Below are 56,453 nucleotides of genomic sequence, written 5' to 3'. Positions count from 1 at the left end.
GGATATCAAGGTCGAGGGCAAGGATGAATTGGCCGACATGGCCAAGGCACTGGGACAAATGCTCAGCGAAAGGCAAAAATCCTATCAACAGCTGAAACAGGCCGCCGCAGTATTCGACTATTCCGGCGAGGGGATTGTCATCACAGATGCCGATAACCGTATTGAACTGGTCAACCCGGCATTCAGCCGCATTACCGGTTACAGCCTGGAAGAGGTCAAGGGCAAGAATCCTTCAATACTCAACTCCTATCGCCACGACAAGAGCTTCTTCAGCCAGATGTGGGACAGTCTGCTGACCAATAACAAATGGGAAGGCGAGATCTGGAACAGACGTAAAGACGGTGAGATCTATCCTGAGTTTTTGGCTATCACCCTGGTGCGTGACGATAACAACAACATACTCAAACACATAGGTTTGTTTGTCGATATCAGCCACCGTAAAAAATACGAACAGGACATCTGGTATCAGGCCCATTTCGATATTCTGACCAAGTTGCCCAATCGCAAGATGTTCAGCGAGAGGCTGCACCACGAGCTGTTGCAAGCCCATATTCATGGTCACAAACTGGCGATTCTGCTGATCGATCTCGACAGGTTCAAATATATCAATGATGTACTGGGCCACAAACGCGGCGATCTCTTGTTGCAACAGGTGGCGAGAAGGCTGGAGTCACTACCGGATGAACAAAAGTTTGTTGCCCGCATAGGGGGTGATGAATTTGCCGTGATCTTGCCGCACTACAAGAACGATGCCGCCCTGACAGCCGTGGCCGACAGGGTAAAAGCCCTGTTCGGCAGCAGCTTCGATATCGATGGCCAGGATACTCTGATCTCGGTCAGCTTTGGTATAGGTGTCTATCCCGAAGACGGCGATGACATAGATGCCCTGACCCGCAACACGGAAACCGCCATGTACAGCGCCAAGGACAATGGCCGTGACAACTACCAGTATTTCACCCCCAGCATGAACGCCAGCATGCTGGAGCGTTTGCAACTGGAGCAACGTCTCAGAAGCGCCGTGCTGCATCAGGAATTTTGTCTGCATTATCAACCCATAGTCTCTATGGAAACCGGCCAAATCACCTCAGTCGAGGCGCTGCTACGCTGGAATGACCCTGAATACGGCTGGGTTTCACCGGAGAAGTTCATTCCCATTGCGGAGAATAATGGCCTGATAGAGCCGATAGGCGAATGGGTTCTGGAACAAGCACTGAAAGACCTCAGCCACTGGCATGCCGAAGGAATAAAACTGGATATGGCGATCAACGTCTCCAGCCGCCAGTGCATCAACATCAGTGGGGTAAGCTTCGACACCTTGCTGGCCGAAGCCATCAAGCGTCACGGCATAGCGCCCGAGAGACTGCATATAGAGATCACCGAATCCATGCTGCTGGACGACAGCCCCCATTGTCTGGAGGTGCTCAACAGCATTCGCCAACTCGGCGTGGCAATCCACATGGATGACTTCGGAACCGGCTTCTCTTCTTTGAGCTATCTGCGCAAGTTCCCTATCTCTGTGATTAAAATCGACAAGAGCTTTGTCGATAACGCCTTGGTGAATGAGGCTGATGCCAGCCTGGTGCGAGCGATAGTCATGATGGGCAAGAGCCTGGACTTGCAACTGGTGGCCGAGGGCATAGAGACCCGCGCGCAATGGATCTTGCTCAAGTCCATGGGCTGTGATTTTGGTCAGGGCTATCTGCTTTCAAGACCTCTACCTGCCAAGAGCCTGACCCCGATCCTCATCCAGGGAGAGTCCTTTATCCGTCAGCTTCTGGCATAAAAAAGCAGCCTTAAGGCTGCTCTCTTTTAAAACCAGGTGGCTTTAGGCCATCTGTGCATTCATCACAGTCTCGCCACCTTCGCTCGCCAGTTGCATCAGATCCTTGTCCACCAGGAACAGCGCCTTGCCATCCTCGCCCACCAGGCGGATCTTGTCGACAATCGACTTGAACAGCTTCTCTTCTTCGTGCTGCTCGGCCACATACCACTGCAGGAAGTTGAAAGTGGAATAGTCTTGAGTCGTGAAGGCGGTATGAGCCAAGGCATTGATCTTGCTGGTGATCAGCTGCTCGTGCTCGTAAGTGTACTCGAACAGGGACAGCAGGGATTCAAAATTGGCCTTGGGAGCTTCAATGGCGCCCAGCAGAGGCATGCCGCCGGTTTCACTGACATAGGTGAACAAACGACGCATATGCTGCATCTCTTCATCGGCGTGATCCCGCAGGAACTTGGCCGCACCTTCAAAGCCTTTGTCTTCACACCAGGCGCTCATCTGCAGATACAGGTTAGAGGAGAAAAACTCCATATTGATCTGCTCGTTCAACTTATCAATCATGGCTTGTGCCAACATATCCTTGCCTCTCGTTTCGGGTATCTGTTTCATGGGCGCTATTGTTATCAAGGGGCACAACAAATGCAAGAATCTTTACCTAACGCAATGATTTATAATGAAAACACTTTTCATTTAACTTGAATTATCATTTGTTATTTGCCGCAATCCGCTGACTGTAAAAGGAAAAGCCTGCGCCCAGGGCACGAAAACTGGCATGCAGATCATAGTCATCCACTTTCAGCGTGGCATAATAGCCAACCAGGTTCAGTAATAGCTCAAATAAGGTTGCTCTATGTCCAAGCCGCAAGACGTCTGTGCCCATCCAGGGCTGATGCACCCGGATCTCGCTCTGCCCCTGCTACTCGAGCAGGTCACCCCGTTGGAAGATACCGAAACCGTGCAACTGTCGAATTCTCTGGGACGGGTACTGGCAGAAGACTTGGCCAGCAGCATAGACCTGCCGCCGTTCGATAACTCGGCGATGGACGGCTACGCCTATCGTTATGCCGACTTACCCGAGAAGGCCAGCCTGAAATTACTGGGCAGTTCCTTTGCCGGCCATCCTTTTGAAGGCCAGTATCAGCCAGGCGGCTGTGTCCGCATCATGACTGGCGCTCCTGTGCCTGCGGGTTTCGACACGGTGCAAATGCAGGAGAAAACCGAGGCCAATGGCGAGCTGATCACCATAGAACCTTGCAAGCAGGCCGGAGACAATGTGCGTGGCCGCGGCGAAGAGCTGCTGGCCGGCACCAAGGTCCTCAGGGCCGGCACTCTGATAGGTGCCGCCGAAATGGGGGTGATGGCCACCATAGGTATCAGCAGCCTTAGAGTGATCCGCAAGGTTAAAATCGCTTTCTTCTCCACCGGTGATGAATTGCGCCCCGTGGGTTCAGAGCTGGCTCCCGGCCAGATCTACGACTCCAACCGCTACTCGATTCAGGGCCTGCTCAGCCGCGCCGGTGTTGAGTGGCAGGATCTCGGCGTTATTGCAGATGATCCTGAGGCTATCCGTCAGGCATTTCGCAACGCCTCGGCCAGCGCCGATATGGTGATCACCTCCGGGGGTGTCTCGGTCGGTGAGGCCGACTTCACCAAGCAGATCCTCGATGAGGAAGGCAAAATAAGCTTCTGGAAACTGGCGATCAAGCCGGGCAAACCCTTTGCCCTCGGCCATATAGGCAAGGCGGTGTTCTGTGGTCTGCCGGGCAACCCGGTTTCATCCATGGTGACCTTCTACAAGCTGGTGTGGCCTTTGCTGCATAAACTGCAGGGGCTGCCACAACCAACCCCACTACTACTGGATGCCAAATTGACAGCCCCCATACGTAAACAGCCCGGACGGGTGGAATACCAGCGTGGTATTCTGAGCCGCAATCAGGACGGGGAACTGGAAGTGGCGGTAACCGGCTCACAGGGTTCGGGCATGCTGACCTCCATGAGCCTGGCCAACTGTTTTATTATTCTGGAGCAGATGCAGGGCGACACCCCGGCGGGCACCAGAGTCACGGTAGAACCCTTTAACAGCGTGCTGTGCTGAGGCCGATATGAGCGACGAGATACTCACAGATGCCGAGATGCTGCGCTACAGTCGGCAGATCTCCATCAAGGCGATGGACATTGAAGGTCAGGAGAAGCTCAAACAGGCCAAAGTGCTGATGATAGGTGCCGGTGGCCTAGGCTGTGCTGCCGGTCAGTATCTGACGGTTGCCGGGGTCGGCAAGTTGACCCTGGTGGACTTCGATACTGTCGAACTGTCCAACCTGCAGCGCCAGGTACTGCACCAGGATGGCAATATAGGCCAATCCAAGGTGGAATCGGCCAAAGAGAGCCTGAGTGCGCTCAATCCCCATGTTCAGATAGAAACCATCAATGGAGTGTTGGATGATCCCGAAGTGGATCAACTGGTTGCCGAGCACCATCTGGTGCTGGACTGCACCGACAATGTTGCGGTGCGCGAACAGCTCAATCGCAGCTGTTTTCGGCATAAGGTGCCCTTGGTGTCCGCTGCGGCCATCCGTATGGAAGGGGTGATCTCCGTCTTCGGTTATCAGCAACAGATGCCTTGCTATCACTGTTTCAGCAGCCTGTTCGGCGAGCAGCAACTCAGCTGTGTCGAGTCGGGTATTCTGGCGCCGGTCGTCGGTATGATGGGCTGCCTGCAAGCGGTGGAAGCCATCAAGGTGATAAGTGGTATAGGTAAGCCGCTCTATGGTCGTTTGCTGATGGTCGATGCCATGACCATGGAGTTTCGCGAGATGAAGCTGCCGCAAACCCCCAACTGCCCCGTCTGCGGTTGAAGCTGCAATAACAAGAGGCTGCCTGGGCAGCCTCTTTGATTTTCAGCATTTTTTACTTGGCGTTAAGCCAGTCAGACTCAGGCAATACCCTGTCGACAATCCGGATCTCGGCAATATCACCGCGGAACAGATCGGCCACCTCACCGTCCCAACTGGAGGCGCCCACCATCCATTCGCCGCCGGGAATACTCACCAGCCCATGCTGCTCGGCTTCGGCGGTACGCATTACCCTGGAGTTGTCCACATACATAGTGGCGTATTGGCCGTCGTTGACTATGGCCACGTGATACCAATAATCCCTGTCCACTTCCCATGACCAGTTGCTGGGCCCCACGCCATTGCTGGAGGTGGAGATCCACTGGAACTCCTTGAGACTGGAGGCGGTCAACGCCAGCGAAGGATCACCGCCGCCACAATCCAGCTTATGGTGTTCACACACCTGGCTCTGGCTGGGTTTATGGGCAAAGACAGCGCCCCAGGCATTTTCCGATGCCTGCCACTCTGGTGCCAGACGCACTATCATCTCTATGGTGTACTGCGGCAGAACACCCGCCTGGCCATCGGCAGAAACCAGCGTCGGAGCCTGGCTGGAGAGGTAATAGCCGCCCTGGGTGTTGCCGCCCTTGAAACGAGCCGCCCCAGTGGCGTGGCCGAAGCCAGGAGCTTCACCGAGCAGTTCAAACAATTGCTCCTGAGTGCCACTGCTGCCTGCCTTGGCCTTGAGGCTCAAGGTATTGCCGCGCCCGGAAAGATCCATAAACTGCACCTTGGTCGGATCTGTACTGGTTAACTTATGCTCGGCATCGAATATCCAGTAGGCGAGTGTTCCTTCAAGCTTACCCGGGCCTTCGGTTTCCACTTCCTGATTCAGCTTGGCAAAACGCTTTTCAAAGTCCAGGGGCTGTTCAAACTCCCAGCGTTGCAACACATCCTGCGGCTGCCTCTCTGCCTCCGGGATGGCCGCTACCCAAGGTGAGAATGAACGAAACTGCAACCGCTTATTGGCTTCATCGAAACTCACCAGTTGCAGCATACCGTTGCCACCCCAGAATCCCGATTGATAGTCCACCAAGATCATGACCACATCGCGGCCATAGCGGTTCTTGGCCACCATCTTGGCCTCACCATGGTGATGGCCGTTAAAGGTGAGGAAGATCTGGTCATTGTCTTTGATCAACTTGTCCCACAGCATGGCGCCATTGTCGGTAAATATGGCGCTGTTGCCATCATCGGCCACATTCAACAGCTGATGGGTGGTGAGTATGGTCGGTGTTTCCGGGTGGGCATCCAATACCGACTGTGCCCAGGCTATGCTGGCCGCCGAGGTACGCCAGTCGAGCGCCAGCAACAGATACTCGCGCTCACCGCCCTTGAAGAGGTGATAACTGTTGAAGCCGGTGGCATCTGTCCCCTGGAAACTGGCAAAGTTGTTTTGCTGCAAAGACGCCGGGAAATGCTTGAGGAAAGGCTCTGCCGCCAAGGTCCTGTCGCTGTCGAAGTTGCTATTGATATCGACCCCGGACTGACGATAAGCCAGCACATCATGGTTGCCCGCCAATATGCTGTATGGGGTGGCTGGATTGGCCTCCAGAATGCTCATGGCCGCGCGGGCATTGAGCCATTCCTGCTCAGAGTCAGGCAGGTCGACCACATCCCCCAGATGCGCCGTGAAGACAATATTTTGTTGCTTGTAGTTATCGGCAATCCACTGAGTTTGAGCGTTGTAGCGCTCGGGATTATAGCGGGAGTACTTTTGGGTATCGGGCATGACCACCAGAGTGTAACTCTCGGCTGCGGCTTGAGTGCCATTGTCGTTATCTGAGTTACACCCCGTCAGGCCAAGCACGGCACCCAGAACCAGTGCTCCAATTGAGTGTCGCATGATATCTCTCCAGTTCAGGCTAGTAAGAAAGTCTGGATTTAAACAAGGGCAGATGAAGCAAAATAAACACTTTTATTTCAAAATCATTAAGTTACAAATCATTATCAAAACACACAGGCGGACAACATAAGTCTCTGTTACAACAAGCGCTTGATGGTTGGAAGATGTCGCACAGGGTTTTGGGCGATAGCACCTTGTTGAGCTTGGGGTTTTTCTATATCGTGTGGCGCTTTAATCTTGCCTGAAATCTGCAAAAAGGAAATTTCCCGCTATGGACAACAGCCTGCGACGCAACTACGGCACCGATAAGGGCCTGATCAGTGCCGGCAAATACAACCTGGTCATCGGCCTGACCCTGATCTGGGGTTTTGTGGTCAACTATCTGATGGTGCTGAATATCGACCCCGAAATCATCGCCACTATTCCAATCTGGTTGTTCTTTATCGGCTACTTTGGCTGCTGTATGGCGGGTATCTATCTGTTCCAGTCATCGGACAAGCCTGCGGTCAGCTTTCTCGGTTACAACCTGGTTGTTGTTCCCTTCGGTCTGATAATTAACCTGGTCGTCAGCGGCTATGACCCGACGCTGGTGTTGGAGGCGCTGCGGATAACGACTATCGTGACTCTGGCGATGATGATATTGGGTACCCTGTTTCCCGCCTTCTTTGCCCGCATAGCCGGCGCCCTGACCATAGCCCTGCTATTGGTGATCATTGTCGAACTGGTGGAGCTGTTTATCTTCAAGACCCATCACGGCATTCTCGACTGGATAGTGGTATTGATCTTCTGTGGCTACATTGGCTATGACTGGGGCCAGGCCAACGCCAAGGAAAAGACGGTCGACAACGCCATCGACAGCGCCGCGGCGCTTTATATGGATATCATCAACCTATTCCTGCGGATCCTGAGCATTCTGGGAAGAAGGAATTAACCCATGCGTTTACTCTTGCTGTTGCTGCTCCCTATGGCTTTTTCCTCTCTGAGCGCTGCCGAGTGCAGCACTCAGGCTCTGGCCAAGGCCAGGAGTGATTTCCAGCAAGGTTATGCCAAAGGTGAGTATCAACAGGCAACGGCAGCGCTCGCTGCCTTTCATCAAGAATGTGGCTATGAGTTGTTCCCCCAAATCAAAGGTGCAACCGAGCCGGCCATCGAAGATGTTCGCCGCTACTACTGGCTGATAAGCGATCTCTTGCTGGGTCTGTCCCGCAGTGGTCAACTCAACGAGTGCATAGCTCTGGCCGAATATGAAGAGCTCAATTGGGGCAACCACTTTTATCGCCTCGGGGGTGAATCCGTGTTGGCGGCCCTGCAATACAACGCCGCCAACTGTAAGAGCAACAGAGAGCAAAAGCTCGGCAGTTTCAGTCAACAAACTTGCCCAATCGCAGGTGCTGCGGATGCGCTGGCTATTCCCTCAAGCTGGCAGATGGGCCAGGCCTGCTTGCGGCTGTTTCCGGGGCAAGCGGAAACCGGGTTTGACGCCGGCGATCAGATACCGCCTTATGTCGAACTGATAACCACCACTGAACGCCACAAACTGGCCTTTGCCGACGGCAAGCTTGGCAGTGGCGATTTTTGTGGCTTCTCTACTCTGGCTCTGGGCCGCGATAAGCAATTACGCATTTCGGGAAGTGGCGGATTCTGCTGGCAAGGCAGTGCTGTTTTTATGCTCGACTCTGTCTACCGCTTGCAGCAAGATAAACTGACCATAACAGACGAACTCTTCGTGCCGGTGCACTGAACCATGACAGTCAAAGGAAGGATGCCGATGATAGATCACCTCAGCAGCTATGCCACAGATTACCCCAGGACACGCGACTTCTATCTCGAAACACTAAACGCCTTGGGTTACCCCTTGGTGATGGAACTGGTGGCCGAGTGGAACAGCGAGTTTCCCAGCCAGCGCATGTGCGCCTTCGGACCGGACAACAAACCCGTGTTTTGGATCATTGAAACCAAGACGCCCCATACGCCGCGGCATATTGCCTTCACTGCCGCCGACCGCAATGCCGTCAGCCGGTTTTATCAGCTGGCACTTGAACATGGCGGTCAGTGCAACGGCCTGCCTGGGCTGAGGCCTCATTACCACGCACACTACTTCGGTGCCTTTGTGTTGGATCCCGATGGCAACAATGTCGAAGCCGTATGCCATCAACCCCAGTAGGTATTTGAAATGAAGAAATTACTTTTATGCCTCTCCCTGTGTTTGTTGGCTCTGCCAGCGATCGCCTGCGATAGTTTTCGCCTCAAGGACGGAAAACTGCTGCATTGCGGCATGAGCCGCATAAAACTGCTGGAACTTGCTGGTTCCCCCATGGATAAATACACCCAGACACTTGGTGTCGACAGCGGCAGAGCCACCGCCGGCAAGACAGTAGAAGTATGGAGTTACCGATTGCAAGGCAGCATAGGGGGCGAGTATTTGCTAACAGTCACTCTGAGTAATGGTCAGGTGCAGAATATCGTATCCGAGCAACAGGATCGCCTCTGAGCTCATAACAAGTTTTCACAGGAGGTTCCCGCCATGACGGGATTGGAAACAGGAATACAACGACTGGTGGATGAGTTTATTGCAGCCGGTCGTCCCAACGCGCGTCTGCAGCCACTGAATGAACGACGTCAGGGCTATGAAGCCAGTGTGGTGCTGGCGGGACCCGCCGCCGAGGTTTGCACCCAGGAGCTGGAGCTGGAAGGCATTCGCCTGCGACGTTACCTGCCTGACACCCCGGGGCCTTGGCCCACGCTTATCTACTTCCATGGCGGCTGCTTTGTGGCCGGAAGCTTTGTGACTCACGAGCAGCAGCTCAGCTATCTGGCCTGTCATGGCAAAGCCCAGGTTATTGCCGTCGACTACCGCTTGGCACCGGAACACTGCTATCCGGCAGCACACAACGATGCGCTCAAGGCCACCCAGGCTATACTGGCCCAGGCGGCGCAGCTACAGCTGGATCCGGATAGCGTCACTCTGGGCGGCGACAGTGCCGGCGGTCATCTGGCGCTGGTCACCTGCCTGCGCCTGAAACAACTGGGCTGGCAGCCGAAACGGCAGTTGCTTATCTACCCCATGTTGGATGCCACCGCTGCCATGGCGAGCTACCGCAGCAACGGCGACGACTTTATTATCACCCGCTATGCCTTGCTCAGCGGTTTTGAAGCCTATCAGCAAGGTTCTGGTGTCGACGCCAACCATCCTGAAATCAGCCCCCTGTATCGGGAGGATTTTCAGGGCTTGTGTCAGACTCACATTATTACCGCCGAATTTGATCCGCTGCGGGATGAGGGAGAAGCCCTGTATCGCAAGCTGGTAGCCGCCGGTGTCGATGCTCGAGCCTGCCGCTTTCAGGGCGTGATCCATGGTTTCTTCCAATTGGCCGATATCAGCTCGGCCGCGCGCGAGTGTCTGGCCCAACTGGCGGCCATTCTGCGTCGAGACAGTGAAGAAGCGGCATGACAAGCGGCTCGGATGTGACTCAGTGGCAAGCGCTGGCTGACGGCTACCCCCAAGTAAAATCCATCAGCCGTCCTTTCGAGGGCGGTGCGCTTTCCTGCCTGATAAGCCGGCATCAGGTGCCGGCTCTGCTTGACCTGCTACGCCGCTATTTACAACGACATGGCAAGGAGATAGAACAGCTGGGAAAAGGCCTGCCTGACTATCTAGTGCTGGCGCAGCAGTTGCAGTGTCAGGGCGATAACTTCGAGACCGAGTTTCAGGCACCGATAAAGCTCTATCTGCAACTGACCGCCGACTTTGGTGGTTACCTTCTGTGCCTGCAATCTGATCACAGCGAGCTTCTGGCGCAAGTCCAACAGCTGGCACCGACTCCGCCCATGCCTTGGGAGAGCTTTCCCGAACTGGATCCCGATACCCTGGGTGGCCTCCAGGGCTCTCTGGCCTTTTGGCAAGACTACCTCTGGGGACCATATTGGCAGTGGCTTAGGCGCAGCGGCATTCCCAAACTGGGTGATGGCGAACTGGCACGGCGCTGGGAGGAATACAGTCATTGGCACAACGGCGAGCCGGAACTGGCTGCGGAGCAAATATAATGAAGCTGGAGCTGGCAAATACCGCAGACATCACACTCACTGAACCTGAGTGGGCCTTACTCTTGCTGGCCGACCCAAGCCGCGAAGCCGTGCAGGCTTACCTGAGAGACTGTCTGCTGCTCAGAGCCCTGGATACAGAAGACCGTCTGCTTGGGCTGGCACTGCTGCAACTGACGCCGGCATCCACACAGATTCAGGCTGAGGTAAAAAACCTCGCCGTTCATCCGGATCACCAAGGCCAGGGAATAGGTAAATGGCTATTGCAACAGTGTCAGACGCTGAGCCGGGAAAACGGACTGGATAGCCTTTGGATAGCCACAGGCAACTCCAGCTTGGCTCAGCTTGGCCTCTATCAGAAGTGCGGTTTTCGTATCAAAGGTATTGTTCCGGACTTCTTTGCCGCTTACCCTGAGCCGATAGTGGAAAACGGTATTCTCTGTCTGGATCTGCTGCTGTTGGCTTGTCCACTGGCAGAGATCTAACCCAAGAAAGAACATCCAGTGGAATTATTCCAGGGACAACCATTTACAAGGAGAGTTGCCATGGCCTTCAGTGACCGGGAAAAACAGCAGATGTGCGATCTCAAGGGGGTAGGAACCACAGTCGTTGGTCGCCTTGAGCAGCTGGGATTCAGTCAGCTGTCGCAGTTGGCTGATGAATCCGCTAGCGATATCACCCGCGCCATAGCCCAGTTGATGGGCTCGAGCTGCTGGCACAATAGTCCCCAGGCCCGCGCGGCGATCAGTGCCATCATAGAGTTGGCCCAACAACAGCGTGATCTCTGACCATGAAGAAACGTTATGGCTTTATCCTGCTGCTACTGCTGATCTTTGTCGGTGCCCTGATCCCGGAAACCCCACAGGTGCCGGTTCACCAAGCCAGCGCCAAAGACTGGCATAAAGACAGTTTCTGGTATTATCCCTGGGGCACCTCAGGGGTACACAAGGGCATAGACATCTTCGCCGCCCGCGGCACTCAAGTGCAGGCCCCGACGCCCATGCTGCGCCTCTATCAAGGGGAGTGGCGTCTCGGCGGCAAGGTGGTGCTGGCCTTGGGGCCAGGCTGGAAGTTGCATTATTTCGCCCATCTGGACAGCCTGGAGCCGAACGGTTTTTATCTACCTCAGGGCAGCAAACTGGGCACGGTCGGCGACTCGGGCAATGCCAAAGGCAAGCCGCCCCATCTGCACTACAGCATAGTCAGTCTAATGCCCATGCCTTGGTTGATGGATGATGCGCCCCAGGGATACAAGAAGGCGTTTTATCTCAATCCTGTGACCTATCTGGCGCCCCGCTGAGTGCCTGCTGCCTGAGCCATTCGAGAAACACCCTGACTCTGTGGCTCTGCTCGCGGCCGGGAGCCGGCAGCAGCCGATAACTGAGTCCAGGCAACACCTTGCCCGGCAAGCAAGGTTTCAACCAACCCCGCTCCACCAAAGAGGCCACCAGCACAGAACTGGCAAGCGCCAGGCCTTCACCGGCCAGAGCGGCCTGCACGAGGTGATCCTCCTGGGTAAACTCCAGCAATCTGGCACCCTTGAACTCGTGATAGGTCTGTTGCCATTGCTGCCAATCGAGCCCGTCGAGAGCCGGGTTCTGCCAGCGGGTCTGCAACAGCGTCACCTGAGGTTGCTTGCTCTTGAGATAACCGGGACTGGCGTAAATGCCGAACGTCTCACTGAACAGCACCTCTTCGCCTTCTGCCGCTTTGCCGTAGCGTATGCAGAGATCTGTCTCACCCAGAGGGTCGCTAGGCTGCAGCCCCTCATCGCTGCTGACCGACACCCTAATATCGGGGAAACGCTGCTGAAAGTCCGGCAATCGCTGCGCCAGCCATAGGGCGGCAAAGCCATGGGTGGTGGAAACTCTCAGCTGGTTTGGTGTCACTCCCAAACGTTCAATCCCCTGGGCTATGCCAAGCAAGGCCTGGCGACAGGATTCTACCAACTCGGCTCCGGCCGGTGTCAGTGATACCGCCCGGGTCTGGCGGATAAACAAGCGGGTGTCCAGCTGAGTCTCGAGATTTCTTATCTGATGGGAAACGGCAGTCGGAGTCAGGCTCAACTCCTCCGCAGCCAGCTTGAAGCTCAGATGCCTGGCGGCGGCTTCGAACACTCTCAAGTTATTCAGTGTGGGTAAATGGGCAAACATTGCGATCAAATAAATGAATTTTACTCATCTATAAGTGAGAAATGACCCTTTGTCAACTCGAGCGGTATTCCAGATAGTTATGCCCTGAGCAAACAAACGGAGAAAGTGATGAAAACCCTTTTAAGAATAGATGCCAGCGCGAGAAGAACCGACAATGACAAGCCCAGCTATAATTCGATTTCCAAGTCGTTGGCGCAGCTATTTTGCGATCACTGGCAAGCCCAAAATAATCTATCAGAATTCATCTATCGTGATCTGGGTGACCAAGCACCGCCGGCCATCACCCAAGATTGGATTGCCGCCGTATTCACTCCGGAGGAACACCAAAGTACAGAGCAGCAACGGCTGCTGGCACTGTCGGACTGCCTTATCGACGAGCTGCAGCGGGCCGATATCATTCTGATCTCAACGCCCATGTACAACTATGGCATGCCGGCGGCACTCAAGGCCTGGTTTGATCAGGTCATACGCATCAACCGCACATTCAGCTTCGACTTAAAGCGCGGCGATTTTCCGCTGCGGCCGATACTCAGCGGCAAAAAACTGGTTTTGGTTTACTCCTGCGGCGAGTTTGGCTTTGGCGAAGAGGGGATCCGCGCCGGAATGAATCACCTGGGTCCCCATATCAAGACCCTGAGCCACTATCTGGGGGTGGAGCAGTTTTATGAAGTGCGCAGCGAATATCAGGAGTTTGCCGACGAGCGCCATCAGGCTTCCGTCGCAGCAGCCGGAGCCTCGCTGACAGAGTTGGCCCAAATGCTCTAGCCATTCATAAGTGTAAATAACCTTTCATCGACCGGCGAAGATGCTAGGCTCTCCCGTCTTGAAAGCCCACCTCTATTGCAAGGGCAAAAGACGATTTGGAGGGAGAATTGAAGATGCCGCGGATACTTAACCCTGTGATTGGCTTGCTGGCCCTATTGGCAAGCGGCATGGCACTGGCCAAGGACTCACAACCACTGCAACTCGAGCTGCGTTATTGCCAATGTGCTGCTCCTTTGGAAACACAGGAACTCAGCCGGGAGTTCCTGGCCAAGTCACAGCTGCTGACAGTAACCCTGTTGCCTGATGAAGATGCAGGCAAGGTCACAGATAAAGAGTTCAGCTTGAGTTACCAACTCCTGGCGATAGAGAGCGGTGTCTGGCAGCTTAACTATACCGCCGACTTTCATCACAACAGCAGCCACTACAGCAGTCAGAGTCAAGTAAGGCTGCCACAGGACAAGTGGCTAAAGCTGTTCGGTAATCAGAGCCAGGAAGGCACAAGCATCAAGCATTTTAACCTGCTTGGCAGAATCGTGGCCGCTCAGTAACTGCGGCCACTTTACCGCCAAGCTCTCTGCGCTTGAAGCCGGTTGTTGATATCAGTTCTTGGTCACCACCCAGAGCGCATGCAGCAGCCCGGGGAACCAGAAGAACAGACAGAGAATGATATTGATCAGCAGGTCTTTACCGGCACCCGCTTTGAGAAATACCGCCACAGGCGGCAGTAAAATAGCGATGATGACGAGCAAGAGTTTGTTGGTATCCATGGTATGACTCCTGGCGAGGAATTAAAGGGACAACCCGTTTAACTTGGCAGCATGACGCCCGGCTTGCAACCTTTTTTACCTTTGCCTCGAAGCGAGCCGACGTTTCGGCCACGCCGGAATTCATTTGCGCTTGGGCCAGTCCAAAGTCCAAGGTTCCGCTAACGCTTGCACCTGACTCAACACTCCCGGCCGCAGAAAGGCGTCGCCCTGAGATGGCAAGCTCAGGTATCTAAGGGTTTGCCCCCGCCATTCAAACTCCAGCGCATAGGCATGCAGGTAACCACGGTCGGCATCAACAGCGCTGCCACCATAGAGAGTATCCCCCAGAATAGGCACCCCCAGACTGGAAAGTGCCACCCTCAGCTGATGGGTCTTGCCGCTGTGGGGTTTGAGCAGATACAGGCGCAGCCCTTCGGCAACCGACCAGGAAAAGAACTGGGTAACGGCCGGGTTGTCGGTGGAACGCAGCAGCTTATACTGACTGCGGCGGGACTTGGCCATATCACCTATGATCCAACCCTGCTTTTTGCCCGGTTTGCCCTTGGCCAATGCCAAATAATATTTCTGCACCTTGTGTTCACTGAACATACGGGTAAATTCAGCTGCCGCCTCGGATGAACGGGCCAGCAGCAATAGGCCGGAGGTCAAGGTATCGAGTCTATGCACGGGATAGAGCTTGCAGCCCAGATCCCGCTCGGCACTGGCCACCAAACCTGCCTCACCGTGCTGGCTGTGAAAATGAACCCCAGGACGTTTGTCCAGCAGGATAAAGTCGGGCTCTGTGGCTATCACTGAATACATGGGTTAAACCTGAAATGTCACTCTGACTCTGAGACCTGGATGGTTATCTTCCAGCGAAATACTGGCGTTGTGTCGCGATAGAATCGCCTTGACCATGGAAAGCCCCAAGCCGGTACCCTGCTGATGGCGGCTGGGATCCAGCCGCACCAGACGCTCAAAGACCCGCTCACGCTCCGCCTCCGGGATCCCGGGGCCATTGTCGCTGATGATGACCTGGTTGGCTTGCTGCGAGATGGTGATACAGGCACCCTCGCCCGCATAGCGAATGGCGTTGTCGACCAGGTTGAACAGCGCTTGGAACAAGAGGTGTTTGTCGCCTGTGATATGGCAGTCCTCACTGGTTTCCAGCTTGAGCTGCTGGCCCTCTGCCTCGGCCAGCACGTCGGCCATATCCAGCAGATCGGTACACATCTGCTGCAAGCTGAAGCTCTCCAGCTCCAGTTTTTGCTGCCCTTCTTCAATGCGGGTCAGCGACAGCATGGCATTGAAGGTCGCCAGGCAGTGATCCAGCTTTTCAATAAGAATCGCGCTGCGCTCCGGGATCTCTTCTGCCGGATATTGCGGCAACTGCTCCAGCCCTATCCGCAGGTGCGACAAAGGCGTGCGCAGGTCATGGGCAATATTGTCTGTCACCCCGCGCACTGCCGTCAGGTTGTGCTCCAGGGTATCCAGCACCCGGTTGAACTGGCGCGCCAGCATGTCGAATTCATCACTGTTGCGACTCACCGGCAGGCGGGTGTTGTAATAACCTCGCTCTATGCGTTCACTCAAGCGGTTGTATTGCACCAAACGCCTGAGAAGCGCCTTGGAGAACAGGTATCCCATGGCCAAGGTCAATACCACGGTCAGCATCACGGCGGTAGCCGCTGCGCTGAGAAACTTCTCGATCAGCGTCGCCAGGTGGTCGGTACGGGTAGCGATCAGCACAGGGCCATAGCGGGTCATCACCACGCCGCCTGTGAGAATATGCAGCTTATCCGGGCCACCGGTGAGAATGGGGAAATCGCGGGTTCTGGGTAGCAGCGGCATATTGTCGGGCATAAAGGTCAGCGCCCCCACCATATCCGGGCTGCCCTGCCAGGCTATAAGTGCGGTTTGTGGATCGGCGGCGCGAATTTGCGCCGCAAAACTGCGTTGATCCACACTCAAGGCCAGCTGTTGATAGCGCTGCGCCTCCGACGCCAGGTGTTTCTCAACCTGAGACTGCTGCTCTGTCACCAGCTGTTGATAGAGGGCAAACAGCAAGGCGCCGATGATCAGAGTCACCAGCACAGAGAAGAAGATTGTAATACGCCATACGCTGCTCTGGTAAGGCTTAATGGCTTTGGCGGAGACGATAACCAGCTCCTCTTATGGTTTCAATCAGCTCGCCATGACCCAGCTCTTCAAACTTGCGTCTCAACTTGGCGATATGCACATCAATAACATTAGTTCTGGGATCAAAGTGGTAGTCCCATACGGCTTCAAACAGCAGGGTGCGGCTGATCACCTGGTTGGCATGTTCCATCAGGTACTTGAGCAGCTGGAACTCCTTGGGCTGCAACATCAGCTCAGTGCCGTCCAGAGTCACTTTACGGGTCAGCAGCTCCATCTCCAGCAGACCCACCTTGAGATCTGTCTTGGCCGGCTGTGACTGGCCGCGCAGCATCAGCTTCTCGGCCCGCACCAGCAGCTCTGAGAAGGCAAACGGCTTGGTCATATAGTCATCGCCGCCGGCGCGCAGTCCCTTGACCCTCTCGTCGACATGGCTGAGCGCCGAGAGGATCAGTACTGGGGTCTGATTGCCGGTGGCCCGGAGCGCCGCCAGCACCTTGAGGCCGTCGAGCCCGGGTAACATGCGATCCAGGATTACCAAGTCATACTGACTACTGGTCGCCAACAGCAAACCCTGATGACCATCGGCAGCAGTTTCAATATTGTGTCCCTGCTCCAGAAAGCCTTTGACGATATAGTCCTGTGTGGTTGCGTCATCTTCGACCAGTAGTATCTTCATTGTCAGTCCCATTTCAGTAGAGGCAATGGCCGCTGTTTTTCGATATCAAACGCCAGCTTATGCTTGCCTCGTTCATCCATTACTTTCAGCTCCAGGTAGGCAATCCCCAGATCTTTATCCAGTTGGGCTTCCAGCAGATGAGCATTGCTGTTTTGCATTGCCATTTCCACCAGTTGGGAAAAGCTGAGCTGCTTCTTGACCAGGAGTTTGACCACTGCCAACTCGGCCATATCGTCTGCCTCGAGGCGTTCGACTTTGCGCTTGAGTACCTCGCCGTTGCTGGCGAGTATATCAAGCTCTGTGGTAGTACGATCATCCGGGTTTATCAGGTCAATTTCATAGACCAAGACCCCATTTTCCACATCGGTTTCAAACTCGACGATCACCCCGGGAAACTGGGACTCAATACGCTGCATCAGCTCTATGGGTTGGATGCGTTCATTATCATTCAACAATTCCAGCAGCGAGGGAGCCGCGACTGCCACCGAAGAAAACAGTACCAGCCCCGCCAATAAACGTCTCATTTTGCCTCCATCCGAGCGCTGGCACTGAAGGCCAGCCACTCATACAAGCCATGGTTCATTTTGCAGTTTCACCAACTAGAGTGATACTTTCAATTTCAACTTCCTTGCCGTTCCACTCCTTGTCGACCTCACCGGTCAGTTTCACCAGAGTGCTTTCTTTCACATCGGCATTGATATTCCGCCAAAGGTCATGGTCGATTTCGACTTTAACCTCTCCGGAATCATCACGGAACAGGTAAGTTTCGTCGCCCAGGCTCTTCACCAGATAACCTGTCAGCTCCACCTGGGTGTCATCGTTGGCCTGCTCGACCTGAGACGCTGTACTAACCCGGTTTTCGGCTCCTGGACCGGTATAAGCAGCCAGAGCAGCGGCACTGCAGAACGAGGATAATATCAATAAATAAGCTAACTTTTGCATCTTGTTTCACTCCTGTGGTTGTTTCAATGGCTGCAGTATAGATTTCAGCGCTTGAAGCCAGGATGGAAGCAAGATTAAGTTTTGATCATCTAGTTAACAACAGGCACAAAAACGCAGCCTTTGTCAGCGCTCGAGGATATGAATTTGTTCGGATTTGAGCGCGACTTCGGTCTGCATACCGGCAACCAGCTCCAACTTGCGCGCCAGATGTAACGGCACTTCGGCGCTGAGAGTCTGATCCACGCCTTCGATTGCCGCCAGCAGGCGCACAGATTCGCCCATTACCAGCAGGGATTCGAGCCTGACATTGAGTTTATTGAAGCTGCGGCACAGGCGGCCACGGCTGATAGAGTTAAATCTGACGCCTTGGTTGGGTACCACCCAGCGCACCTTGTCTCCCGGATTCAGGCGCGCGTCATAGTCACAAGCAATCAGTTGCTCGCCAAACTTGAGCCAGGTGAGTTGCCGCTCCTGCTCCAGGGCCACCACTTCGGAGTCAAACAGGTTTCTCAGGCCCATCTGCCGGGCAACCGCCTCGTTGCGGGGTTTAGCCAACACTTCATGGGGCACACCCTGCTGCAACAACTGCCCTTGGCTGATAAGCACCATGCGGTCGGCCAGCAACAAGGCTTCGTTGAGGTCATGGGTCACCATGATCACCGGAATATGCAGCTGTGACTTGAGCCGCGCCAGCTCCAGATACAGGCGCTCACGGGTCTCGCGATCGACCGCGGAAAAAGGTTCATCCAGCAGCAATACCGAAGGCTCACGCGCCAACGCTCTGGCCAGCGCCACCCTTTGTCTCTGGCCACCGGACAACTGCTCCGGCAAACGATCCGGCAAACCGTGCAGATTGACCCGCTCCAGCCAATCCAGCGCCCTGGCCCGGCGTTCGGCCTTGGGCAGATGATCCAGCCCGGCGATTACATTGTTGACCGCACTCAGGTTGGGAAACAGGCCAAAATGTTGCGGCACAAACCCCAGATGGCGTTGCTGCGGGCTCAGGTTCACCGTCTCGGAAAACCAGGGTTTATCACCATAGCATATGCTGCCGGATTGCGGCTTATTGAGACCGGCAATCATCCTCAGCAGCGTGGTCTTGCCGCCACCGGAGGGCCCCACCACGGCCAGGACTTCACCGGCACGGCAAACAAAGTCGGCCTGCAGTGGAATCCCCTTGGTTTGATGGACGCTGACATGCAGATCTGTCGGGGTCATTTCAATCTCCCGAGCCGCCGCGACAGCCCTGTGGTCAATGCCAGTGTGGTAATGGCAAACAGCAAGAGCACCAGCGACATAGTACCGGCAGAGGCGAAGTCAAACGCCTGGACACTGTCGTAGATGGCAATGGAAATCGTCTTGGTCTCTCCCGCGATAGAGCCCCCCATCATCAGGACGACACCAAACTCGCCGAGCACATGGGAGAAACACAACACCAGGGCCGTCAAAATCCCCGGCCACACCAAGGGCAACTCCACCTTGAACAGCTGTTTGGTGCGACTCATGCCACAACAGGCGCAGGCATCGCGCACATCCTGAGGAATAGCTTCAAAGGCTCTTTGAATAGGCTGCACCGCAAAGGGAATATTGACCAGTACCGAGGCGACCACCAGGCCGGAGAAATGAAATACCAGCTGCACTCCCAAGGTTTGCTGCAGCCATTGGCCAAGCCAGCTTTCACTGCCAAGCCCTACCAAGAGGTAATAGCCTATAACCGTGGGCGGCAACACCAGGGGCACCATGATCAGCGCCTCTACCCAGGACTTACCGCGAAACTCTCGATAGGCCAGCAAGCGGCTCAGCAAGATGGCAAGCGGCAAGAGTACCAAGACACTGATGGCAGCCAGTTTGACCGAGAGCCACAGCGACTGCCAATCCATTCAACTTCCCTCGGGCAAGGCAAAGCCATAGGCGCTGAACACCTGTCGCGCTTCCTGCCCTTGCAGATAATCATAAAAAGCTTTGGCATCGTCGCCGGCTTTATCAAGCAGTACCATCCGCTGGGTCAGCGGGGCATGGGAGTCTACCGGCAACGCCAGATAACGACCTCTCGCCTGAAACTGTGGCGCCACCGCCAGCGACAGGGCAACTATGCCGCCCTGAGTCGAACCACTCAAGGCAAACTGCGCCGCCTGGGAAACGTTTTCACCATAGATGAGGTTGGCCTGCAACTCCTGCCACAAACCTTTTTGCTTGAGCAGTGCGCGGGCGCGCTCGCCATAGGGAGCATGATCCGGGTTGGCGATAGCAAAGCGCTTGATCTGCCCGGCGGCCAGTGCTTGTTGCAGCCCCTGTAGCTCTTGATCCAGTTTCAGCGGTGAATTCTTGGGAGCCACCAGCGCCAAGCGCCCGTAAGCGTAGACCACCCCCTTGTCACGGGTGATGCCGGCATCAGCCAGCGCGTCGACATAACGCTCGTCGGCCGAGAGAAACAGCTCGAACGGCGCACCATGCTTTATCTGCGCCACAAAGTTACCGGACGAGCCGTAGGAGATCTTGAGTTGGCGTCCTGTCTGTTGCTGATAACGCTCGGCAATATCATCCAGGGCAAACTTGATATTGGCCGCCGCAGCCACATGAACGCTTTGCGCCGCCGCAGCCGGCAGACACAGACCAAGCAGCGCCAGTGCAATCAGCACGGCCTTGGTCGTCGAATTCAGTAATCGCTCCAATAGCACCATCACAAGCTCCGGTTACTTTTCCCAGGCCTTGGCGGCCTGCTCGTCGGCATCGCGGGCCTCGACCCAGTGTTGACCACTTTCACCGGCCTCCAGCTTCCAGAATGGTGCCTTGGTCTTGAGGAAATCGATGAGAAACTCACAAGCCGCAAACGCCGCCTTGCGGTGGGCACTGCTGACACCGATAAACACTATCTGTTCGCCCAGATGCATAGTGCCAACCCGGTGAATTATGGTCAGCTGATTCAGCGGCCAGCGCTCACGGGCTTGAGTGGCAATTTGCCCCAAAACAGCTTCTGTCATCCCGGGATAGTGTTCCAGCGTCAGGTCGGTAACCGCGCTGCCATCGTTGAAGTCGCGCACCTTGCCGACAAAGGTCACCACGGCGCCGTCGCTATTATCGGCGGCGATGCGGGCATATTCGGCCGGGACATCGAAGTCGGCGGTTTGTACCAAAATACGATCGCTTTGCATCTCAACCTCCGGTTACCGGTGGGAAGAAGGCCACCTCGTCACCCGCTTTGATCTCTGTATGCCAGGGGCTGAGGGTTTGGTTGACGGCCACCAGCAGTTTGTCGGACGCCATCACTCTGGCCCACTTGTCGTCTGTGGCCGCCAATTGGGCACGCAGCGCCTCGGCCGTCAAACCCGGCTGGCTCTCGACTTCAATGGCAGCCGTTCCCAATAATTCGCGTACTTGAGCAAAAAACAGCACTTTAATCATATCGTTACACCTTAAAATGACCGGATTTACCGCCGCGTTTTTCCAGCAGTCTTACCTGGGTAATCACCATATCTTTCTGCACCGCTTTACACATATCGTAAATAGTCAGCGCCGCAACCGAGGCCGCCGTCAGGGCTTCCATTTCAACCCCGGTTTTGCCGGCCAGCTTACACAGGCTGGTGATCCTGACCCGGTTTTGCTCCGGCTCGGCCTGTAGATCCACCTCGACCTTGGTCAGCATCAAGGGGTGGCACAAAGGGATCAGCTCTGAGGTTTTCTTCGCGGCCATAATGCCGGCGATTCTGGCGGTGGCGAACACATCGCCCTTATGGTGGCTGCCACTCATGATCATCTGCAGCGTCTCGGCAGACATCTCAATATAAGCCTCGGCACGGGCTTCGCGCTCGGTGATCGACTTTTCGGTCACATCCACCATATGGGCGTTACCGTCGGCATTGATATGGGTAAAGGCATTAGTCATCTATAGCAACCTTTTTCAAATGGGATACGAAGTTACAGGGCCGGTGCCGGGCATCCAGCTGCTCTTTGAGGATCTTGTTCCAGGCCGTACGGCAAGCGCCGGTGGAAGCGGGCAGACAAAACAGCGCCGTTTGATTGGCGATATTCAAAGGCTCAAAATGGGTATGACTACAATGTCCCATGTCAGTTCCTGCTGCTGAATGCTACCGAGATGGCGATGACAAGTATCTGGCGCCCAAACGAGCGCCACCCTCAACCGCCGATAGAGGCCAGGTGTTGGGTCACACCGGTAATGCCTTGGTGCAGATAGTGAGTTTCTTTCTTCTGCTGCAACTGCTGATGCAAACGGGCAATCAACTCATCCTGCTGTTCAGGACTCTGAAGCAGATCCCGAAGATCGACACCATGTTCGGTGAACAGACACAGGTGCAGCTTACCCTTGGCAGAAACCCGCAACCTGTTGCAGCTGGCGCAGAAGTTTTTGGCATAAGGCATGATGAGCCCGATACGGCCACGATAATCAGGATGGCTGAAGTTTTGCGCCGGGCCATCTTCAGCCGCGGGCTGATCATACTGCCAACCTTCGGCCTCGAGTCTGGCCTTAATATCGGCTCCGGCCAGGTGATGCGCCTTGAAATAGTCGTGACCCAACCCGGTTTCCATCAGCTCGATGAAACGCAGATCTATGGGGGTATGTTTGATCCAATGCAGGAAACGCGGCAGATCCTTGTCGTTGAGATCCTTGAGCAGCACGGCGTTGATCTTGACCCGCTCAAAGCCGGCTTCCAGCGCCGCATCGATACCGCGCATGACCTCATCGAACTTGTTCTCGCCGGTGATCTGATAAAACATCCTGGGGTCCAGGCTGTCCACAGACACGTTAATCCGCCTCAGCCCGGCGTCGTACCATTCTTTGGCGTGCTTCTCGAGCCTATAACCATTGGTGGTTGTGGCGATAGTGTGAATTTCGCTGTTGTCGGCAACTGCACGGATGATATCGGTAAAGTCTTTGCGCAGCGTAGGCTCGCCACCTGTGATCCGCACTTTGCGGGTACCTACTTTGGCGAAGGCGGCAACCAGATTCTCAATCTCGCTGAGCGTCAGAAAAGAGGGCTTGCCCTCCGGGCGATAACCATCCGGCAGGCAATAACTGCATTTGAAGTTACAGACGTCAGTGACTGACATCCGCAAATAGTGAAATCTTCGACCAAAATTGTCTTGTAACTGGGACATGATCACCTTTCCAAGTCAGGGAGGTGAGGGCATTTCTTTGCTCACCCCGGTGGCAAAATTGCCACGGCTAAAGGACCATATCTTCACTGACGTAGGACCAAAAGCTCGGAGAACCGTCTGCGCCAATTATAGGACGAAAAGGGGGGCGAACCATACCCCTAAAAATGTATTTCCCGACTTGGCTCAAATCTGCGTGGACTTTTTGTGACAGGTCTCACTCAGAAATTTCATCTAATCCCTGTGCTGCTTTCCGATCAAATACTGTGCCCTGGATGGATTTTCAGGTAAGGTTGGAGCTGGATAAAAATAAAACACCCGTTTACATCGGGGGACTTTGAAGGATAGAGGTGACATGATGGAACGCGAATCAATGGAATTCGATGTTGTTATCGTCGGTGCAGGCCCCGCCGGACTGGCTACGGCTTGCCGTTTGATGCAGATCTCCAAAGACAGCGGCAAAGAGATCAGTGTCTGTGTGGTCGAAAAAGGCTCTGAAGTTGGCGCGCATATTCTCTCCGGCGCCGTCTTTGAACCCAGCGTATTGGAAGAACTCTTCGGTGACTGGAAAGAGTTGGGAGCGCCCCTGCATACCCAGGTTACAGAAGATGAAATCTATCTGCTCAAGTCGGCCGAAGATGCCAAACATCTGCCCAACAGCTTAGTACCCAAGACCATGCACAACCATGGCAACTATATTATCAGCGTCGGTAATCTCTGCCGCTGGATGGCCGAGCAAGCCGAAGGCCTGGGAGTGGAGATATTCCCCGGTTTCGCCGCCAGCGAGCTGTTGTTCAATGAAGATGGCAGCGTCAAGGGCATACTGATTGGCGACATGGGCATAGGCGCCGATGGCCAGCCCAAAGACAGCTATATGCCGGGCATGGAATTACACGCCAAATATACTGTGTTTGCCGAAGGCTGCCGCGGCCATCTAGGCAAGCAGCTGATAGAAAAATTCCACCTGGATAACGGCAAGACACCACAGCACTACGGCATAGGCTTCAAAGAGATTTGGAAAATCCCTGCCGAGCAACACCAACAAGGTAAAGTGGTTCACAGTGGCGGCTGGCCGCTGTTGGAAGGCGCCAGCGGTGGTGGTTTCCTCTACCATATGGAAGACAACCAGGTTGCCGTGGGGCTGATCATCGACCTCAACTACAAGAACCCGCATCTGAGCCCTTTCGATGAATTTCAGCGTTACAAGACCCACCCTGTCATCGCCAAGACCTTAAGTGGCGGCGAGCGTTTGAGCTATGGTGCCCGCGCCATCACCAAGGGGGGTCTCAACTCTCTGCCCAAGATGAGCTTCCCAGGCGGTCTGGTAATAGGTTGTGATGCCGGGACACTCAACTTCGCCAAGATCAAGGGCACCCACACCGCCATCAAGAGCGGTATGCTGGCGGCCGAGACTCTGGCCGAAGGCCTTATTGCCGGGGTTGAAGGCGGAAAAGATCTCGACTGCTTCCAGGAGCGGATGGAACAGAGCTGGCTCTTTGATGAGCTTTACCGCTCGCGTAACTTCGGCCCGGCCATGCACAAGTTCGGCACCTTCCTGGGTGGAGCCTTTAACTATATCGATCAAAACTGGTTCGGCGGCAAGTTCCCTGTGACCCTGAGAGATGAGCATCCCGACTATGCCCAGATGGGCGAAGCCAGCGCCTACAGCAAGATTGACTACCCCAAGCCGGACGGCAAGCTTAGCTTCGACAAGCTATCTTCAGTGTATCTTTCCAATACCTTCCACGAGGAAGATCAGCCCTGCCATCTGCGTTTGAAAGATGCCAACATCCCTATTGCGGTCAACCTGGTGAAATACGATGAACCGGCGCAGCGTTACTGCCCTGCGGGTGTCTATGAGGTGGTTGAAGACGAGGGGCAACCCAAGTTTGTGATTAACAGCCAGAACTGCATTCACTGCAAGACCTGTGACATCAAGGACCCCAGCCAGAACATCACCTGGGTGACGCCCGAAGGAGGCGGTGGTCCCAACTATCCCAATATGTAATTGATTAACCTAAACCACAAAAACGCGTCTTTATAGGGCGCGTTTTTTTATTTACCGAACGCAACATTAGGCTCTATTGAAGCAAGGGCAATTTTTAGTCATAATCCCGGTTCTACAATAAGATCCAGCCCCATAAAACAGCTGGCATGCCTATACTCTACAAAGACTTAAGGGAAAGTCCCTGCCACTGTGTTAGCTCGCGGCCGTAACCAACGCCGGCTAATTAATGCTGTTGTCCACATTAATAAGGATATGGATAGGCGATCGCTATGAAACTCATGCTTACCATCAAACAAAAGATTTTACTGACGGTGACTCTGGCCGTGCTGATGTCGACTATTTTAGTTGGTGTGCTCAGCCAGCGCAGTGCCCGTGAAGTTGTCGAACAACGTATGCTCGGTTCCGAGCTGCCCAGCTTGATGCTGCAGATCCGCAATAAGTTGGATCTGGAGATCAGTACACTGATGAACGGTGCCGAGCAACTGGCCCACAGTCAGATGCTCAAACACTGGTTGGAACAGGGGCGTCCCGAAGCCGAAGTCCCCTTGGTCATCTCACAACTCAAGGACATGACCCGTCAGTATCATTTGGCGCAAGCCTCCTACGCCGACCGCGAGACGGCGGCCTATTACACCCAGGACGGTTTCCTGCGGATCCTCAATCAACAGCAGGACGGCTGGTTCTTCAACTACAGAGACAGTCGCCAGGAACGCATGTTGAATGTGTTCACCGAAGCCAACGGCGAGGTCAAACTCTTCATTAACTATCAACAGCCCAACGGTCGTGGCCTGGTGGGGCTGGCCAAGTCACTCGACGATATGGTGCGCCTGCTCAACTCCTTCAAGATTGAGCAGAGCGGCTATGTGTTCCTCACCGACAATCAGGGCAAGATCCAACTGCATCCGGACAAGAGTCTGACAGGCAAACGTAACTTGCAGGATCTCTACCCAGGCAATGTCAGTAAACTGTTGAATAAGAGCGACTTCCAGTTGCTCGAAACCGAAGTCAATGGTACCGATATGCTGGTTGCCAGCAGCTATATTCCGTCAATGGATTGGTATCTGGTGGCTCAGGTTCCTCAAGGGGAAATCTTTGCTCTGTTGCAAGAGGCCGCCTACCAGATTCTGTTATGGACAGCATTGATTGCCGCCGGCTTCATCTTCCTGGCTGTGATAGTGGCCGGCTCTGTTAGCCGCCCCATCAGCAAGGTGGCGGAAATGTTCCGCGACATAGGCGAAGGCGAAGGCGACTTACGCCAACGTCTGCCGGTCGAGGGTGAAGATGAAATAGCCCAACTGGCCAAGGGCTTCAACAGCTTTATCTCCAAGATCCAGGACTCTGTGGTCGAAGTGGCCGCCACCAGCGAACAGTTGGGGTTATCGGCCAAGGATGTCTCGGCGCAGGCCCAGCAGACCATGAGCGACAGCCAGGATCAGAAAGACCGCACCATGATGGTGGTGACCGCCATCAACGAAATGGGGGCAACCGTTAACGAGATTGCCGCCAATGCGGCCCAGGCGGCGGTAACAGCCAAAGATGCCGACAGCGAATCGGCCACCGGCCAACAGGTGGTGACCCGCGCCCGGGATACCATTAACCAGTTGTCGCAGGATGTGGCTCAGGTCGGCGAAGTAATCGAGTCTCTGGCGACCCATACCAAATCCATCGGCGGCATTCTGGATGTGATCCGTGCCATCTCGGAGCAAACCAACCTACTGGCACTAAATGCCGCCATCGAAGCGGCTCGGGCCGGTGAAGCCGGCCGTGGTTTTGCGGTCGTGGCCGATGAAGTCCGAAACCTGGCTTCCCGCACCGCGGCCTCAACCGATGAAGTGCAGGTAATGATAGATAAGTTGCAGGCCGAAGCCGCCAGAGCCGTCAGTGCCATGGAGCTGAGCCGTAATCGCTCCCGTGAAGGCGTTCAGGCCGTGGATGAAGCCAGCCAGGCGCTCAGCGGTATTTCAGGACAAATTGCCCAGATAAGCGATATGAATATCCAAGTGGCGGCGGCCACAGAGGAGCAATCCACTGTAGTGGAGGATATCAATCGTAACGTCAGTGAGATCAATGAGATAACCCAGCGAACAGCCGAGACCGCCGAAGCCGCCGCCGCGGCCAGTGACGCACTCAATAATCTGGCCCATAGGCTGGATACTTTAGTCGCCCGCTTCAAGGTTTAACCTCAGGTTCCCCAACGGCAGCCTTGCAACTGCCGTTGGGAATACTGAACCTCATTCCCGCAAAGCCTTGAGTACACATGCAACTCCTGAATCTTGCTGCTGATTGGTATAACATAGCCGCAACTATCTTTCGGCTAATAAAAGAGTATTCATGGAACCACAGATAGAATGGGCGCTGTCACATATCGCCTGGCTGATGTTTATTCTGGCAGGACTCTTCTTTGTCTTGCAGCTTTGGCGTTGGCAGCAGCTACTGAAACATATACGGGTTCAGTATCCTGAACTGGCTCATACAGATGAAAATGATTCACCAAATATAGCGATAAGAGTCAAACAGTCGCTGGAGTCTGGCACTCTGGCCAACAGCCAAGATCCTGTGATTATTCGTTATCAGAAACAACAGAGCAGCCTTAGACTGATCATGGCTATTCTGTTGACCATAGGCTTTGTAATGGCCATATTAGAGTGAGCTAAAACCCGTTAAGTCCAGTGCTATTCAAGACAGACTATAGATGAATATAAGTTATCTATGGCCTGTGTTTACCAACCCAAAGTTCTGCTAGTGTTCCAAGGTTATTGTTTGGGCCAGGGAAAACTCACCTCAGGCTGCTCGCCATAGCAGGTGGGGCGTCTTGGGCAAACTGCACCTCTGGAGCAGATCAATCTGGCATCGCCGGCGATACCACGCTCGACCCAATTAATATTGAGTATCCGCGCTACTGTCAGCAGTCGCTGTTTTATCTTTCTGGGAATGGCACCTTCTCCGCCCTGCTCGACACAAGCCTGTTTAAGAGCTTGCGCCAATGACAAGGCATCCTCCCCCTGGGCCTCAATGGCAGGATTGAGATCTATTCCGGCACAGAGCACATGATGATTACCGGCCAAGTCTTCTACCTTGACCGATTCACAGCAATAGATCCTGGGTTGTTGCTCCACATCCAGAATGGATATCTGCGCCGAACTGCCCTCCTTGGGCTCGGTGATCATCCGAAATACCGCCCAGTGCTGACAAGGGTCGGCCACCGCCCGCATATTCCCCCAGGGTAGCGGAATACCGTTGCCCCGATACACAGCTTTTAGCTTGCCCGGAGCATAGGCATCGAAATAATGCCAGTGAGGATAAGGTGAAACCACAGTCATACGCCGCATCGCTACCGAGGGAGAAACCCCCGCCAGCCGGTGAGCATCGATCTCGTAGCCGTATCTGTCCAGCAGTTGCCTGAATGCTACTTTGGGGCAGAGCAAGGCCCCGGCAAAGAAACTGGCCTCAAAGCCACGCCAGGCCTGGAGAATATCCTGGGCATTGAGAGACGAACTCTGGATCTGGGGATCGGTTTCACTGAAACCACTGCGGCCCACGGTCAACACATTGCTCAGCCCATCGCGATTGTGAAGCACACAGTGACCTATATGCACCGCCAAATCGTACTTGAGCCTGGTTGGTTGAGACTTAAGGATCTCGTTGAGAAATAGCGTTCCCGGCGGCTCCATGTAGGAAGTCACCAACTCCCCGGCACTGATCCCCTGGGCATCCGTCAGCAGTTTTGCCGGCCGAGCGAACCATTGGATCTTCAGTCCCTGCGCCGCGGCGAGATCCAGCATCTCTTCTACCGACAAGGGCAGACGCTTCTTACCTACTTCTTCGGCGGCCCGTTCCAGATCGGGGAAATGGTTTTGATGATGTTCCTGATGGGCGCGGATCAACAGGTGGGCAAACTGGCGGCCGCTGATCCCCGTTTGTGACAGCATCTCGGGAATGGCTATCTGCAAAATATCATTGGAAAACAGGAAGCCCGGCTCCAGCGGCATACCACTGACACCACCGCGCCGCCCTTTGTCCGGAGTGATAGCCTGCTCCTCCGGCGCATCGTCCAGAAACCAACTCACCTCTTTCTGAAAAACTGCGGCTATGACCGCCAGCATACCAGCGCTGGGAACACGCTTGCCCCTTTCGATCATCGACAGGTATGACACAGACGGCGCCGACTCAGGATCGACCCTGACACAGCGTGCCGACAAGTCTTCCATAGTTAAGTGATTGCGCTTTCTGAGGTTTCTTATTTTAGTACCCAGAAAATGTGACTTACGGATCAGGCTTTGGTCTTGGCGCATTTTGTAAAATTCACACTGTAAAATTTTTATTGTGAAATTGTAATCAAAAAAACGCTAGCCTACAAATTAAGCAATTCACAGGAATTGTCCGGCCATGAGGCGACAGTGCCATCAGGTCAAGGAAAGCAAAACACGAGGGCGAGACGATGAACATCTCCACTATGCAGCAAAAAATCAATCAAGAGCACAACCCTTTCATCGCCGAAGCCGTCTTTGCCGTGGAAGCACTCGGTGAACGCCATATCGCCGACAAGAAGGCCAATGCCAAGCAACTGCTTGACCGGCTATTCCCACTGGCAAACGGCTCACATGCCGAGGTGGTTTGCTATGTGGTCTACTATCAGCATCTCTTGGCCTGCTTTGCCGATGGCAGCCAGTGTGGCCTCAAACAGCCACAACAGTTTGTCGCCCTGAGCGGCCACCGCAGCGAGCCAGAAGCCATACTGCTCAAGGATGATTGCGGCTGTCACCTGGAACTGAGCTTTGATCGTCAGGGCTGCATCGGCAGCCGCGACTGTGCTGCCATTGAAGACATTCAGCTGGAACGCTGTCTCATCGATGGTCGCTGCCAGGAAAACAGACTCAAGCGTGAGTGGATTAGCCTGTTGCATAATGATGGCGGTCAACCACGCAGCAACAAGAGTTGCAAACGCTTTACCACCAAAGATGGCCATGAATATCAGTTGTCTTCACGGGTCTAATCGCAACAGAGCGTCATAGGCTTGGCCTTATTAGACACAGCAAAAGGCACAGCAAACTTCTGCCAGACGTGACATAGACTCAGGATCGGGAAACTGGCTTCCCTGATCCTGTTGTCTTAGTCAGAGATTCAGTAAAACTTACGCTGGACATTAAGTTAATTTTAGTTTTCCTAGCATTTTGCCTCACTTATACTAACGCTCCCGGAATCTTGCTATCTCTTGTCCATGAGCCAACTGCAGAAAAAGTGGCTGTTTTGCCTGCTTGCCATCGCCTGCCTACACCCCGCAATCTCCTCACCTCTGGCACTCTTGGTGGGATTTGTGCTGGCTAATCTCGGCTGGTTGCCATCGGACTGGGATCTGGGGAAACTGACCAAAAAACTGCTGGCCATCTCCATTGTCGGTCTGGGTTTTGGCATTCCGCTGCAACAGGCGATCGACGCCTCTGTAGGCAACTTGCCGTTAATCCTGGGATCAATATTGCTGACCCTGCTGGCGGGCACGGCGTTGACTCGGGTTTTGGGGTTGGATAGACGAGTCGGTCACTTGATTGCCAGTGGCACCGCCATCTGTGGTGGCAGCGCCATCGCCGCGGTGGCACCGGCTATCAATGCCCGCAACGAACAAACCGCCATTGCACTGGCCTGCGTCTTTGTACTTAACTCGGTTGCCCTGTTTGTTTTTCCCGTGATAGGTCATCTGCTGCAGCTGAGCCAACATGACTTCGGAGTTTGGAGCGCCATCGCCATTCACGACACCTCGTCCGTGGTGGGCGCCGCATCCGCCTACGGTGAAGAAGCACTCAAAACGGCGACCACCATCAAACTGGCACGTGCCTTGTGGATAGTGCCTCTGGCGGCAATCAGCGCCTTGTTGTTTGGTGGCAAGGGTAAACTCAATATTCCCGGGTTTATTCTGTTTTACTGCCTGGCTATTGCCATCACCAGTTTGTTACCTCAGGGCCAATTTATCTATCAGGAGCTATTTGAGCTGGCGAAGCGTACCCTGGTGGTGTGTTTGTTCCTGATTGGCTGTGGTATCACCTTCAGGAAACTACAGCAGAGTGGTAGTAAGCCCTTACTTCTTGGAGTGATTCTCTGGCTGTTTATCGGCAGCTCGTCTCTTGGCTATATTCTCTGGCAGGGTTGAAAACAGGTAACAAAAGCCTGCGAAGGCGCTGAGTTCTATCAGAGCCCGCAACAAGCCTTGGGTCTGGGTCGATGCCAGTACCACCAGTAAGAGAAACAGCAGGATATAGCCAGGCTTCACCGCCACCTCCACAGTTAAATAATGCCGCTATTATTGGTGTCTGTGGAGCCTGGGTGCCAATATCGATTCTCAATAATAAAGAACCCAAAGCACTAAGAAAAAATTTTTTATACCTTTTTATATGCATTAACTGGCAGGAAACCCACCCTCTGTGACGGGGATAGCCTGGTAGCAAGGAGGAAAGTTGCCGGGGGGGAAATGCCTAATCCTACTTGCTCAGCCGCCGCAGGATTAGCTTCAAGAAATGCGTGTAAAGTCGCTTCAAAGCGACAGATGCCACCCGCGTCTTAGGCCGCCTGTGAAGTATCGGCGCTAGCAACGGGTTGAATAAAGTCTTCCATAAACCAGGCACAGAAAGTATGGCGGCCATCAACATCCGCCTTGGCGTAAATTGCCGATGCCTGCTGCCGCACCGTCTTCTCCTTGGTGCTGCGAACACTGGCAATCTCTTTGAAACTCAAGCCCTTCAACAGTAATAAAGCCACTTCCTGCTCACTGCGGGTCAGCGACCAGAGCTCAAATTGTTGCTGTACCGCCTGGGTGTATTCCTGGCGGGCGGCTTGCATTCGACTGGAGATATTGCAGATCCTGGCATCGGCATTGGCCAACTTTGACTTGAGTAACTGCATCTCCCGGCTGCGGCGGATCAGATCAACACTGATATACAGGGCACCACAGGCGGAAAGCGCCACCAAAATGCTCTCCTGCACTATGTGATAAGTCGGCACACCAAGTTGCATATCTGACAACACATCCAGCAGATTCAGCGTCATGATCACACTGAGCAGCACTATCATCACCAGATCCTTCATTAACGCAACTCCCGATTAATAAGCTTCAAAAACATGCAGTTAACTTATGGTACATATGTCCCATAAGTGCAAATATGATACAGGTCGCCGAAGACGACAGGCCAAATCAGTGCCAGGCTGGCGGCTGGTATTTCCCCAAGAGACACTCCCATGAAAATCCGCCCCCTCTATCTGGGTTGTAGCCTGCTGTTAATGGTGTTTCAGCTGAGAGCGGCCCCGGAAACAGACAGAGACGCCCTTTTGTCCCTGAGTCAAAACAGGCTGCACACATCTTCGGCACAATTGGCTCCAATATATCACAGCTCGGACTGGCTGACAGGCTTGCCAAGCATCAGTTTGAGCCACCTTGGCAGCCTGGAAAGCCACAACAGCTATGAGCAGGAGCTCTCGCTCAACCTGCCTTTTCAGTCGCCAGCCATGCAGCGCCAGAATGCCAAACTCAAGCCCATTAACGAACGCATGCTGGAATTGCAGAGCCAACTGCAGCGCCTCTATCTCTCTGGCATGTTGCGTCAGTATTGGTGGCAACAGGCACAAGCCGAGCAAGAGCTGGCGCAACTGCGCCACAAGCAACAGGTACTGCAGCAACTGCTGCAACGGCAACAGGCCCTGAGCCGAAGTGGTGAAATGCCGGCAACTGCGGTACTGCTGCTAAAACGAGAACTGCTGGAGTTGTCGCTCACTAAACTCCCACTGGAGCAACAACAACAAGAAGCCAATGAGGCACTCATACGCCTGACCGGACTGCAACAGCTGCCGTCACTGGATGAAAGTGACACCCCACTGCCGGATGATGCCGGAGCCGGGCATCCCATGTGGCAATTGCTGGCACTGCAGCAGCAACGTCAGCAGCTCACCACAAACGCCCAACTCGAAGGAGATGACACTCCTTGGCTGGTGTCTGTCACGGCCAAAAACACTGCAACTCTGGGACAAGATGAACAGTCTCTGGGTCTGGCACTGGAGATCCCCTTGCCTGTTGGCAACGGCCTGAGCCAGCAACAGCTTGGCGAGTTGCAGCAACAAAGGCTGCAACTGGAGCAACAGCAACAACAGCAGCGACTGCAGAGCCAACTGCAGTTGCAGCAACTCAAACGTCGTCAAGCCCAGCTACAACAAGAGCAGCAAGGGCTGGAGCAAGCCGTGCAGCTGAGCAAACAGCTCAGCCAAACCCTGCTGACCACGGCCGAACAAGGACCAGCCCAGTATGAGTCCTGGCTGCGGCGCCATCTTGAGGCCCTGGATACCCAAGCCAGGCTGTCGCTCAACCAGCTGGCACAAGCCCAGCTGCATTCCCAACAACTGCAAGCGCTCGGAGTTACCCTATGACCCCTAAAACCCTGGTTGGCACACTGGTGTCGACACTGTTCTTCTCCCCGCTGTGGGCGCAGGAAATCTCGGTTGCGGACCTAGGCAAGCTGACACTCAGCTTTACCTCAGTGAACCAGGTGCAACAGATAGAGGCTGCCCCTGTACCGGCAATATTGGCGGCTCAGCCCGGCAGCAGCTTCTATCTCACGGCACCGGAAACCATCCAACAACGACGCTGGTTGGTGGCCGAAGGAGAATGGGTCGATGAAGGCCAAGCGCTGGTGCAACTTAAGGGCGCCGAAATTGCCCACTTTCAGCTGCAATTTGCCGCCGCTGAAGCGGCATTCAAGCTCGCCAAGCAACGCTATGGTCGCAATCAAAAGCTGCGGGCCAACGGCGCCATAGGTGCCGAAACCTGGTCGCAGATAAGCCGGCAGTATTTCGACGCTTTGCTGCAATATGAACACCTGCAGCATTTCAGTGAATTGCTTAAGCCGGGGGAGAGTCCTGAGACTCTGATATTGCACGCGCCCATGGCCGGATTGCTGCAATACGGCGATAGCAGTGAACCGCTGATGAGCGGCGCCCCTCTGCTGGGGATACTGCCAGCCGACGAACTCAGGCTTAAACTGCGTTTACCCCTGGCCCAGAAAGACAGTGTCAATGCCGTGATGGCCGGAGAGTGCCAACTGCAGATAAGTCGCAAGGACCAGCTGGCCAAACAGGGCTTTGTCGACGCCTGGAGCCAGGCCGTTCCCCCAAGCTGCGGCCTGCAACCCGGACAGCAATTACAGGTTATCCCATTGCAGGCCATCAATGCCTTGGTGGTACCCAAACAGAGCCTCTATTCCTGGGGCACTGGCAGCCAGGTGCTGAGTCACAGCCAAAACAAGCTGCGGCCAACCGACGTGCAAGTGATAGGTGCCAGCGCCGACAGCTACTTCCTGGCGCCCAATGAGACACTGGTCGGTGCCGAGGTACTGAGCGACTCAGTGGCGGCCGTCAAAGGCATACTCCTGGGTTTGGGGGGCGAATAGCATGCTCAGTGCCATTATCCGTTTTTCCCTGACTCAAAGGCTGTTTACCCTGATAACAGCGCTGCTGCTCTGTGGCGCCGGCGCCTATTCCTGGCTGGGGCTGCCGCTGGACGCCTTTCCGGATATCTCGCCGACCCAGGTGAAAATCATCCTCAAGGCTCCCGGCATGACAGCCGAAGAGATAGAGGCCCAGGTGACAGTACCGGTTGAGACTGAGCTACTGGGGATCCCCAAGCAGGCGATACTGCGTTCCACCAGCAAGTATGCAATTACCGACATCACTCTGGACTTCAACGAAGGCACAGATATTTACTGGGCCAGACAACAGGTGAGTGAACGCTTGGCGGCGGTATGGGACAAGTTGCCCGCCGATCTGGAAGGCGGCGTTGCCCCCATGAGCACCCCGCTCAGTGAAATCTTCATGTTCTCGCTGGAGAATCCCTCGCTGTCGCTGCTGGAGCGCCGTCAGTTGCTGGAATGGGAAGTCAGGCCGCTGCTGCGTACCGTGCCCGGAGTCGCCGATGTCAACATTCTCGGCGGTTTTGCCAAGACACTGCAGATCACCCCGGATCCCGTCGCCCTGGCTCAGGCCGGTATCAGCCAGGAAGAACTGATAGCCCGTATCGAGAGCAACAACAGCAACACGGGCGCCGGACGCATCACGCTAGGCACAGATAACCTGACGGTTCGCACCGAAGGGCGCATCGACTCACTGGAAGCCCTGCAACAACTGGTGATTGCCACCAATCAGGGCGGCAGCTATCGCCTGCAGGACCTCGCCAGGGTCGAAATAGGCCATCTCAGCCGCTACGGCGCCGTGACCCGTAATGGTGAAGAAACCACAGAGGCCTTGATCGTCGGCCTCAAGGATGCCAATACCGACCAAGTCATCAAACAGGTACGGGAAAAGCTGGCCCAGATAGAAAAGACCCTGCCCCCAGGCAGCCAGCTGAATGTGTTCTACGACAGGGCCAACCTGATAGGCACAGCCATAGGCACCATTTCAGATGCCCTGTTTGAAGCCGTGGTGTTGGTTATTCTGTTACTGGCGCTGTTTCTCGGCAACTTGCGGGCTGCGCTGGTGGTATCACTGTCGCTGCCACTGGCGGCACTGGCCACCTTTATGCTGATGCGCTACTTCAATCTGTCGGCCAACCTGATGAGCCTCGGCGGTCTGGTGATCGCCATCGGTATGTTGGTGGACTCCTCCGTGGTGGTGGTGGAGAACATGGTCAACCAAATTGCCGGCGGCAAACGCCTGCCCAGGCTGCACCTCATCTACCGCGCCACCAAGGATGTGGCCGTGCCTGTGGTTTCCGGCACCCTGATAGTGATCATAGTCTTCTCACCGCTACTGACCCTCAGCGGCCTCGAAGGCAAACTGTTCACCCCAGTGGCTATCACCATAGTGTTTGCCATGCTGTCGGCACTGGCACTGTCGCTGACGGTGATCCCCGTGCTGGCCTCCTATCTGGTCAATGAAAAAGCGGCCAACGAACCCAAGGCCATCGGCTGGCTCAAGGCGTGCTACCTGCTCAGTCTGCAGTGGGTGTTACAGCACGGTAAGGCTTTTTGCGCCACGGCACTGGTGGCACTGGTACTGAGCCTGGGGCTGTTTACTCAGGTGGGTAAAACCTTTATGCCGACCCTGGATGAGGGTGACATTATTCTGCAGTTGGAGAAGTCCCCATCGATTTCGCTGCAGGCCTCGCTGGCACTGGATACTCAGATAGAGCAGCACCTACTGGCCACTGTGCCCGAGATACGCCAACTGGTCGCCCGCACCGGCGCCGATGAACTGGGGCTGGATCCCATGGGGCTGAATGAGACAGATGTCTTCATGGAACTTAAACCCGTGGAGGAGTGGCGCTTTGCCAGCAAGGAGGAGCTTATCGATGCCATACGCACCGAAGTGCTCAAGTTTCCGGGGATCAATTTCAACTTCACCCAACCAATCCAGATGCGGGTCTCCGAGATGCTTACCGGCAGCATAGGCGATGTGGCAATTAAAATTTTCGGTGAAGATCTTGAGACGCTTTCAAGATTGGCCAGCGAGACGGCACACCTGACCAGCGCCACTCGCGGCAGTCAGGATGTCAAAACCGCCATGACCGAAGGCAGCCCCTTTATCAACCTCCGTCTCAAGGAGGGTTTGGCCCGCAGTTACAACATGAGTGCCGATGAGTTTGGCCGCTATCTCAAGAGCCAACTGGAAGGCCTGGCCATAACCGAGATAATCCAGGGCAAGAAGCGAACTCCCGTGCTGATCGCCCAGGCAGCAGATGGTATCAACAGCCTGCCGCAACTGGAGCAAAGGCTATTGGTAATGCCGGATGCCAGCCTCAGGCCCCTTGGTGAACTGGCGCAAATAAGCTATCGCGAAGGGCCGATACTGATTGAGCGCGAGCAAGGCAACCGCTTTGCCGTGGTCACCACCAATGTCAGCGGCCGCGATATCGTCGGCTTTGTTGAAGAACTACAGGGCAAGCTGGCCGCTGAACTGTCTCTGCCCAGCGGTTACAGCCTGAATTTCGGTGGCGAGTTCGAGAACCAGCAACGGGCAACCCGTAACCTGTTGCTGGTGGTGCCCGTGGCGCTGATGCTGATCAACCTGATCCTGTTCACCACCTTCGGCAATATCTCCAAGGCCTTGCTGATCCTGGCCAACGTCCCCTTTGCCATGATGGGCGGTATCTTCAGCCTGTTTATCTCGGGCGAATACCTGTCGGTGCCAGCCTCAGTGGGCTTTATCGCCCTGCTGGGGGTAGCCGTGCTCAACGGCGTGGTGATGGTCAGCTACTATGAACAGTCGCGGCATCTGTTTGCCAGCCTCAGTGAGCGGGTCGAACAGGGGGCCGCCCGCCGACTACGGCCGATTCTGATGACGGCCACCACCGCCATGTTCGGCCTGATCCCGCTGGCCTTTGCCACCGGGCCCGGCGCCGAAATTCAAAGGCCGCTGGCAATTGTGGTCATAGGCGGGCTGATCACCTCCACTATCACCACCCTCTATCTGTTGCCACTGCTGTATCAAACCCTGGAGAAACGCCAATGAAACAACTCTTGGTGCTGATAGTGCAGCACAATCTAAAAGACGATGTGGTCGACACCCTGATGTCGCTGGACTACCTCTCCGGCTTCAGCCTGATCAATATCTGTGGCTTCAGCCGCGAGCACAGCCACTTCAATCTCAAGGAACAGGTGGAAGGTTATCGGGAATTCTACAAGTTTGAGGTGATGCACCCGCAAGAGTCACAGCAGGCGCTGTTGCAAACCCTGGCGGAAGTTTGCCGCCACAACCCCTGCCGCTATTGGATAGTACCGATAGCGACAGACGGCGTACTGGGTCAGGACTGACGGGGTTTGAGCCAATACTGGCCGGCGATGGCCAACAGGCAATAACCGAGAAAGAACCAGAAGCCCGACTCCAGGCTGGCGTGGGTGTGAACCAAATCCCCCATGCCGGCCGAGGCGTTGCCGGCCATATAGGTGATGATAAGCGCCACCACAAATACGTCGGCCATGGACCATTTGGCAATGGCCGCGGTAATACTGTCGATGATCTGCAGCACCTTACTGGACAGCGGCGCCTGAGCCAGCAGCATCAGCCCCAGCTTGCAGGCCGGCACTATCACGGAAAACAGCATCACCAGCGCCGCCACCAGAGTATTGCCGTGTTGATGCAGCTCGGTCACTGTGCCCCAGATACTGCGGGTCTTGTTGAACACCTCCATTTCACCTTGAAGATTGTTCAGCCCCAGCATACCGCTAATCATCGCCAGCATTCCCCTGGCACTGTCGCGTCCGGAACCATCACTGACGGCTTCGGCAATCATGTCCAACCCGGCTTCGGTCAGCTCGGCCTTTTCCACCGTGCCGCTGACACTCAAAATAGGTTGAGTCACCCCGGGGATCAGCAAGGCCAGCGACAATAACAGGGTCATGATAGGTAAAATTCGGCGCATCGGGGTCACTCCACAAACTCAACAAAAAGGCCCACCACTCGGCGGGCCCATCAGTTTACCCAGTTTACCGCCAGATCAATAGAAGGGCTTGGGGTCGACATCCAATGAGCTGGGCGATACACCTCTGTCTATGTTGAGATCCGACTTTTGCAGATCCACCATGGTCACATCGGTATATCGCTTAAACTTCAATGAATAGAAGCACTTGACTATGGGGTGCAACACATCTCTGTCTTTGGATTCCCAGACTATGCCCACTCGGCCATCGGACAGTTGCACCAATGAACCGACCGGATAGACACCGATACAACGGATGAATTCGTACACCAGGCTCTCATCCAGATGAAAGGGCGTCAAACTGAGCAGAATCTTAAAGGCGGCTGCCGGGCTCATCGCCTCTTTATAGCAGCGGGTGGCGGTAAGGGCATCATAGATATCCACGATACAGCTCATACGCCCATGCAGCGGCAATGCATCTCCTTTCAGGCCCCTTGGGTAACCACGGCCGTCGAGTTTTTCATGGTGCATCAGACACACATCCTTGCTCACTTGAGACAAGCCCTTGGCCTGTTCCATGATCTCGATGGCATAGGCCTGATGCAGTTTCATGTGCTCAAACTCTTCCGGCGTCAGCTTGCCCGGCTTGTGCAGTATCTTGTTATCCACCTTGATCTTGCCGATGTCGTGGAGAATACCGCCGATGGCCAGCTGTCTGAGCATCTCACGATCTAGCTTGAGATACTTACCGAAGGTGATCAGCAGGAAGGCAACATTGACCGAATGTTCCAGCAGGTAGGCATCTTTGGATCTCAACGCAGAAACGCACTTCATCGCATCCGAGTCGAGCATCACCGACTCGATCATATTGTCTGCCAGTGCCGCAAACGGCTCGACTTCTATCGCCTTGCCTTCGAAGGTTTCACTGAGGACTTTGCGCACCAAGCCCTTGGCTTCTGTCAGTAGCTGTTTGGCCTGACCTATTGCCAATTGATGGTTCACCGAGGTTTTACGGGGATGGTGATTGAAGGCCGGGCGTTGTTTTTTCAGGCCACAGTTGTCGCTGGAACGCTCCACATCGACCCAGACAAAGCGGATGCCGCTGTTGCTGAGTTTAGTGATTGCCTGGCGGCTCCTGATCTGGCCGGCATTGGCTACGGCCAATTGGCCGTTGTTCTCAATGGCCGAGACATACATGCCTATCCCCAATTGAGTGACGGGCAACTTCAAAAGGGCTGCTGTCGATACCACATCGGTCATTCTTTCACTCCGGCAAATGCTTTTGGCCTCAATCCGAAAAACGTTTGCCAGGGGTTAACGACTCTCCAACAAATGTCACTCGGCTTTGCCTTATTCTAGAAGCCAAAGCCGGAAATGCCTATGCATCCTAGGGGGTAAAATTTGTCTTTATGATGCCAATCTCATTCAGATATTGGGCCAAGACATTGAAAGCCTTCACTCAACCAGCGGCGATACTGGCAGTTGTAACAGGAGCGAGTGACATCATCTATCTGTTCATCTTCGTCATCTTCGGCAAAACAAACACACTGGCCGGCCACCTCTCGGGCGGCCTGCAGATTGCTGCTGCCACCGAGAAACAAGCGTTTGCCCTGCTTTAGTTCAAACCATTGCTGCATTCAGAACTCCTTCAGCTGCTGTTTGCCGGCATTGTGCCACTCGGCGCCACGTTTGCTGACCAGGAGGGCAAACTTATGCTCGGCCCACACCGCTTTGACCTTGCCGCTGAGCCAGACAGTGTCGGTTTCCTGCAACCACTCACCATCTGTGGTCAATACGCCATCCAGCTCAGAGCGCTTTAGTATGTCGGCAACGCTGAAGGGCGCCGCTTCATCTGTCTGGCCAAATTTCAGTTGGCCTTTTACTCGGCCATCATTCCCTGTGAGCCTGAGCCCTAGGCCCGCCAGCGCGCCGATAACACCCTGCCCTGTACCGCCGTGCTCGCTGAGACTGATACCCAAGTGTTCGGCCAAGCCGTAGGCTTGCTCCTTGGTCTTGACCTCTTGCTTGGCCTCACGGCCAAAAGCCATCAGTGCGTCCTGGCCGCTGAAATCGGCCAGAGACAAGAGCGCCAACCCAGGGTCGGCGGCGCTGGCTGATTCCCTGAGAAGATGAGCTATGGCCACCTCACGTATCGTCTCTAAAGTAAGCTCGCCACGATAACCAAAGCACATGGCACTATTGTGGGAAGTGTAAGGAATATCCGGATGCACATAGAGCTGATGCCGGGTCACCAGGGAGGTTTGCCCGCATTGCTGGGTCAACAATTCAGCAATCTCGGAAGCTATCTCGCCGGTGCCTTTGGTGCCAATATCATCGGTATCGTCTATACAAATCAGCCAATCTTTCATCAATAAACCTTAATCAATCTGTCTGGGTATCTTTGTGGAGGAGATCGTGAGCCTTGAGGCGTCTCAAAACGGGGGGCACCAGCAGGGCCCCGACTATGGCAAAGGCTCCACCTTGCAAACACTTGAGACCAAAGCGCACCAAGGCCACCTGTTCACTCATGCCCACCAGCAAATCCTCTACCAGCCCTTTAGCGGCCCAGGCGATACAGCCCACCAATGCCAGGGCGATGAAACGCCAGCGCAAGTTGAAAGCATTGGCCAGCAGCAAAAGCGCCAGGTCCATCGACACAGCCGGAACCAAGAATTTGAGCAGAATAAGCGGGCCGCCTTTGCCCACGCCCAAGGTCATGGCAACCACTCCGGCCAAGGCGCCGCAAGCTGTCATGGCGCCCATGCGTCCGACAATGCCGTAACAGGTGAGATAGAAAAAGCTCATCAGCAACATAGAATGTCCCGACAAGCCGAGTTTCAGCCTGAGCATACTCTTGACTGCCACCAATAAGGTGGCACAAAAGCCGATGAAGAGCGCATCCTGCAATTGAAATCCTTTGATTTTATTTGTTGCCATGTTCACTCCGGTTGTCCTGCCAATGGGTCGGCTTGGAAGTGTGGCCAAAGTGGCGACTCTTGGCGGCAAGCGCCATCTGTTTGGCCAATTTAAGCAGTTGGATCAAGAGGGGAAATAACACACAGTAGGCCAGTTCAGGCCAGTTGCGGGGGTTGAGCAGTTGCTTGGGCGCAATTCGCGCTCCCCGCAGCCGCTGCAGTTGGTAGATCTCGGCGATCTCCTGGGTCATAAAGGGCAGCAGACCTATAGAAGCGGCCACCACAAAGGCCCATTTAGCCGGCATGACCAGGCATAATACCTCACCGATCCGTTCCGGGCGCACGGTAACCGATAGCCACCATCCCGGCAGCAGCGCCAGGGTGATACGGGCTACAGCCAAGGTACCTTGTCCCAGCTGCTCGCCACCATGCATCAGTGCATACAGCCCCAAAGTAAAACCGAGTTGCAGCAGAACAAAGCGGATTACCCCGCCTATGGCACCGCGCTGCAGCATGCCATGAACCACCAAGATCAGATTAATGGCCGCCAGCCAAGGAAGCTGCGCCTGAGGCAGGAGAAAGGCTGCCGATGATAGAGTCACTACCAAGAACAAGGCTGTGGCACTGCCCCACAAACCTAAATCCAGCCCCTTGGGAGAAGCACGGCCGTGGCGCCGTCCTTTAGCCCACACAGGCAACCTCCTTTGGGGCAAACTCGATTTCCAGTTGGCCTTGTTGCAACTGCCACAGCTGACTACAAGGTAAGCCCGGCAGGGGTCTGTGGCTGGCAATCACTATGCTGCCACCCTGTTCCCGCAGATAGTTGAGTATCTGCCAAAGCTGCCCCAGATGCTTGCCATCCAACCCCGCCAAGGGGTCGTCCAACAGCATCAAGCTGGGGGTTAAACAAGCGATAGAGGCCAGGGCAATCAAGTGCTGCTGCCCATAGGAAAGCGTGTGGGGCGAGCTTTGAGCAAGATGCAGCAAATCGAGCTGCTCAAGCAGGCTCTCGGCCCGGGACAGCGGCAGGTCGAAGCGGCGCAGGCTGAACTGCATCTCCTCTATGACTGTGGCTTCAAACAACTGACGGTTGGGGCGCTGCATCAACAGGCCCAGCATGGGACCATAAACACCTGGCTTGGGCTTACGGCCAAAGACCCGCAGTGGCATTGATGCCACTGCGGGTTGAATACCGGCTATCGCCTTCAGCAGGCTGCTCTTACCCGAGCCGTTGTTACCCACCAGAGTAACCAGCTCACCGGCGCCCAAAGACAGGCCCTGCTGACACACAAACAGGGGCGAATGCCCCTGATAACGAAATTCAAATGAAGTGGCACTGACCAGTTCCCGACTTCGGTCCGGCTCCAGGTGTTTCAAATGGCTGGCGGATTCGACCCGGTAACTGCCGGATAGCAGGCGCCCTTGGTCCAGGTACCAGAAGTGTTCAACAACCGAGGCAAAAGCCTGGGGATTATGCTCCACCAGTACCACAGCCATACCTTCAGCCAGCAGGTTACGGATTACTGCCAGCAGTTCATCGACACCGGCGTCATCCAACTGCGCCCAAGGTTCATCCAACAGCAGTACCGCCGGCTCACTCACCAACTGGGCAGCGATCATCAGGCGATATTTCTGTCCGAGAGACAGCTTGCTGACTTGAGTTTCCAGCGAGACAAACAACCCCACCCGGCGCAATGCATGCTGCACTCTGGAGATCATCTGGCCGCTGGGCACACCGAGGTTTTCCAAGGCAAAGGCCACTTCGGCCCCGACTGTCTGGCGCAGTATCTGCACCTGGGGATCTTGCATCACCAGGCCCACCAACAACCCCTGACGGCGGAAAATGCCACCTTCACAGGGACGCCGTTGCAACCCGGCAAGTAAGGCCAGCAGACTGGATTTACCCGAACCCGTGGGACCACTGATGCAGTGGCAGGAGCCGGATTCTATTTTTAGATCCAGATCCCTCAATATCAAGGGCTGCAAACAGCCATGATTGAAATTGATCCCTTCGAGTTCGAGTAAGCGCATTATCAGATCTGCCAGTTAATCCCAACAAAGACTTGTCTACCTGCCTGAGGCAGAGAATCGCTCTGATAGTAGTTCTCGTCCAGCAGGTTGGTGGCTCGTAAATAGAGCTCTAGCTTATCTTTAAGCAAAGGCTGTACCAGATTGATGTCTACCAGGGTGTAATCATCCAGTGATTTCTCCTGCCACACCTTCTGACCGCCGATCTTCTCCTGCTCGTAGTAGTTCTGATCCATGATGCGTTCCACATTCAGGTGGATTCGGGTCTCGGTAGGCAGCTTGTAACCCAGTTGGAAGCGCAGCTGGTGCTTGGGACGATAGTCCAGACCATCAAAACCTGTGCTGCTGTCTCTGTCTTCGGCATGCAGATAGCTGTAACTCAGACTCAGATCCAGATTCTCTATGCTGTTATTGGACAGCACAGTATCCAAACCCTGGAAGCGATAGTTGCCCATGTTCTGATACATGCCACTGGCATCTTTGGCAATGTAATCATCGGCATCTGTGTGATAGAGATAGAGTTGCAGCTCGGTATTCATACCCAGGCCTTGCTCCAGTCCCAACTCAACATGCTTGGAGATTTCCGTCTCCAGTTCCTGATTGCCTGAAGACAGGGAGTACAGGTTGCGCATGGATGGGAAACGCACCTTCCGAGCCACACTCAGGCTCAGGCGGGTATCGTCAGCCGCTTGCCAGAAACCTGAGGCCAGCGCCGAGTAATCGTTCTCGTTGCCTTCGGTCTTGTCCATATCGTGGTAAGCGCCGCCCAGAGTAAAGCCCCAATCGCCTTCCGACTGGAACTGATACTCGGCCGCCGCAGTATAAACCCAGGCCGAATCATCGAAAGACTCACCGCTGCCACCACCTGAGCCATTACCGCCCCCAGAACCTGTACCACCGCCAGAGCCGTTGCCGCCGCCTGAACCAGTACCACCACCTGAGCCGTTACCGCCGCCTGAACCAGTACCACCACCTGAGCCCTTGGCTGCTGCAACCTTGCTGCTGCCGGACTTGGAGGAACCGAAGCTTTCGGCTACCGCTTCCCAGCTCTGCTTTTCAGCAATTACAGAGGTGGTCAGGATACCCGCGGTGTCGAAGTCGGTGATCAGCTGCAGGTTTGCCCCCTGTACTTTGGAGCGGCCGTCCTGAGCCTGGGTCAGCTCAGCGTAGCTGTTGTCGCCGTACACAGTTTCATAGGTGTCGCTCTGGTTGTGATACCCAAAACCCCGGAAAGTGAAAGTATCATTGAACTTATGTGCCAGACCCAGCTGGAAAGTCTGTGAATCATAGTCATCGACACGCTCAAACTTCACCCGGCCGCTGCCGCTGCCATCTCTTGGTGGCTTGCCCCACTCGCCTGAACGCAGCGCCATATTGGCAATGAGTTGAGTATTGTCACTGAGCCAATAGCTGCCTTGGGCGTACAGATTGGTCAGCTCTTTATCTGCGTTGTTGCGCTGGTATTTATCTTGATATTCAGTGACTTGATAGTCAGAAGACATGGGGAAACCATCAGTGTGCTGATAACCCGCACTGATGAGTCCCTGCCAGTTGTCGCCCGAGCCGGCGGCACTGATATCACCCTTGAAGGTATCGTCCTTGGACAATTCCAGGTTACCGGATACAGCCGGGGCGCTGTCGCCACGCTTGGTGATGATGTTGATAACACCACCGGCGCCGCCTGGGCCATAGAGTACTGAAGTTGGGCCAACGGAGACTTCGACTCTGGAAATCTGGCTGGTTGGGATCACGCTGGGATCAAACTGACCATCATCGGCACTGTTGGCCGGTACACCGTTGACCAACAGGGTCACATGGCGGGTTTTGAAACCACGGATATCCACCCTTGGCGTACCCTCGCCGCCGTAACGTACGTAAACACCGGGAACATTTTTCAGCACTTCATCCAGGCTTTGGGCACCCAAGGCCTTGATTTCATCTTCGGAAATGCTCCAACTTGTAGTGGCAACTTCAGTGGCGTTGGCACGCTCACCGTGCACCACTATGACGTCCATTGCATTGTTGACCAGTGGATCGCGTTCGATAGAGGCCGCATTGGCCTGCATGGCACAGCCCAACGCCAGTGCGAGGGCAGAGAGTTTTACCGGGATATGGGACATAAGGCTCTTCTGTCATTTCTGATTGGGATTATCCGGGCTATTCTGGCGCCGCCCAAAAAAGCTACAAGCTCAGTGACGGTAAAAACCAATACAGATCGACAAATTAATACAAAGGGAGTAGATAACAGAGTCTGTCGCGGACAGATTGTCCCATCAAGACAATTTGCCGAGCAAAAATGTCCACTCGTGTCACATTAACCTAAGCTGATTAATGGGATCATGCTACACGTCACACAGGCCCGTTCGACGGCTTGACACTCAAGGTGTGGAACTTTAGTTTGTGTTAAAGATACTGTTAGCCGGACGCTTTCTGCTTCCGGATCCCTTTGTTCGGATGTTCGGAGCTCCCCTTGTCTGCACTTACCCTGCCTAAGGCCATTTCGTCACTCAAAGACAAGCTGTGTCAACTGGCCAAGCTGACGCCAGCAGAGCCTATTGTCCAATTGGCCGCCGAGGTACAGGCAATTCCACTGATCTCCTGGCTGGCTTCCCAACCCAGCTATCCCAGAATTTATTGGCAAGGAAGAGACAGACTCGAGGAGGTTGCCGCCATCGGCTGCTGTCTGGATTTCCGCTTCGAAGATGAAGTTACAGACGAGGCCCTGGCCGAAATTTATGAAAAGCAGCGCGCCTACTCCAGTAATCAGGAGATCCGCTACTACGGCGGCGTCGCCTTCGACCGCGAAATCGCCTCCTGGCCCGAGTTTGGCCGCGCCAGATTCCTGTTACCCAGAATAGAGCTGAGACGCAGTTCAGATCATTTCCGCCTCTTGGTTAACCTGAATCTGGGCCAGGCTGACAGGCAAGCGGAAATAGCCCAGGCACAAGCCGCGCTGGATGCCTTGGTTCCGGCCCGCCCCATGACGCCACCGACCAAGACAGAACAGCTGTCACGCAATGACAGGCCCGACTATCCACGCTGGAAGACACTGGTGGAACAGGTGACTGCCCCCAGATTCAACCAGGACACCCCCAAAGTAGTGCTGTCGCGCCTGACTCAGCTGCAAGTGAAAGACACTCCGGATCCCTGGCAGGTGTTGGCCAGTTGGCAAGGGCGCAACCCCAACAGTTTTCAATTCGGCTTCGAATTCAGCCCCGAGCGCAGCTTTATCTCCTGTTCGCCCGAGCGTCTCTATCGCCGCCATCAGCAGGAGCTGTATACCGAAGCACTGGCGGGCACTACCATTCGCGGCCTAAGCCCGGAAGAGGATGAACTGCTGGCACAGCAGCTATTGGATGACAGCAAAAACAGCCATGAAAATCAGCTGGTCAGGGAGCATATTGTCAAGGCTCTGACTCCGCTGAGCCGCTATGTTGGTGCCGATGAGACACCAACCATCTTCAAACTCAACCATATTCAGCATCTGCACAGATCGATTCGCGCCGAGCTACGGCACGGGGTAAAAGATTTTCAACTGCTGCAGGCCTTGCACCCGACACCGGCCGTCGGCGGCCTGCCACGGGAATCGGCCATCAGTTTTCTGCGCCAACGGGAAGGTTATATGCGCGGCTGGTATGCCGGGGCCTGCGGTTATCTGAATAAATATGAGAGTGAATTTGCGGTAGCCATCCGCTGCGCCCTGCTGGAGCCCGGCTGCATCAATCTGTTTGCCGGCGCCGGTATAGTCGCAGGCTCAGACCCGGAAGCCGAATGGCAGGAGCTGGAAAACAAGCTCGCCACCATAATGTCGATTCTGCTGGATTTCTAGGGTGATGGCTGTTCCTGTATCCTCAGTTGCAACTGCTCCAGGCTCTGCTGTTTAATCTCCGCCAATTCCCCGGAACGCTCCAACTGTTCAAAGCCTTGGTCGAACAAGGCCTTCAGCTCGAGCCCTTTGGGATTATTGGCGAAGGCAAAATAAACATCTGCCCGTAGCACATCCTCAATAAGCACCAATCTTCTGGGCTGTTCCAACTGTGGCAACAGCGGCAAGATGTCCGGCTTATAGTCGAGCACGGCATCGATTTTTCCTTCATTCACCTTGCGCAGCATTTCCAGCAGGCTACTGTTTTCCTGATAGTGCATGGGTACCTGGGTCAAGGTAAAAAAGCGATAGGCGATCAGAGCCTGAACCCTGCGATGGGTCAGTGAGTCCATTCCTTGCCAAACACTGGCCAGCTCAGGGGTCACCGCGGCATCTATCACCTCGGTTTCTACCTTTTTGGCACTGTAAATCCCCTTGGAGATATCCCCCAGATAGAGCCCCAACACCATGTCCACCTGTTCACGCTCCAGCATGTAGAGGGAACGGGGAAAGGGAACAAACTGGATTTCCAGTTGCCATTCCGGCTCGGGAAAGACCCTTCGCAACAGCTCAAAATAATAGCCTTCGCCATTGGTTTCGGTATAACCGCCCCAACTGGCGGTAGCTATCTGGATCTTGGTCGGTTCGGCAATGGCCGGCCAAACAAAAGTCAGCAAGGCCAGCAGCAGGCAGCAGATTCGATTCATTTTACTCTCCTGTCTTCCTTTTCAGTGTAGAGTAGCTTGAGATGGACTGGACATTTTTTACGCTTCCCCCTTGTCAGCCGGATTATGGGCACTATAATGTGCGCCCTTTCGGTCGAACCGAAGATGCGGGTTCCCTCACCCCGCCCAGCCAACTAAAAAGGTCACAATATGTTAATGTTAACCGGCGCGCAGCTCAAACGCGCACTGATCCTCTTGGTCAGTTTTCACATCCTTATTATCAGTGCCAGTAACTATCTGGTACAGCTCCCATTTCAGCTATTCGGCTTCCACACAACCTGGGGTGCCTTCAGCTTTCCTTTCGTCTATCTGGCAACTGATCTAACGGTACGGATATTCGGCCAGGCCGCCGCCCGGCAGATCATCTTCAAGGCCATGCTGCCGGCATTGGTGATCTCCTATGCCATGGGCGCACTGTTTCATCAGGGTGATTTTCAGGGGCTGAGCGCCCTGTCGGACTTCAATACCTTTGTATTCCGTATCGCCTTTGCCAGTTTCGCCGCCTATCTGGTGGGCCAGCTGATGGATATCGCAGTGTTTGCCAGAATTCGCCGCCAGTGTGCCTGGTGGGTCGCACCGGCAGCCTCAACCCTGGTGGGCAACCTGGTGGATACTCTGGTGTTCTTCAGTATCGCCTTCTTCGCCTCCAGCGACCCCTTCATGGCCGCCAACTGGCCGGAAATCGCCGCCGTGGATTACGGCTTCAAGCTGTTGGTCAGTCTGGGGCTGTTCCTGCCGGCCTATGGCGTGCTGCTGCGGGTACTTCAGGACAAGATCTTACAGACGGAAAACCAGCAGCAATTCTCCTGATGCATTCAACTGGCCAGACCTGTTATAATTTTGGCCAGTTTTTATCCCGCAACCTGTGACATTTTGCGGTCCGTTGAGAGAATGATGATGTACTCCATTGAAATCAAAGCTATTACTGAAATAGATCAGCAACAGATCGATGAGATCATGGCCTTGAGTGCCCAGATCCCCGAGTTTGATTCCGGCTACCAAAAGCAGGAGTTCGAGCGTCGACTGACAGGCAATGCCTGTTTGTTGTTGTTGGCCTTTGTGGAAGGTGAGCTGGCGGGATTCAAGCTGGGTTATGCTCTGGATGAGCAGTGTTTTTACAGTTGGCTGGGCGGTGTATTACCCGATTATCGCAGTCTGGGACTGGCACGCAGCATGCTTGAGGCTCAGGAACGCTGGGCCACCCAGGCCGGCTATAAGCAGATCCAGGTCAAGACCCGCAACCAGTTCCGCTCTATGTTGAATATGCTGATCAGCCATCAGTATCAAGTGGTGGACTTCCGCGCCGAGCCTGGACATATTGCCGACAACCGTCTCTATCTTGAAAAGAGCATGTACTAAGGAAATCTTGCAAAGGACTTAGTCCATTCCTGCAAACCACGCCTTACATCCAGACCTGTTAGCCGACGCAGAGCACAGATGGGGCTTGTTCGTACCTTACCTAAAAAAGAGTACGCCAACCGGCGTACTCACAAAGACTGCAGGGAAGCAGTTCTTAAAACGCTTTGCTGATACCTATTACCAATCTGTCATCGAAGATCTCTGTCTGGGTACCATAAACCTTGTGGTCTGATTCAACTGTACTGCCGTGGTAGCGCAGATCCAGGTTGAAACCATAGAACTCCTTACTTACCCCCAAGTTCCAGTGTCCCCATCCCTCAGCACCATTGCCGTTCAGGTCCTGATAACCGACAGAACCGGAAACCTTGATACCGTTCTCGAAACTGTAACTGGGGTGCAGGGCATAGTTGACCCCGTGCCAACCATCGACACCGAACCAGTCATCCACAGTCGGCGTCACTTCCAGTTGCAGATGGGCCCGACCGAAAGACTTGCCGAGTTTCAGCCACAGTTCTGTGTAGTTGGAGTAGGACGCGCCCGGATAGAGATAAGAGAACAGCATGACATCATAAGTGAAACCTGAATCACCCAACTCACCACTCTTGCCGATGAAAGGCGCTGTGACTATCTCAAGGTTGGGGTCGGCAAACTTGATGTTGGAGGCAAATACCCCGGCGTACCAACCGGCGTCATGGTTCCAGCTGAATGTGCCCTGGACTACAGGCACATCGCCATCCAGGGTTTCCGATTCGCCACGGAACACATAGTCAGAGGCAAAGGTCAGATTGCCGGCAAAACTGCCACCGGCGAAACGGGGAGCTTCGTCTGCCAGAGCCATAGAACTGCTGCACAGCAGCAAACCTGATAAAAACAGCTTATGAGTTGGGTTCATCTTTATCCACCAGAGCATGATTATTGTTAGCCCGGATAGTAAGAAGAAGTTGTGAACAGGGTTATCTAGATGAATGAACCATGGAGGAATGAATGTGAACAATTATGAATGACTGCGGCAACGCCGCAGTCATAACGGCTTATTCGAAGCCTTCGGGGCGCTTCACATACTCGGGGATCTCCAGCAGCATGTTGCCCCAGTAACCGAACAAGGCCTGATAGATAAAATCAATAAATATTATGTATTTACGAGGTAAGTAGGCCCGTTTGGGATAAGACAGCAACAGGGTGTTGTGTTCCATGGGAAAGTCTTCCAACACGGCTACCAACTCCCCCTTTTGCAAGGCTTCATCGGCGATCATGGGAGGCAGACAAGTGATCCCCAAACCGGCAATGGCCGCTTCCCGGGCCAAGGTAATATTGTTGACCTTGAGCTGTACCTCCGGAGTGATCACCTGCCACTCCTTACCATCGAAAATCTTCCAGCAACCATCATTGATGAGCTGGATCCCCCCCTGTTCTATGCCCTTGTGATGCCAAAGATCATCCGGGGTCTGCGGAGTACCGTGGCGTTTAAGGTATTCCGGACTGGCCATCAGGGTGGTGCTGGTCTTCACCAGTTGGTAATGCTGCAGGCGTGAATCTTCGATGCCACACAGGTGGAACAGTATGTCTATTCCTTCTTCAACCATGTCCACCTTGCGATTAGTCAGCTCAGCTTCTATGGTGATATCCGGGTAGGCCTCAAGAAAGCGGGCAAATACCGGGCCGAGAAATAGCTGCCCCATCTCGATCGGGCAGACCACCCTTAGGTTACCCTTGACCCGCTGCTGGTTGGCACTGAGCTGCGCCTCGGCATTTTCCAGGTCTACCAGTATCTTGGTGATCTTGTTGTAATACTCGGCGCCAGCCTCGGTTAACCTCAATGCCCGGGTGGTTCTGAACAGTAGCTGAACACCGGTCGCCTTCTCCAATTCGGCGACTTTACGACTGACGGTGGTCTTGGTAAGCCCCAACGCCTTGGCCGCGCCGGTAAAACTACCCTGCTCAACAACTTGAGCAAATATTTGTACCCTGTTTAGATCCATTTATTGTTGCACCTGTGGGACAGTGGGTTTATTTCTATGTGACTAATAAAATTATAGTGACAGTAGTAGAATACTCGCCTCGCGGTGGAGGATCCAGCATGACGCAGAGAAATTTATGCAGTTTTGCCTTGGTTCGCTCAACCATAAAACGCTTGCTATCGTTGGGAAAGAACTCTCTGCCTCCAGGGCAAAAACAGAATCTCTCCCCAACGGGCAAAAACGGGATTTGGATACATAAGTTGTTGAATTCATAAATCTCACAACTAAATGTAAATAAATGGCAATAGTGTCGTTTATTGATTAAAAAATTTTCATTCATTTACACTTTTCGCTTATCCTGTAGCTTGTTGATACAGAATGCTTGTGCGATAAATATGGGTTCGAAAATTTTGCTGGCTAACTGCGCCAGGAAGCCTGTCGTACAAGACATTTTTCCTTCCCGGCAAGCAGATACTGATTAGGAGTTATCATGCGGCATGTATTAAAAGTTGCCTCAGTTGTAAGTATGGCGTTATGGATGACGGCCTGTGGGTCGGAAGCTGAAAAAGCCAAAAGCAATCAGGCGGCCCCCGCTATGGAAGTCAGTGTCCTCGAAGTCAAGTCGGCTCCGCAGGCACTGCAAGTGCAACTGCCTGGGCGCAGCGTAGCTTTCCTTGAAGCCGAAGTTCGGCCTCAGGTCAACGGCATCATTCTGAAGCGCAGCTTTACCGAAGGTGGAGATGTGAAGCAGGGTGAGTCACTGTATCAGATAGACCCTTCTACTTATGAGGCGTCTTTGCAGAGTGCCAGAGCCGATCTGGCCCGTGCCGAAGCGGCTCTGGCGTCTGCCAAGGCAACTCAGGCCCGTTACCAGGAACTGGTCAAGACCAAGTACATAAGTAAAGAAGAGTACGACAAGGCAGATGCTTCCTATAAAGAAGCGCTGGCGGCGGTGGAAGTGGCCAAGGCGGCCATCAATACTGCAACCATTAACGTCAACTATACCGAAGTACAGGCGCCTATCTCCGGCCGTATCGGTAAGTCCAGCGTTACTGCCGGTGCTCTGGTGACCGCCAACCAGGCTCAACCTCTGGCGACTATCCAGCAATTGGATCCCATCAATGTGGATATCGTTCAGTCCAGCACCCAGATGCTGCGTCTCAAAAGCATGTTGAAAGCCGGTAAACTGCAGGCTTCCGATGATGCTGAAGTGACTCTGCTGCTGGAAGATGGCTCGACTTATGATCACAAGGGCCGCTTACAGTTTGCCGAAGTCAGTGTCGATCAGAGCACAGGTTCTGTGACTCTGAGAGCCGAGTTCCCGAACCCGGATCACACCCTGCTGCCAGGTATGTATGTTCGCGCCATTCTCAACACAGGTGTCGATCCTCAAGCCATTCTGGTACCGCAAAAGGCTATCAGCCGTAATCCAAAGGGTGAAGCTGTGGCCATGTTGGTTGGCGCCGAAAACAAGGTGGAAGCTCGGGTTATCAAGACTGCCGATGTCATCAATCACCAGTGGCGGGTTACCGATGGCCTCAAGCCTGGTGACAAACTGATTGTCGAAGGGCTGCAGAAAATCCGTCCAGGCATGCCAGTGACGGCTAAACCCATGACAGCAAACCAGTAATAACAGGGCGGAAGTTATGGCACGTTTCTTTATCGATCGCCCCATCTTCGCATGGGTGATCGCGATTATTATCATGCTGGCAGGTGTCCTGGCCATTAAGGCCCTGCCGGTTTCCCAGTACCCGGATATTGCGCCGCCAACCATTGTGGTTGCTGCCAACTATCCAGGTGCGTCGGCCAAAACTGTTGAAGACTCTGTGACCCAGGTGATTGAACAGCGCATGACAGGTCTAGACCACCTGCGCTATATCAAGTCCACCAGTGACAGCTTCGGTAACGCCGAAATCACTCTGACCTTTAACGCCGAAGCGGATCCCGACATCGCCCAGGTTCAGGTTCAGAACAAGCTGCAGGCCGCCATGGCCCTGCTGCCTCAGGAAGTAACGGCTCAAGGTGTCCGGGTTAACAAATCCAGCTCCGGCTTCCTGATGGTAGTCGCCTTTATTTCTGAAGACGGCTCCATGACCAAGGCCGACCTCGCCGATTACGTAGGTTCCAACGTTCAGGACCCCATGAGTCGTGTGCCCGGTGTGGGTGAAACCACCCTGTTCGGTGCCCAGTACTCAATGCGTATCTGGGTCGATCCTCTGAAGCTGACCAACTACAACCTGACAACTCTGGACGTGATCGCCGCGATCAGAGAACAAAACGCCCAGGTTTCTGCCGGTCAGTTGGGTGGTGCCCCTGCGGTTCAAGGCCAAGAGTTGAATGCGACTATTTCGGCCCAGAGCCGTTTGCAGACGCCTGAGGAATTCCGTAACATCATCCTCAAGTCCAACGCCTCGGGCGCCAACGTCTATCTGGGCGATGTTGCCAAGGTTGAGCTGGGTTCCGAGAGTTACGCCATTGAGTCACTCTATAACGGTCGCCCCGCTACAGGTCTGGCAATCAAGCTGGCTACCGGTGCCAACGCGTTGGATACTGCCGAAGCTGTTCGCGCCAAAGTCGAAGAGATGCGTCCCTTCTTCCCGGCCGGCATGCAGGTGGTGTATCCCTATGACACAACCCCCTTCGTGAAGAACTCTATCGAAGGTGTGGTTCATACTCTGCTGGAAGCCGTGGTACTGGTGTTCGTCATCATGTATCTGTTCCTGCAAAACTTCCGCGCCACCTTGATCCCAACGATCGCCGTGCCTGTGGTTTTGCTGGGTACCTTCGCCATCCTGTCCTTCACCGGATTCTCGATCAACACCCTAACCATGTTCGCCATGGTACTGGCTATCGGTCTCTTGGTGGATGACGCCATTGTGGTGGTGGAGAACGTTGAACGGGTAATGTCGGAAGAGGGCCTTAGTCCCAAGGAAGCGACCAGGAAGTCCATGGGCCAGATCACCGGCGCACTGGTGGGTATCGGTCTGACACTGTCAGCTGTGTTTGTACCTATGGCCTTCATGTCGGGTTCTACCGGGGTTATTTATCGTCAGTTCTCCATCACTATCGTATCGGCGATGGCCTTGTCGGTATTGGTGGCAATCGTACTGACTCCGGCGCTCTGTGCCACTATGCTCAAACCGCTGAAGAAAGGGCATACCCACGCCGAAACCGGTTTCTTCGGTTGGTTTAACCGCAACTTCGAGCGCATGACGGGTAAGTACGAAGGTACTGTTGCCGGCATCATCAAACGTTCGGTACGTATGAGTGCCATCTATCTGGCGCTGGTTGTGGCCGTAGGCTGGATCTTTATCCGCATGCCAACCGCCTTCTTGCCGGACGAAGATCAGGGCATTCTGTTTACCCAGGCGATTCTGCCAACCAACGCCACCCAGGAAAGTACCCTGAAGGTATTGGAGAAGGTCTCGGATCAATTCCTGGCAGACGAAAACGTCAAATCAGTTCTGAGTGTGGCAGGCTTCAGTTTCGCCGGTCAGGGTCAGAACATGGGTATCGCCTTCGTTGGACTGAAAGACTGGTCTGAGCGTACTGCTCCTGGCAGCGATGTTCAGGCGGTTGCCGGCCGCGCCATGGCGGTGTTCAGCCAGATGAAAGAAGCCTTTGTGTTTGCCTTCGTACCACCTGCGGTAATTGAGCTGGGTACGGCCAACGGTTTTGACCTCTTCCTGCAGGATAAGAATGGTCAAGGACATGAAAAGCTGGTTCAGGCCCGTAACCAACTGCTGGGCATGGCGGCTCAGAATCCCAACCTGGTGGGCGTACGCCCCAATGGTCAGGAAGATGCGCCCATGTATCAGCTACACATAGATCATGCCAAGCTGCGTGCGCTGAGTGTCAACATAGGTGATGTCAACAACGTGCTTTCTGCCGCTTGGGGTGGCTCCTATGTCAATGACTTCATCGACCGTGGTCGGGTGAAGAAGGTTTATGTTCAAGCCGATGCCAAGTATCGGATGCAACCTGAAGATCTGGACTCCTGGTATGTGCGTAACACCCAGGGAGACATGGTGCCCTTCTCAGCCTTTGCCACCGGCAGCTGGGAGTATGGTTCACCACGTCTGGAACGCTTCAACGGCCTGCCGGCGATGAATATCCAGGGTGCGACGGTTCCAGGCTTCAGTACCGGTGAAGCGATGAACATCATGGAAGGCATGGTTGACCAACTGCCTCCTGGCTTTGGTATCGAATGGAACGGCCTCTCCTATGAGGAACGTCTGTCAGGCAACCAGGCGCCTGCGCTCTACGCGCTGTCGATTCTGGTGGTATTCCTGGTACTGGCGGCCCTGTATGAAAGCTGGTCTGTGCCTTTCGCGGTAATTCTGGTGGTGCCTCTGGGTATTATCGGTGCCCTGATCGCCATGAATGGCCGCGGCCTGCCAAACGACGTGTTCTTCCAAGTGGGTCTGTTGACTACTGTGGGTCTGGCGACCAAGAACGCCATTCTGATCGTGGAATTCGCCAAGGAATACTATGAGCAGGGTGCCAAGCTGATTGACGCGACACTGCACGCGGTGCGGGTACGTCTGCGGCCAATTCTGATGACCTCGCTGGCATTCGGCCTCGGGGTTGTGCCACTGGCCGTCAGTACCGGCGTGGGTTCAGGCAGTCAGAACGCCATTGGTACCGGGGTACTGGGCGGTATGATCAGCTCGACCTTCCTGGGTATCTTCTTTATCCCACTCTTCTTCGTGGTGGTAGAGCGCATGTTCAGTAAGCGTGAGCGCGAAGAACGCAAACTGCGAAAACAGGCCGAGTAATTCGCCTGTCACCTCAAAGCCCGGCCTATGTGCCGCAACGTAGATCAGATAAGGATCGGTTGACCGATCCTTCTGATGAGAGACAATCGGAAACCTGTTTATAGGTTTCCGATTTTTTATGTCTATTCAAAACTGCTTTGCCGACTTTCTTGAAGAGAGTCCTGTTGATGTCGCTCAGCTAACCACCTTCTCCGAGCATATTCCTGACGAGTGGATTGCTAAAGCGGCAACACTTTCCGATAAAGCGACGATTCGTCGACGTCGCTTACCGAGTGATATGGTTCTTTGGCTTATTGTTGGAATGGCGTTTTTCCGCAACGAACCGATTGCCGAAGTTGCACGGCG

58 protein-coding genes, 1 pseudogene and 1 riboswitch (1 of these 60 running past the window's edge) are annotated in these 56,453 nt (G+C 54.5%); of the genes and pseudogenes, 29 read left to right on the top strand and 30 right to left on the bottom strand.

Annotation, left to right across the window (positions count from 1 at the left end; all coding sequences use genetic code 11):
- On the top strand, positions 1-1,783 hold the 3' portion of the coding sequence (locus tag N512_RS0114065; protein WP_028780741.1) for an EAL domain-containing protein. Its footprint begins 1,415 nt before the window's first position; only the last 1,783 of its 3,198 coding nucleotides appear in the window; its start codon lies beyond the left edge, outside the window; the stop codon is at positions 1,781-1,783.
- A gap of 42 nt (positions 1,784-1,825) precedes the next feature.
- Here the strand turns inward: N512_RS0114065 and ftnA are convergent, their stop codons facing one another.
- Positions 1,826-2,353: a non-heme ferritin gene (gene ftnA / locus N512_RS0114060; protein ID WP_028780740.1), complete on the bottom strand. Its 528-nt coding sequence runs from the start codon at positions 2,351-2,353 to the stop codon at positions 1,826-1,828.
- Between the two features lie 274 nt (positions 2,354-2,627).
- Between ftnA and moeA the strand changes: the two genes are divergently transcribed.
- The gene (gene moeA / locus N512_RS0114055; protein WP_028780739.1) at positions 2,628-3,872 is read left to right on the top strand and encodes a molybdopterin molybdotransferase MoeA; all 1,245 of its coding nucleotides are present in this window, start codon (positions 2,628-2,630) and stop codon (positions 3,870-3,872) included.
- Between the two features lie 7 nt (positions 3,873-3,879).
- The gene (gene moeB / locus N512_RS0114050; protein WP_028780738.1) at positions 3,880-4,632 is read left to right on the top strand and encodes a molybdopterin-synthase adenylyltransferase MoeB; all 753 of its coding nucleotides are present in this window, start codon (positions 3,880-3,882) and stop codon (positions 4,630-4,632) included.
- A 52-nt stretch (positions 4,633-4,684) separates the two neighbouring features.
- Here moeB and N512_RS0114045 read toward each other — a convergent pair whose 3' ends face one another.
- Positions 4,685-6,514, bottom strand: coding sequence for a LamG-like jellyroll fold domain-containing protein (locus tag N512_RS0114045; protein WP_051472816.1), 1,830 nt, complete (start codon positions 6,512-6,514; stop codon positions 4,685-4,687).
- 271 nt (positions 6,515-6,785) lie between these two features.
- On the opposite strand from N512_RS0114045, the gene N512_RS0114040 reads away from it, so the two are divergent.
- The 9 genes from N512_RS0114040 to N512_RS0114000 are packed head-to-tail and all read left to right on the top strand — an operon-like array spanning position 6,786 to position 11,855.
- Entirely contained in the window at positions 6,786-7,445 is a 660-nt protein-coding gene (locus tag N512_RS0114040) for a Bax inhibitor-1 family protein (RefSeq protein ID WP_028780736.1), read from the top strand.
- A 3-nt stretch (positions 7,446-7,448) separates the two neighbouring features.
- Entirely contained in the window at positions 7,449-8,255 is an 807-nt protein-coding gene (locus N512_RS0114035; protein ID WP_028780735.1) for a hypothetical protein, read from the top strand.
- 27 nt (positions 8,256-8,282) lie between these two features.
- A complete protein-coding gene (locus N512_RS0114030) occupies positions 8,283-8,678 on the top strand; it encodes a VOC family protein (RefSeq protein WP_028780734.1) in 396 nt (131 codons plus the stop codon).
- 9 nt (positions 8,679-8,687) lie between these two features.
- Positions 8,688-9,005 (top strand): DUF2845 domain-containing protein, encoded by a 318-nt coding sequence (locus tag N512_RS0114025; protein ID WP_156029228.1) that lies wholly within the window; start codon positions 8,688-8,690, stop codon positions 9,003-9,005.
- Positions 9,006-9,038: 33 nt separating this feature from the next.
- A complete protein-coding gene (locus tag N512_RS0114020; RefSeq protein ID WP_028780732.1) occupies positions 9,039-9,965 on the top strand; it encodes an alpha/beta hydrolase in 927 nt (308 codons plus the stop codon).
- Complete coding sequence (locus N512_RS23820; protein WP_025889217.1) at positions 9,962-10,558, top strand: hypothetical protein; 597 nt, start codon at positions 9,962-9,964, stop codon at positions 10,556-10,558. Before N512_RS0114020 ends, N512_RS23820 begins: the two co-directional genes overlap by 4 nt.
- Positions 10,558-11,040: a GNAT family N-acetyltransferase gene (locus tag N512_RS0114010; protein WP_037475113.1), complete on the top strand. Its 483-nt coding sequence runs from the start codon at positions 10,558-10,560 to the stop codon at positions 11,038-11,040. The genes N512_RS23820 and N512_RS0114010 overlap by 1 nt, the downstream gene beginning before the upstream one ends.
- Positions 11,041-11,100: 60 nt before the next feature.
- A complete protein-coding gene (locus N512_RS0114005; RefSeq protein ID WP_028780730.1) occupies positions 11,101-11,343 on the top strand; it encodes a hypothetical protein in 243 nt (80 codons plus the stop codon).
- A 2-nt stretch (positions 11,344-11,345) separates the two neighbouring features.
- Positions 11,346-11,855: a M23 family metallopeptidase gene (locus N512_RS0114000; RefSeq protein ID WP_028780729.1), complete on the top strand. Its 510-nt coding sequence runs from the start codon at positions 11,346-11,348 to the stop codon at positions 11,853-11,855.
- Here N512_RS0114000 and N512_RS0113995 read toward each other — a convergent pair.
- A complete protein-coding gene (locus N512_RS0113995; protein WP_028780728.1) occupies positions 11,824-12,708 on the bottom strand; it encodes a LysR substrate-binding domain-containing protein in 885 nt (294 codons plus the stop codon). The two genes, N512_RS0114000 and N512_RS0113995, sit on opposite strands and share 32 nt — an antisense overlap.
- A 108-nt stretch (positions 12,709-12,816) precedes the next feature.
- On the opposite strand from N512_RS0113995, the gene N512_RS0113990 reads away from it, so the two are divergent.
- Entirely contained in the window at positions 12,817-13,473 is a 657-nt protein-coding gene (locus N512_RS0113990; protein ID WP_028780727.1) for an FMN-dependent NADH-azoreductase, read from the top strand.
- Between the two features lie 113 nt (positions 13,474-13,586).
- Positions 13,587-14,021: a hypothetical protein gene (locus N512_RS0113985; RefSeq protein ID WP_028780726.1), complete on the top strand. Its 435-nt coding sequence runs from the start codon at positions 13,587-13,589 to the stop codon at positions 14,019-14,021.
- A gap of 51 nt (positions 14,022-14,072) precedes the next feature.
- Here N512_RS0113985 and N512_RS24125 read toward each other — a convergent pair whose 3' ends face one another.
- The 14 genes and pseudogenes from N512_RS24125 to moaA form a co-directional block, all read right to left on the bottom strand.
- Positions 14,073-14,240 carry a YqaE/Pmp3 family membrane protein gene (locus tag N512_RS24125; protein ID WP_025009192.1) on the bottom strand — a complete coding sequence of 56 codons (168 nt, stop codon included), beginning with the start codon at positions 14,238-14,240 and terminating at the stop codon, positions 14,073-14,075.
- Between the two features lie 120 nt (positions 14,241-14,360).
- Positions 14,361-15,041: a TIGR01621 family pseudouridine synthase gene (locus tag N512_RS0113975; RefSeq protein ID WP_028780725.1), complete on the bottom strand. Its 681-nt coding sequence runs from the start codon at positions 15,039-15,041 to the stop codon at positions 14,361-14,363.
- A gap of 3 nt (positions 15,042-15,044) precedes the next feature.
- Complete coding sequence (locus tag N512_RS0113970; RefSeq protein WP_025889207.1) at positions 15,045-16,307, bottom strand: sensor histidine kinase; 1,263 nt, start codon at positions 16,305-16,307, stop codon at positions 15,045-15,047.
- Positions 16,308-16,356: 49 nt separating this feature from the next.
- Entirely contained in the window at positions 16,357-17,034 is a 678-nt protein-coding gene (locus tag N512_RS0113965; protein WP_025009189.1) for a response regulator transcription factor, read from the bottom strand.
- Between the two features lie 2 nt (positions 17,035-17,036).
- Positions 17,037-17,558: a PepSY domain-containing protein gene (locus N512_RS0113960; protein WP_025009188.1), complete on the bottom strand. Its 522-nt coding sequence runs from the start codon at positions 17,556-17,558 to the stop codon at positions 17,037-17,039.
- A gap of 55 nt (positions 17,559-17,613) precedes the next feature.
- Positions 17,614-17,976: a NirD/YgiW/YdeI family stress tolerance protein gene (locus N512_RS0113955; protein WP_028780724.1), complete on the bottom strand. Its 363-nt coding sequence runs from the start codon at positions 17,974-17,976 to the stop codon at positions 17,614-17,616.
- A 123-nt stretch (positions 17,977-18,099) separates the two neighbouring features.
- Complete coding sequence (locus tag N512_RS0113950) at positions 18,100-19,194, bottom strand: ABC transporter ATP-binding protein (protein ID WP_051472815.1); 1,095 nt, start codon at positions 19,192-19,194, stop codon at positions 18,100-18,102.
- On the bottom strand, positions 19,191-19,856 hold the full coding sequence (gene modB / locus N512_RS0113945; RefSeq protein WP_028780722.1) for a molybdate ABC transporter permease subunit: 666 nt from the start codon (positions 19,854-19,856) through the stop codon (positions 19,191-19,193). Before modB ends, N512_RS0113950 begins: the two co-directional genes overlap by 4 nt.
- Positions 19,857-20,657, bottom strand: coding sequence for a molybdate ABC transporter substrate-binding protein (modA, locus tag N512_RS0113940; protein ID WP_028780721.1), 801 nt, complete (start codon positions 20,655-20,657; stop codon positions 19,857-19,859).
- Between the two features lie 12 nt (positions 20,658-20,669).
- The gene (moaE, locus tag N512_RS0113935) at positions 20,670-21,128 is read right to left on the bottom strand and encodes a molybdopterin synthase catalytic subunit MoaE (RefSeq protein WP_025889201.1); all 459 of its coding nucleotides are present in this window, start codon (positions 21,126-21,128) and stop codon (positions 20,670-20,672) included.
- A gap of 1 nt (position 21,129) precedes the next feature.
- Positions 21,130-21,378 carry a molybdopterin synthase sulfur carrier subunit gene (gene moaD / locus N512_RS0113930; protein ID WP_025889200.1) on the bottom strand — a complete coding sequence of 83 codons (249 nt, stop codon included), beginning with the start codon at positions 21,376-21,378 and terminating at the stop codon, positions 21,130-21,132.
- Between the two features lie 4 nt (positions 21,379-21,382).
- Positions 21,383-21,859, bottom strand: a complete 477-nt coding sequence (gene moaC / locus N512_RS0113925) for a cyclic pyranopterin monophosphate synthase MoaC (RefSeq protein ID WP_025889198.1) — start codon at positions 21,857-21,859, stop codon at positions 21,383-21,385.
- Positions 21,852-22,001 (bottom strand): annotated as a pseudogene (locus N512_RS0113920) (molybdenum cofactor biosynthesis protein); the annotation flags it as partial. The gene moaC and the pseudogene N512_RS0113920, both read right to left, overlap by 8 nt.
- Positions 22,002-22,110: 109 nt before the next feature.
- Positions 22,111-23,091, bottom strand: coding sequence for a GTP 3',8-cyclase MoaA (moaA, locus tag N512_RS0113915; RefSeq protein ID WP_028780719.1), 981 nt, complete (start codon positions 23,089-23,091; stop codon positions 22,111-22,113).
- A riboswitch (molybdenum cofactor riboswitch) is annotated at positions 23,079-23,214 on the bottom strand. (Overlaps the previous gene by 13 nt.)
- 232 nt (positions 23,215-23,446) lie before the next feature.
- Here moaA and N512_RS0113910 point away from each other — a divergent pair.
- From N512_RS0113910 to N512_RS0113900, 3 genes are all read left to right on the top strand, one after another.
- Positions 23,447-25,096: an electron transfer flavoprotein-ubiquinone oxidoreductase gene (locus N512_RS0113910; protein ID WP_028780718.1), complete on the top strand. Its 1,650-nt coding sequence runs from the start codon at positions 23,447-23,449 to the stop codon at positions 25,094-25,096.
- Positions 25,097-25,365: 269 nt separating this feature from the next.
- Positions 25,366-27,276, top strand: a complete 1,911-nt coding sequence (locus N512_RS0113905; protein ID WP_028780717.1) for a methyl-accepting chemotaxis protein — start codon at positions 25,366-25,368, stop codon at positions 27,274-27,276.
- Between the two features lie 151 nt (positions 27,277-27,427).
- Positions 27,428-27,745, top strand: coding sequence for a hypothetical protein (locus tag N512_RS0113900; protein WP_025009179.1), 318 nt, complete (start codon positions 27,428-27,430; stop codon positions 27,743-27,745).
- 104 nt (positions 27,746-27,849) lie between these two features.
- Here the strand turns inward: N512_RS0113900 and N512_RS23090 are convergent, their stop codons facing one another.
- Positions 27,850-29,388, bottom strand: a complete 1,539-nt coding sequence (locus N512_RS23090) for a DUF3612 domain-containing protein (protein ID WP_051472814.1) — start codon at positions 29,386-29,388, stop codon at positions 27,850-27,852.
- A 146-nt stretch (positions 29,389-29,534) separates the two neighbouring features.
- On the opposite strand from N512_RS23090, the gene N512_RS0113890 reads away from it, so the two are divergent.
- Positions 29,535-30,089 carry a hypothetical protein gene (locus N512_RS0113890; RefSeq protein WP_028780716.1) on the top strand — a complete coding sequence of 185 codons (555 nt, stop codon included), beginning with the start codon at positions 29,535-29,537 and terminating at the stop codon, positions 30,087-30,089.
- A 225-nt stretch (positions 30,090-30,314) separates the two neighbouring features.
- On the top strand, positions 30,315-31,238 hold the full coding sequence (locus N512_RS0113885) for a YeiH family protein (protein WP_025009177.1): 924 nt from the start codon (positions 30,315-30,317) through the stop codon (positions 31,236-31,238).
- A 407-nt stretch (positions 31,239-31,645) separates the two neighbouring features.
- Here the strand turns inward: N512_RS0113885 and N512_RS0113880 are convergent, their stop codons facing one another.
- Complete coding sequence (locus tag N512_RS0113880) at positions 31,646-32,170, bottom strand: helix-turn-helix transcriptional regulator (protein ID WP_025009176.1); 525 nt, start codon at positions 32,168-32,170, stop codon at positions 31,646-31,648.
- A gap of 150 nt (positions 32,171-32,320) precedes the next feature.
- On the opposite strand from N512_RS0113880, the gene N512_RS23085 reads away from it, so the two are divergent.
- From N512_RS23085 to N512_RS0113860, 4 genes are read left to right on the top strand one after another with little or no spacing between them, the layout of a single operon-like run.
- On the top strand, positions 32,321-33,499 hold the full coding sequence (locus N512_RS23085) for a TolC family protein (RefSeq protein WP_051472813.1): 1,179 nt from the start codon (positions 32,321-32,323) through the stop codon (positions 33,497-33,499).
- Complete coding sequence (locus N512_RS0113870) at positions 33,496-34,518, top strand: hypothetical protein (RefSeq protein WP_028780714.1); 1,023 nt, start codon at positions 33,496-33,498, stop codon at positions 34,516-34,518. The genes N512_RS23085 and N512_RS0113870 overlap by 4 nt, the downstream gene beginning before the upstream one ends.
- Before the next feature lies 1 nt (position 34,519).
- On the top strand, positions 34,520-37,573 hold the full coding sequence (locus N512_RS0113865; protein ID WP_028780713.1) for an efflux RND transporter permease subunit: 3,054 nt from the start codon (positions 34,520-34,522) through the stop codon (positions 37,571-37,573).
- Positions 37,570-37,875 carry a DUF3240 family protein gene (locus N512_RS0113860; RefSeq protein ID WP_025009174.1) on the top strand — a complete coding sequence of 102 codons (306 nt, stop codon included), beginning with the start codon at positions 37,570-37,572 and terminating at the stop codon, positions 37,873-37,875. Before N512_RS0113865 ends, N512_RS0113860 begins: the two co-directional genes overlap by 4 nt.
- Here N512_RS0113860 and N512_RS0113855 read toward each other — a convergent pair.
- The 8 genes from N512_RS0113855 to N512_RS0113820 all read right to left on the bottom strand — a co-directional run bounded on the left by N512_RS0113855 (position 37,866) and on the right by N512_RS0113820 (position 45,543).
- Positions 37,866-38,483 (bottom strand): paraquat-inducible protein A, encoded by a 618-nt coding sequence (locus N512_RS0113855; protein ID WP_028780712.1) that lies wholly within the window; start codon positions 38,481-38,483, stop codon positions 37,866-37,868. The two genes, N512_RS0113860 and N512_RS0113855, sit on opposite strands and share 10 nt — an antisense overlap.
- Before the next feature lie 75 nt (positions 38,484-38,558).
- Complete coding sequence (locus tag N512_RS0113850; RefSeq protein WP_025009172.1) at positions 38,559-39,740, bottom strand: HD-GYP domain-containing protein; 1,182 nt, start codon at positions 39,738-39,740, stop codon at positions 38,559-38,561.
- Positions 39,741-39,901: 161 nt separating this feature from the next.
- Positions 39,902-40,117: a hypothetical protein gene (locus N512_RS0113845; protein WP_025009171.1), complete on the bottom strand. Its 216-nt coding sequence runs from the start codon at positions 40,115-40,117 to the stop codon at positions 39,902-39,904.
- Positions 40,118-40,849, bottom strand: a complete 732-nt coding sequence (locus N512_RS0113840; RefSeq protein ID WP_028780711.1) for a DNA-binding protein — start codon at positions 40,847-40,849, stop codon at positions 40,118-40,120.
- A gap of 13 nt (positions 40,850-40,862) precedes the next feature.
- Positions 40,863-41,417, bottom strand: a complete 555-nt coding sequence (locus N512_RS0113835) for a hypothetical protein (protein WP_037475108.1) — start codon at positions 41,415-41,417, stop codon at positions 40,863-40,865.
- A complete protein-coding gene (locus tag N512_RS0113830; RefSeq protein WP_028780709.1) occupies positions 41,404-42,087 on the bottom strand; it encodes an energy-coupling factor transporter transmembrane component T in 684 nt (227 codons plus the stop codon). The genes N512_RS0113835 and N512_RS0113830 overlap by 14 nt, the downstream gene beginning before the upstream one ends.
- Positions 42,077-43,426, bottom strand: coding sequence for an ATP-binding cassette domain-containing protein (locus tag N512_RS23080; RefSeq protein WP_037475104.1), 1,350 nt, complete (start codon positions 43,424-43,426; stop codon positions 42,077-42,079). The genes N512_RS0113830 and N512_RS23080 overlap by 11 nt, the downstream gene beginning before the upstream one ends.
- 2 nt (positions 43,427-43,428) lie before the next feature.
- Positions 43,429-45,543, bottom strand: coding sequence for a TonB-dependent receptor plug domain-containing protein (locus tag N512_RS0113820; RefSeq protein ID WP_028780708.1), 2,115 nt, complete (start codon positions 45,541-45,543; stop codon positions 43,429-43,431).
- Between the two features lie 350 nt (positions 45,544-45,893).
- Here N512_RS0113820 and N512_RS0113815 point away from each other — a divergent pair, with 350 nt between their 5' ends.
- Positions 45,894-47,252 (top strand): isochorismate synthase, encoded by a 1,359-nt coding sequence (locus N512_RS0113815; RefSeq protein WP_028780707.1) that lies wholly within the window; start codon positions 45,894-45,896, stop codon positions 47,250-47,252.
- Here the strand turns inward: N512_RS0113815 and N512_RS0113810 are convergent.
- Complete coding sequence (locus N512_RS0113810) at positions 47,249-47,995, bottom strand: substrate-binding periplasmic protein (RefSeq protein ID WP_028780706.1); 747 nt, start codon at positions 47,993-47,995, stop codon at positions 47,249-47,251. The two genes, N512_RS0113815 and N512_RS0113810, sit on opposite strands and share 4 nt — an antisense overlap.
- Before the next feature lie 168 nt (positions 47,996-48,163).
- Between N512_RS0113810 and N512_RS0113805 the strand changes: the two genes are divergently transcribed.
- Both N512_RS0113805 and N512_RS0113800 read left to right on the top strand, forming a co-directional pair.
- Positions 48,164-48,823: a 7-cyano-7-deazaguanine/7-aminomethyl-7-deazaguanine transporter gene (locus tag N512_RS0113805; RefSeq protein WP_028780705.1), complete on the top strand. Its 660-nt coding sequence runs from the start codon at positions 48,164-48,166 to the stop codon at positions 48,821-48,823.
- 87 nt (positions 48,824-48,910) lie between these two features.
- Positions 48,911-49,372, top strand: coding sequence for a GNAT family N-acetyltransferase (locus N512_RS0113800; protein WP_025009162.1), 462 nt, complete (start codon positions 48,911-48,913; stop codon positions 49,370-49,372).
- Between the two features lie 154 nt (positions 49,373-49,526).
- On the opposite strand, the gene N512_RS0113795 is transcribed toward N512_RS0113800, so the two are convergent.
- Together N512_RS0113795 and N512_RS0113790 are read right to left on the bottom strand one after the other, a co-directional pair.
- Positions 49,527-50,264, bottom strand: coding sequence for a TorF family putative porin (locus tag N512_RS0113795; protein ID WP_028780704.1), 738 nt, complete (start codon positions 50,262-50,264; stop codon positions 49,527-49,529).
- A gap of 139 nt (positions 50,265-50,403) precedes the next feature.
- Positions 50,404-51,351 carry a LysR family transcriptional regulator gene (locus tag N512_RS0113790; RefSeq protein WP_025009160.1) on the bottom strand — a complete coding sequence of 316 codons (948 nt, stop codon included), beginning with the start codon at positions 51,349-51,351 and terminating at the stop codon, positions 50,404-50,406.
- 469 nt (positions 51,352-51,820) lie between these two features.
- Here N512_RS0113790 and N512_RS0113780 point away from each other — a divergent pair, with 469 nt between their 5' ends.
- From N512_RS0113780 to N512_RS0113770, 3 genes are all read left to right on the top strand, one after another.
- Positions 51,821-52,960, top strand: coding sequence for an efflux RND transporter periplasmic adaptor subunit (locus tag N512_RS0113780; protein ID WP_028780703.1), 1,140 nt, complete (start codon positions 51,821-51,823; stop codon positions 52,958-52,960).
- A 16-nt stretch (positions 52,961-52,976) separates the two neighbouring features.
- Positions 52,977-56,108, top strand: coding sequence for an efflux RND transporter permease subunit (locus tag N512_RS0113775; protein ID WP_025888418.1), 3,132 nt, complete (start codon positions 52,977-52,979; stop codon positions 56,106-56,108).
- 118 nt (positions 56,109-56,226) lie between these two features.
- On the top strand, positions 56,227-56,453 hold a 227-nt coding region (locus tag N512_RS0113770), incomplete at its 3' end, for a transposase domain-containing protein (RefSeq protein WP_037475130.1).

Origin of the sequence: Shewanella sp. 38A_GOM-205m, from assembly GCF_000518445.1 — a bacterium.
Classification (GTDB): domain Bacteria; phylum Pseudomonadota; class Gammaproteobacteria; order Enterobacterales; family Shewanellaceae; genus Shewanella; species Shewanella algae.
The sequence above is the reverse complement of the archived record's forward strand: the minus strand, read 5'-3'. Positions and strand labels throughout refer to the sequence as shown.

Excerpts from the sequence above, each read along its gene's own strand:
- ftnA (WP_028780740.1), bottom strand. The coding sequence starts at position 2,353 with ATGTTGGCACAAGCCATGATTGATAAGTTGAACGAGCAGATCAATATG.
- moeA (WP_028780739.1), top strand. The coding sequence starts at position 2,628 with ATGTCCAAGCCGCAAGACGTCTGTGCCCATCCAGGGCTGATGCACCCG.
- moeB (WP_028780738.1), top strand. The coding sequence starts at position 3,880 with ATGAGCGACGAGATACTCACAGATGCCGAGATGCTGCGCTACAGTCGG.
- N512_RS0114045 (WP_051472816.1), bottom strand. The coding sequence starts at position 6,514 with ATGCGACACTCAATTGGAGCACTGGTTCTGGGTGCCGTGCTTGGCCTG.
- N512_RS0114040 (WP_028780736.1), top strand. The coding sequence starts at position 6,786 with ATGGACAACAGCCTGCGACGCAACTACGGCACCGATAAGGGCCTGATC.
- N512_RS0114035 (WP_028780735.1), top strand. The coding sequence starts at position 7,449 with ATGCGTTTACTCTTGCTGTTGCTGCTCCCTATGGCTTTTTCCTCTCTG.
- N512_RS0114030 (WP_028780734.1), top strand. The coding sequence starts at position 8,283 with ATGATAGATCACCTCAGCAGCTATGCCACAGATTACCCCAGGACACGC.
- N512_RS0114025 (WP_156029228.1), top strand. The coding sequence starts at position 8,688 with ATGAAGAAATTACTTTTATGCCTCTCCCTGTGTTTGTTGGCTCTGCCA.
- N512_RS0114020 (WP_028780732.1), top strand. The coding sequence starts at position 9,039 with ATGACGGGATTGGAAACAGGAATACAACGACTGGTGGATGAGTTTATT.
- N512_RS23820 (WP_025889217.1), top strand. The coding sequence starts at position 9,962 with ATGACAAGCGGCTCGGATGTGACTCAGTGGCAAGCGCTGGCTGACGGC.
- N512_RS0114010 (WP_037475113.1), top strand. The coding sequence starts at position 10,558 with ATGAAGCTGGAGCTGGCAAATACCGCAGACATCACACTCACTGAACCT.
- N512_RS0114005 (WP_028780730.1), top strand. The coding sequence starts at position 11,101 with ATGGCCTTCAGTGACCGGGAAAAACAGCAGATGTGCGATCTCAAGGGG.
- N512_RS0114000 (WP_028780729.1), top strand. The coding sequence starts at position 11,346 with ATGAAGAAACGTTATGGCTTTATCCTGCTGCTACTGCTGATCTTTGTC.
- N512_RS0113995 (WP_028780728.1), bottom strand. The coding sequence starts at position 12,708 with ATGTTTGCCCATTTACCCACACTGAATAACTTGAGAGTGTTCGAAGCC.
- N512_RS0113990 (WP_028780727.1), top strand. The coding sequence starts at position 12,817 with ATGAAAACCCTTTTAAGAATAGATGCCAGCGCGAGAAGAACCGACAAT.
- N512_RS0113985 (WP_028780726.1), top strand. The coding sequence starts at position 13,587 with ATGCCGCGGATACTTAACCCTGTGATTGGCTTGCTGGCCCTATTGGCA.
- N512_RS24125 (WP_025009192.1), bottom strand. The coding sequence starts at position 14,240 with ATGGATACCAACAAACTCTTGCTCGTCATCATCGCTATTTTACTGCCG.
- N512_RS0113975 (WP_028780725.1), bottom strand. The coding sequence starts at position 15,041 with ATGTATTCAGTGATAGCCACAGAGCCCGACTTTATCCTGCTGGACAAA.
- N512_RS0113965 (WP_025009189.1), bottom strand. The coding sequence starts at position 17,034 with ATGAAGATACTACTGGTCGAAGATGACGCAACCACACAGGACTATATC.
- N512_RS0113960 (WP_025009188.1), bottom strand. The coding sequence starts at position 17,558 with ATGAGACGTTTATTGGCGGGGCTGGTACTGTTTTCTTCGGTGGCAGTC.
- N512_RS0113955 (WP_028780724.1), bottom strand. The coding sequence starts at position 17,976 with ATGCAAAAGTTAGCTTATTTATTGATATTATCCTCGTTCTGCAGTGCC.
- N512_RS0113950 (WP_051472815.1), bottom strand. The coding sequence starts at position 19,194 with ATGACCCCGACAGATCTGCATGTCAGCGTCCATCAAACCAAGGGGATT.
- modB (WP_028780722.1), bottom strand. The coding sequence starts at position 19,856 with ATGGATTGGCAGTCGCTGTGGCTCTCGGTCAAACTGGCTGCCATCAGT.
- modA (WP_028780721.1), bottom strand. The coding sequence starts at position 20,657 with ATGGTGCTATTGGAGCGATTACTGAATTCGACGACCAAGGCCGTGCTG.
- moaE (WP_025889201.1), bottom strand. The coding sequence starts at position 21,128 with ATGCAAAGCGATCGTATTTTGGTACAAACCGCCGACTTCGATGTCCCG.
- moaD (WP_025889200.1), bottom strand. The coding sequence starts at position 21,378 with ATGATTAAAGTGCTGTTTTTTGCTCAAGTACGCGAATTATTGGGAACG.
- moaC (WP_025889198.1), bottom strand. The coding sequence starts at position 21,859 with ATGACTAATGCCTTTACCCATATCAATGCCGACGGTAACGCCCATATG.
- moaA (WP_028780719.1), bottom strand. The coding sequence starts at position 23,091 with ATGTCCCAGTTACAAGACAATTTTGGTCGAAGATTTCACTATTTGCGG.
- N512_RS0113910 (WP_028780718.1), top strand. The coding sequence starts at position 23,447 with ATGGAACGCGAATCAATGGAATTCGATGTTGTTATCGTCGGTGCAGGC.
- N512_RS0113905 (WP_028780717.1), top strand. The coding sequence starts at position 25,366 with ATGAAACTCATGCTTACCATCAAACAAAAGATTTTACTGACGGTGACT.
- N512_RS0113900 (WP_025009179.1), top strand. The coding sequence starts at position 27,428 with ATGGAACCACAGATAGAATGGGCGCTGTCACATATCGCCTGGCTGATG.
- N512_RS23090 (WP_051472814.1), bottom strand. The coding sequence starts at position 29,388 with ATGCGCCAAGACCAAAGCCTGATCCGTAAGTCACATTTTCTGGGTACT.
- N512_RS0113890 (WP_028780716.1), top strand. The coding sequence starts at position 29,535 with ATGAACATCTCCACTATGCAGCAAAAAATCAATCAAGAGCACAACCCT.
- N512_RS0113885 (WP_025009177.1), top strand. The coding sequence starts at position 30,315 with ATGAGCCAACTGCAGAAAAAGTGGCTGTTTTGCCTGCTTGCCATCGCC.
- N512_RS0113880 (WP_025009176.1), bottom strand. The coding sequence starts at position 32,170 with ATGAAGGATCTGGTGATGATAGTGCTGCTCAGTGTGATCATGACGCTG.
- N512_RS23085 (WP_051472813.1), top strand. The coding sequence starts at position 32,321 with ATGAAAATCCGCCCCCTCTATCTGGGTTGTAGCCTGCTGTTAATGGTG.
- N512_RS0113870 (WP_028780714.1), top strand. The coding sequence starts at position 33,496 with ATGACCCCTAAAACCCTGGTTGGCACACTGGTGTCGACACTGTTCTTC.
- N512_RS0113865 (WP_028780713.1), top strand. The coding sequence starts at position 34,520 with ATGCTCAGTGCCATTATCCGTTTTTCCCTGACTCAAAGGCTGTTTACC.
- N512_RS0113860 (WP_025009174.1), top strand. The coding sequence starts at position 37,570 with ATGAAACAACTCTTGGTGCTGATAGTGCAGCACAATCTAAAAGACGAT.
- N512_RS0113855 (WP_028780712.1), bottom strand. The coding sequence starts at position 38,483 with ATGCGCCGAATTTTACCTATCATGACCCTGTTATTGTCGCTGGCCTTG.
- N512_RS0113850 (WP_025009172.1), bottom strand. The coding sequence starts at position 39,740 with ATGACCGATGTGGTATCGACAGCAGCCCTTTTGAAGTTGCCCGTCACT.
- N512_RS0113845 (WP_025009171.1), bottom strand. The coding sequence starts at position 40,117 with ATGCAGCAATGGTTTGAACTAAAGCAGGGCAAACGCTTGTTTCTCGGT.
- N512_RS0113840 (WP_028780711.1), bottom strand. The coding sequence starts at position 40,849 with ATGAAAGATTGGCTGATTTGTATAGACGATACCGATGATATTGGCACC.
- N512_RS0113835 (WP_037475108.1), bottom strand. The coding sequence starts at position 41,417 with ATGGCAACAAATAAAATCAAAGGATTTCAATTGCAGGATGCGCTCTTC.
- N512_RS23080 (WP_037475104.1), bottom strand. The coding sequence starts at position 43,426 with ATGCGCTTACTCGAACTCGAAGGGATCAATTTCAATCATGGCTGTTTG.
- N512_RS0113820 (WP_028780708.1), bottom strand. The coding sequence starts at position 45,543 with ATGTCCCATATCCCGGTAAAACTCTCTGCCCTCGCACTGGCGTTGGGC.
- N512_RS0113810 (WP_028780706.1), bottom strand. The coding sequence starts at position 47,995 with ATGAATCGAATCTGCTGCCTGCTGCTGGCCTTGCTGACTTTTGTTTGG.
- N512_RS0113805 (WP_028780705.1), top strand. The coding sequence starts at position 48,164 with ATGTTAATGTTAACCGGCGCGCAGCTCAAACGCGCACTGATCCTCTTG.
- N512_RS0113800 (WP_025009162.1), top strand. The coding sequence starts at position 48,911 with ATGTACTCCATTGAAATCAAAGCTATTACTGAAATAGATCAGCAACAG.
- N512_RS0113795 (WP_028780704.1), bottom strand. The coding sequence starts at position 50,264 with ATGAACCCAACTCATAAGCTGTTTTTATCAGGTTTGCTGCTGTGCAGC.
- N512_RS0113790 (WP_025009160.1), bottom strand. The coding sequence starts at position 51,351 with ATGGATCTAAACAGGGTACAAATATTTGCTCAAGTTGTTGAGCAGGGT.
- N512_RS0113780 (WP_028780703.1), top strand. The coding sequence starts at position 51,821 with ATGCGGCATGTATTAAAAGTTGCCTCAGTTGTAAGTATGGCGTTATGG.
- N512_RS0113775 (WP_025888418.1), top strand. The coding sequence starts at position 52,977 with ATGGCACGTTTCTTTATCGATCGCCCCATCTTCGCATGGGTGATCGCG.